Raw genomic sequence first — 56,604 nt, forward strand, 5'->3', positions numbered from 1 at the left:
GATGCCGCCGCCGTTGGTCATCACGTAGATCTGGGTGAACACCTTGAAGTCCCAGATGACCGACTGGATGGTCACCACGACCAGCAGCGGCCGCAGCAGGGGCAGGATGACGTCGGTGGCGGTCCGGAACGTGGACGCGCCGTCCAGCGCCGCCGCCTCCAGCACCTCGCCGGGGATGGACTTGATGCCCGCGTACAGGGTGACCATGACGAACGGGAACGAGCACCAGATCACCTGGGCCGCGACCAGGCCGAACGCGACCCACCGGTCGTAGGTCCAGGAGAAGCCGGTCGTGCCCAGCAGCTCGTTGACGAAGCCGAGGTTCGCGTCGAACAGGAACAGCCAGATCGTGGACCCGGCGACCGCGGGCGTGGACCACGCGCCGAGCGCGGCCAGGAACAGCACCGTCCTGGCCCAGGTGCGGACCCTGGTGGCCAGCACCGCGAGGGCGGCGCCGACCAGCAGGGTCCCCACCACGCACACCGCTGCGAACCCGACGGTCTGCCCGAGCACGGCCCAGAACCGGTCGTCGGCGAGCAGGTTCGCGTAGTTGGCCAGGCCCAGGAACTCCAGCGGCGCGCCGCCGCTGACCTGCTCCTGGCCGTAGTCGTACAGGGAGATCAGCACGAGCTGGTAGATCGGGTAGCCCATGAGCCCGACCAGGATCAGCAGCGCCGGGGCGAGGTAGGTGAGCGCGATCCGGCCCTCGCCCCGCTTGCCCCTCGTCGCCGGTTTCCCGGTCGGGGCCTTCCGGGCGGGCGCCTCCGGCGCGGTCGTGGTCCCGGCCGTCATGAACCGAACGCGGCGTTCATCTCGTCGGCCGCCGCCGTGGCCGCGGTGTCGAGGTCCTCGCCCGCCGCGGCCACCTTCTGGAGCAGGTTGGGCAGCACGGCCTGGGCGTCGACCTTGGCCCAGTCCGGGGTGACCGGCACGAACCTGGTGCCCGCCTCCAGGGTCTTGATGAACGGCTCCAGCGCCGGGTCGGCCTGGGCGACCTCCTCCTGCACGTCGCCGAACGTGGGCAGGTTGCCCATGGCGTCGAACATCTTGCGCTGGTAGGCCTTGCCGCCGAGCAGCTGGACGAACTCGGTGGCGAGGGTCTTGCGCTGGGAGCCGTTGAGCACGCCGAGCAGGTTGCCGCCGGAGAACGCGGGCGCGATCGAGCCGGGGGTCTTGCCGGGCAGCGGCACCACGGCGTACTTGCCGGCGGCGCTGGAGGCGTCGACGGACTTGCGGTTGAAGTCGCCGCCGATGACCATCGCGGCCTTGCCCGCGCGGAACGCCTCGACGCTGGCGTCGCCGCCGTTGCCGGCGCACTGGGCGGGCGGGCAGATGTCGTCGGCGATCAGCTCGGTGTACTGGCGCAGGCCCGCCTTGGACTCGGCGCTGTCGATGGCGGAGACGTGCTCGCCGCCCTCCTGGCGGGCGATGTCGCCGCCGTTGGCCCACACGAACGGCATGGCGCCGTAGGTGTACTTGCCGCCGGCGGAGATGCCGAGCAGGTCGGGCTTCGCCTCGCGGATGCGGCGGGCCAGCGGCGCGATGTCGTCGAGCGTGGCGGGCGGCTGGAGGTTCAGCTCCTGGAAGACGTCGGTGCGGTAGTAGAGCGCGCGCACGCCGACGTACCAGGGGACGCCGTAGACCTTGCCGTCCACCTTGCCGGTGTCGAGCACGGCGGGCAGGAGGTCCTCGCCCTCGTCCCACTTGGTCACGTCGATCTCGGCGAACCCGCCGCCCGCGACGTAGCCGGCGAGGTCGGTGTTGCCGAACTCGGCCACGTCGGGGGCGCTCTGCGGGTCGCTGAAGGCGGCCTTGAAGCGCTCGGCGCGGGTCTGGACCTGGATGTACTGGACGTCGACCGTGACGCCCTGGTGCGCGTTCTGGAACTCGGTGACGGCCTCCGCCACCACCGCTTCCTTGGGACCCCGGTTGACCTCGTCGAACAACCAGACCCGGAGCTGACCGGACTGCTCGTCGGCGCCGGTGGTGGCCGGACCGGACTGGACCGGGGCGCACCCGGCCAGCACGGCGGCACCCACGGCTGCTGCTGCGACTGCGAACCGCATCCTCGCCACCTCTTCTCAGGTGCATTGCGTATTGTGCAACGGCTATTTCAAGGGAAGCAACGGGGATGCTATGACCGAATCGGCAATCGGTCTAGACCAAATCCGCCCAAAGGCGCACCGCGTCGGCGGACAGCGGGGCGTCCCAGCCCGCCGGGCGCACCGCGCCGCCGACGTGGAACGCGGTCACCCCGACGGCCTTCAGCGGCGCGACGTGCCCGGTCTTCAAGCCGCCGCCGACGAGCAGGCGGACGCCGTCCCGCCTGGCCGCCAGCCGCTCCAGGACGCCGAGCCCGTCGGCCACGCCGCGCGGGTCGCCCGCGGCGAGCACGGTGTCGCAACCCAGGCCGGCGACGACGTCCCACGCGGCCCCGGGGTCGGCGGAGTTGTCCAGCGCCCGGTGGAACGTCCAGGCGCACCCGTCCAGCTCTTCGAGCACCTCCGCGCACGCGGCGACGTCGACCCGCCGCCGGGCGTCGAGGAAGCCGAGCACGAACTCGGACGCGCCCGCCTCCCGCAGCGCCGCGGCGTCGCGGCGCAACCGGCCGAGGTCGCCGGGGGCGAACCCGGGCGCGTCGCGCAGCATCACCCGGACCGGCAGGTCGGTGGCCTTGAGGACGTCGCGGAGCACGCACACCGGCGGCGTCAGCCCGTCCGCGGCCATGTCGACGGTCAGTTCCAGGCGGTCGGCCCCGCCGGCCTGGGCGGCCTCGGCGTCGGCGGCGTGCAGCGCGATGACTTCCAACATGGTCTGGACCATAGCGAGCCGGGGGGTGAGTATCGGAAGATGTCAACTGTTAATGGCCGACCTTGTATCCAGCGTAGAACTACTCACTCCTTGTCTGGTGACAGGTCCTCACCGCTACCGGTGACCCGGGGCTCTGGGGGAAGGGGAGGCGGTCGATCGGCTTCGAGGGGTGCCGATCGGACGCCGCCCGAGGAGGGGGGACGGCGGTCCGCGGTGCGAGGGGGGCATCGCGGGCCGCCGCCGCGATGGTGGTGAAGGTGTGTGACGATCGACTTCGGACGGGGGACGCGAAGAGGAGGTGAGGACGTGGGAGAACTCCGCACGGCCGGTGAGCGCCCACCATGGGAGGGCCTGGACGGGACGGACCGCCACGCCGCCTGCGTCATCGCCGCGCGCGACGGCGACCGGAGGGCGCTGGACGTGCTGATCGCCGACCTCACCCCGCTCGTGTGGCACATCGCCCGCGGGCACGGGCTGGACCGCAGCACCGCGGAGGACGTGGTGCAGACGGTGTGGCTCGCGCTGCTGCGGCACCTCGACCGCCTGATCGAACCCCGCGCGCTGGCCGGGTGGCTCGTCGTGACGACGCGCCGCGAGGCCCAGCGCACCTGGACGCCCAGCCGGCGGGAAGCCTCGCTGAACGACGAGCTGGCGGAACAACTGGAGAGCGAGGACGGGCTGCCCGAGGACGCCGCCCTGGTCGACGACCGGGACCACCGGTTGTGGCGGGCGTTCGGGCGGCTGTCGCAGAGGTGCCAGGAACTCCTGCGACTCACCGTGCTGGCCGGGCGGGCGGAGTACCGCGCGGTGGCCGAAGCACTGTCCATGCCACGCGGCAGCATCGGCCCGACCAGGGGCCGGTGCCTGACCGCTTTGCGCGCACATCTCGAAGCGGAAGGAGGATCGCGGTGAACGACATCGACCCGCGCGATGACCGCAGAGGCCAAGAGGACACCGCTGTCCTCACTGAACTGAACCGCCTGGTGTACGAGTTGGACGCGCCCCCACCGGGGCTCGTCGAGCGGATCCAGTTCGCGGTCGCCCTGGAGAACCTGGACGTCGAGGTGGCCCGCTGGGAACGGGCCGGCTCGTTCGCCGGCGTGCGCGGCGGGAGTCCCGGCACCATCACGTTCACGGTGGACAACCTGACCCTGATGGTGAACTTCACCTCGACCGGCGCCAGGCACCGCATAGACGGCTGGCTCGTGCCCGCGGGTGAGCACACGGTCGAGGTGAGGGTCGCCGAGCACGAGTCGAGCACCACCAAGGCCGACGACGGGGGCAGGTTCGTGCTGTCCGACGTGCCCGCCGGGACCACGCAGATCGTCGTGCACCTGGTGAACTCGCGCGGCGAACCCGGCCGCACGGTCGTGACGCCCACGATCATGTTGTAACCGCTGTCGGAGGGCCGGCCCTGCCCCGTCCCACCAGCCCCAACCGGAGCCTGCCGAGCTCGCGCTCGCGCTCCCGCCGACTCGACCCGGACCGCTCAACTCGGGACCGCTCAACTCGGGGCCTGCCGCGCAACTCCGGGCCTGACTCGGGGCCTGCCGCTCAGCTCGGAACCCGCTCAGCCGGGCGAACCTCAGCCGACCGAGCCTCGCCACCCGAGCCCCACCCAAGCCTCACCCAAGCCCCACCGGCCGAGACACCGGCCCCAGGACACGTTCCGCGCTCCAGCGCCGAGGACGTGTCCACTTCTTCGTGACGCGTCCACTTCCCCGCACGCCCACGTGCCGCGGACAACGCCTCCCCCGAACGCGCTCACCCCACCCATGAACGCCGAACACCCCGGCGGCCGAGGCCCCCGCCCCTCCACGCGCCACCCCCGGCTCGCCCAGCTCCCCCGGCTCGCCCAGCTCCCCCGGCCCGGCCAGCCCGGATCCCGCGCCAACCAACCCCAGCCCAGTCAGCCGCAGCCCAGTCAGCCCGGCCCAGTCAGCCCGACCAGCCCTGGCCCGCTCCGGACCCGTCCGGATCTCCTGCCAGCCCCGGGGCCCCTCTCCACCCCCAGAGCCAACCCGCCCCGGGCAGGAGCAGGAACACGGCGGGTCGTGGTCATGACCGGGTGGTTCGGGCGTCGATTTCTCTAACCGATATCGGTAACGCCGTTTCCGTACATTCCCGGGCGATGATCACCCGATCGTGTCCCGGCCACCCCCACAGCCGCCCAATCCCACCCGCGACCACCCACTACAACAGGAAGGGCCCGGTTCGCGCGAAGCGAACCGGGCCCTTTCCGGCCTCGACCAGCCAACCGGGCCGACCCGGACCTCGCCCGGCCCACCAGCGGGCGGAACGGGGTCGGGTCGAGCGGGGTCGTCGGTCAGAAGTCCATGCCGCCGGCGTCCGGGACGGCCGGGGCGCCGCCCGACTTCTCCGGCTTGTCGGCGACAACGGCCTCGGTGGTCAGGAACAGCGCGGCGATCGACGCGGCGTTCTGGAGCGCCGAGCGGGTCACCTTCGTCGGGTCCGGGACGCCGGCCGCGAGCAGGTCCTCGTAGACACCGGTGGCGGCGTTGAGGCCGTGGCCGACGGGCAGGCCCTTGACCTTCTCCACCACGACGCCGCCTTCGAGGCCGGCGTTCACGGCGATCTGCTTGAGCGGCGCCTCGACGGCGACCTTGACGATGTTCGCGCCGGTGGCCTCGTCGCCCTCCAGGCGCAGGCCCTCGAACGCGGCCTCGGCGGCCTGGAGCAGGGCCACGCCACCACCGGCGACGATGCCCTCCTCGACGGCGGCCTTGGCGTTGCGCACCGCGTCCTCGATGCGGTGCTTGCGCTCCTTGAGCTCGACCTCGGTGGCGGCGCCGGCCTTGATGACCGCGACACCACCCGCGAGCTTGGCCAGGCGCTCCTGGAGCTTCTCGCGGTCGTAGTCGGAGTCCGACTTCTCGATCTCGGCGCGGATCTGGTTGACGCGGCCCTGGATCTGCTCGGCGTCACCCGCACCCTCGACGACGGTCGTCTCGTCCTTGGTGACGACGATCTTGCGGGCCTTGCCCAGCAGCGACAGGTCGGCGTTCTCCAGCTTGAGGCCGACGTCCTCGGTGATGACCTGGCCGCCGGTGAGGGTGGCGATGTCCTGGAGGATGGCCTTGCGGCGGTCGCCGAAGCCCGGGGCCTTGACGGCGACGGACTTGAAGGTGCCGCGGATCTTGTTGACGACCAGGGTGGCCAGGGCCTCTCCCTCGACGTCCTCGGAGATGATCAGCAGCGGCTTGCCGGACTGCATGACCTTCTCCAGCAGCGGGAGCAGGTCCTTCACCGTGGCGATCTTGGAGCCGTAGAGCAGGATGTACGGGTCCTCGAGGACCGCTTCCTGCCGCTCCGGGTCGGTCACGAAGTAACCGGAGATGTAGCCCTTGTCGAAGCGCATGCCCTCGGTGAGCTCAAGCTCGAGCCCGAGCGCGTTGCTCTCCTCGACGGTGATGACGCCTTCCTTGCCGACCTTGTCCATGGCCTCGGCGATCAGCTCGCCGATGGTCGAGTCGCCCGCGGAGATGGACGCCGTGGCGGCGATCTGCTCCTTGGTCTCGACCTCCTTGGCGGTCTTGTGCAGCTGCTCGATGACGGCCTCGACGGCCTGCTCGATGCCGCGCTTGAGGCCGAGCGGGTTGGCGCCCGCGGCCACGTTGCGCAGGCCCTCGCGGACCAGGGCCTGGGCGAGGACGGTGGCGGTCGTGGTGCCGTCGCCGGCGACGTCGTCGGTCTTCTTCGCCACTTCCTTGACGAGCTCGGCCCCGATCTTCTCCCACGGGTCCTCGAGCTCGATCTCCTTGGCGATGGAGACGCCGTCGTTGGTGATGGTCGGCGCGCCCCACTTCTTCTCGAGCACGACGTTGCGGCCCTTGGGGCCGAGCGTCACCTTGACGGCGTCGGCGAGAATGTTCATGCCACGCTCGAGACCGCGGCGGGCATCCTCGTCGAACGCGATCATCTTGGCCATTGCGGTGTGTTCCTCCGCCTGATTACGAATGGGGCCACTGCGGACGCTCGCCCGCAGCGGAACACGGTGCTTCGGCCAGGCTCGGTGCCCGCGACGGACGACCTGCTCCTGCTGGAGGAGCCGGCCTCACCGTCCCAGCCTGCGTGTTGGCACTCGGTGGGCCCGAGTGCCAACACCGTGTTTAGCACTCGACGGAGGAGAGTGCAAGAAGAGCAGGTCAGCGGGACGTGCGGACGGGGACGCTGGTGGGCAGGGTTCGCCCGGAGGTGGTCTCGCCGACGTCGATCGACTGGTTGGTGCTCTGGGTGGGCGCGCTCGGCGGCTCGTCCTTGGGGGTGAGGATCACGATGAGGACGACGATCGCGGCGATCGCGACCGCGCCGACGAGGACGGGCGCCAACCAGGCGGGCCTGCCCTTGTCGGTGTTGGTGAACGCGCTGCTGCCGACCTGCGCGGGCGGGCGCAGCCGCACGGGTTCCTGGAGGAAGCCGGGTTGCTGCTGTTGCTGCTGGTAGGGGGGCCGGTAGGGCTGGGCGGCGACGCCGCCGGTCTGCGGGCCGGGGCCGTGGCCGGAGCCGGGACCGTGGCCGGGTTCGGGCCGCCGGGCGGGCGGTGCGGTCTGGGGCGCGGCGGACAGCGCCGCGCGGGCCGCGTTGACCAGCTCGGCGCAGGAGGCGAACCGCTGGGCCGGGTCCTTGGCGGTGCCCCGGCGCAGCACGTCGTCGATGGCGGGCGGCAGCGACACCTGGGCGCTCAGCGACGGGGTCTCCGAGGCGAGGTGCCCTTGGATGACCTCCTGCACGCCGCCCTGGTACGGCGGCCGCCCGGACAGGCAGGCGAACAGCATGCAGGCGAGCGCGTACTGGTCGGTGCGGCCGTCCAGCGGTTCGCCGCGCAGGTGCTCGGGCGCGGCGTAGGTGGGCGAGCCGAGGAAGTCGCCGGTGCGGGTGCGGTGGCCGGTGGCGCCGCGCCGGGTCAGGCCGAAGTCGGCGAGGTAGACGTGCTCGCGCGAGGCTTCCTTGGTGGTGACCAGCACGTTGGCGGGCTTGACGTCGAGGTGGACCAGGCCCTTGCCGTGCAGCATGTCGAGGGCTTCGGCGACCTGGCCGAGCAGGGTGAGGGTCCGCGCGGGCGTCAGCGGGCCGTCCTTGATCAGCGCGGCGAGGTCCTGGCCGTCGACCAGGCGCATCGCGATGTAGAGCAGCCCGTCGACCTCGTCGAAGTCGTAGAGCGGGACGATGTTGGCGTGGTCGATCGCCGAGGTGTTGCGCGCCTCGTCGACGAACCGCTCGCGGAACTCCGCGTCGGCGGTGAGGTGCTCGCCGATGACCTTGAGCGCGACCTTGCGCCCGAGCCGCACGTCGGTGGCCTTGTAGGTCACGCTCATGCCGCCTCGGCCGAGCACCCCGTCGATGCGGTAGTGCCCCAGCCGTCGCCCAGTCAGGTCCTCCGCCACGCGGGGCAGCCTAACGTCCGCGTGCCGCGACGTGCGCGGGGTTCCCGGCAAACCTCCCGGCGGGCGCGGCGGACCCCCCGGTGGGTCGTGTGGTGAACGCCGTGGTCGACCCCGTGGTCGTCCTCGTGGTGAATCGCCCGGCCCGCCGCGGGGCGGGCCGGGCGGGGGTCACGAGGCCTTCCGGACGTCCGACGCCTGGCTGCGGCCGTCGCGGCCCGCCTGGATCTCGAACTCCACGCGGTCGCCCTCGGCCAGCGTGCGGAAACCCTCCATCTGGATCGCCGAGTAGTGCACGAACACATCTGGCCCGCCGTCGGCGGCGATGAAGCCGTACCCCTTCTCCGAGTTGAACCACTTGACCGTGCCGACAGCCAAGACGTCCTCCTTTGAGAAATACCCTGAGCAAACCGCCACGCTAGAGGCACGAGGGGGTCCGCCGATACCTCCTTATGGAGTCATGCGCGCGTACTGAATCCGTTGTCCCGCAACCAAGTGGCCAATGAGCGCGGGCTGTGGGTTCGGGTGAGCACCAGTCCCGGTCCGGCGAAGTCGAGGACCAGCCCCTCGCCATTCCGCAGGGATTGGGGCGCATCGGGGGAAACGGCGCGCAACCGGCACTGGAGGGTGTCGGCGAAGGCGACGACGTGCCCGGAGTCGACGGTGACCAGCTCGCCCGCCTCCAGGGTGACCACGTCGAGCGTGCCGTAGCAGGACAGCACCACGGGGCCGGTGCCGTAGGCGTAGGTGAACGCGCCGCTGTCGCCGCCGTGGAGGGCGCGGACGGGCGGGGCGGCGGGGTCGAGGCGGGCGGTGGCGGCGGCGGCGAGCCAGGCGGTCCTGGACACGCACCAGCCGGCCTTGCCGTCCAGTTCCAGCACGTGCAGGTCGCCGGGCAGGGGCGGGACGACGTCCACCCAGCCGCCCTCGGCGCCGGCCGTGCACAGGGCGGCGCTGACGCCGGGCGCCTTGGCGCGGACGTCGACCGCCGTGCCGTAGCTGGTGGCGAGCACCGAGGAACGCTCGACGAGCACCGGTTCGCCCGGTGCGAGCACTAGTCGGGCCACCCCCGCGCTCGGGGTGTGGCGCGTGCGGACCTGCAACGTTCTCCCCTGCCTCGATCAACCGCTCGGAGCAGTCTGCCACGGGCGGGGCAGGATGGTGGACGTGTCTGAGCTGACCAGAGTCGCCGATCACCGGGCCCGCGTGGCCGGGCTCGTGGGTGTGCTGCCCGTGGTGGAGCTGCCCGTCGCGGACTGCCTGGGCCTGGCCCTGGCCCGGGACCTGGTGGCGCCGATCGCGCTGCCGCCGTTCGACAACTCCGCGATGGACGGGTACGCGGTGCGGGCGGCGGACGTGGCGGCGACGCCGGTGACGCTGCCCGTGGCGCAGGACATCCCCGCAGGTCGCACGGATGTTCCGCCGCTGGAGCCGGGCACCGCGCACCGGATCATGACGGGCGCGCCGGTGCCCGCGGGCGCGGACGCGGTGGTGCAGGTGGAGTGGACCGACGCGGGCACGTCCGCGGTGCGGGTGGACCGGGCGGTGGTCGCGGGCCAGAACGTGCGGCGCGCGGCGGACGACGTGGCGCCCGGCGCGGTGGTGCTGGGCGCGGGCGCGCCGCTGGGGCCCGCGCAGCTGGGGCTGGCGGCGGCGCTGGGGTTCGGCGCGCTGCCGGTGCGGCGGCGGCCGCGGGTGCTGGTGCTGTCGACCGGTTCGGAGCTGGTCGGGCCCGGCGCGCCGCTGGAACCGGGGCAGATCTACGAGTCGAACGGCGTGATGCTGGCCGCCGCGGTGCGAGAAGCGGGCGGTGAGGCGGAATTGCTGCGTTTCGTGCCGGACGACGTCGAACAATTCCACGCGGCGGTCGAATCGCGAATCGAATCGTTCGACTTGCTGCTCACTTCCGGCGGGGTGAGCGCGGGCGCGTACGAGGTGGTGAAGGACGCGTTCTCCGGTCGGGGCGTGGAGTTCACGAAGGTCGCGATGCAGCCGGGCGGGCCGCAGGGCTCGGGCCGCTACCGGGGTGTGGCGGTGGCGACGCTGCCGGGCAACCCGGTGAGCGCGCAGGTGTCGTTCGAGGTGTTCGTCCGGCCGGCGCTGCGGGCGGCGATGGGTTTCACGCGCGTGGCGCGGCCGGCGGCGGTGGCGCGGCTGAGCGCGCCGGTCAGCTCGCCCGTCGGGCGCACGCAGTTCCGGCGCGGCGCCTACGACCCGGTGTCGGGGCGCGTGGTGACGCCGGTGGGCGGCCCCGGTTCGCACCTGCTGTCGGCGCTGGCCATCAGCGACTGCCTGATCGAGGTGCCCGAGGACGTGTCGGACCTGGCCGAGGGCGACGAGGTCACCGTGCACATGTTGTACGGGGAGTAATCGGGTGTCACTCTTGCGTGCCGATCATCGAGTGTGACTAGTATCACACTGGTGACGATTTCCGGACGACCGGTCCGTGCGTTTCGTCGAGGGGCGCACGGTGTGCCCCACCGGCGGCCGCACGCGCGAGCGCTCGGCCGCGTAGCGTGTGACGGGCCGGAACCGCCCCGACACGGAAGAGCCATGACCGACCAGAACCGTGGTGCCGTCTCCCACTTCCTCGACCTCGCCAAGGGGATCGTCCCCCCGATGAACCCCGCGGGCCGCCCGTTCGTGGCCGGCGCGGCCGTCGTGACGCTGCTGCTGCGCCGGTACTCCAAGCGCCTCGGCGTGGTCGGCGCGGTCCTGACCGCGTGGGTGGCGTGGTTCTTCCGCGAGCCCGCGCGCACCACCCCCACCCGCGCCGGCCTCGCCGTGGCGCCCGCCGACGGCACCGTGTCCCACGTCGTCGAGGCCCTGCCGCCCGCCGAGCTCGGGCTCGGCGACGCGCCGATGACCCGGATCAGCGTGTTCCTGTCCGTGTTCGACGTGCACGTGCAGCGCACGCCGGTCGCCGGCCTGGTGCGCCGCGTGTCGTACCGGGCGGGCAAGTTCCTGTCCGCCGACCTGGACAAGGCCAGCGAGGACAACGAGCGCAACGCCGTCTGGCTGACCACGGCCGACGGGCACGACGTCGTGGTCGTGCAGATCGCCGGCCTGGTGGCGCGGCGGATCGTGTGCCACGTCGCCGAGGGCGACAAGGTGACCGCCGGGCAGACCTACGGGCTGATCCGGTTCGGCTCGCGCGTCGACCTGTACGTGCCGGCGGGCAGCCGGGTGCTGGTCGAGGCCGGGCAGCGGACGATCGGCGGCGAGACCGTGCTCGCCGAACTCCCCTCGGAGGGCTGACCGGATGGCGCCCAGCGGGCCCGGCATCAGGCTGCTGCCGAACGCCATCACGGTGCTCGCGATGTGCTCGGGGCTGTCCTCGGTGCACTTCGCGATCGTCGGCATGTGGGGCGCGGCCATCGCCGCCATCGCGGCGGCGGCGGTGTTCGACGGGCTGGACGGGCGGTTGGCCCGGATGCTCGACGCGACCAGCAAGATGGGCGCGGAGCTGGACTCGCTGGCCGACGCGATCTCGTTCGGCGTCGCGCCCGCGCTCGTGGTCTACGTGTGGAAGTTCGACGGCGCCCGCGAGGGCTGGGTCATCTCGCTGATCTTCGCGGTGTGCATGGTGCTGCGGCTCGCGCGGTTCAACACCCTGCTGGAGGTCGAGCGGCCGCCGTTCACCAAGGAGTTCTTCGTCGGCGTGCCCGCACCGGCGGGCGGCCTGCTGCTCCTGCTGCCGCTGATCGTGGACGAGCAGGTGCGCCGACCGGGCTGGTGGTCGGACCCGGTGGTCGTCGGCGTGTGGACGGTCGCCGTGGCGATGCTGCTGGTGAGCCGGATCCCGACGCTGTCGGTGAAGACGATCAAGGTGCCGCCGAGGTTCGTGGCGCCGCTGCTGGTGCTCGTGGGGCTGCTGGCGGCGGCGGTCATCACGTTCCCGCTGGTGGCGCTCATCGCGGCGATGCTGCTGTATTTGGCGCACCTGCCGTACTCGGTGCGCCGGTACCGGTGGCTGGCGAAGCACCCGGAAGCCTGGGAGGTGCCCGCGGCCGACCGGCGGGCGATCAAGCGGGCGCACGGCGTGGCGGCCCGGCGGTTGGGGCTGCGGCAGCCGCTGCGGGGGCGGGTGGCCGGCGCGGCGCTGCGCGCGGTCCGGCGGCCCCGGCGGATCGACTCCACGCAGGGGTCGGAGACGAATGGTCAGGGGCGACCGGGCTCGGGCTCGGGCTCGGGCTCGGGCTCGGGCTCGGGCAAGCGTCGCGGGTGGCGGCAGATGGGTTTGCGCAGGCACGACCGCCTGTGACGGGTTGCCGTTGATCTTGCGCTGACGTCGTTCAACACGATCGAGTGATCGTCGTCGGCAAGATGTACGGAAACGCCGTTACCGTTCTCGGTTGGATATGAAGGAACCGCCGACCAGCCCCGCCCCGCCGACCCGACCACCTCCATCACGACCACCTCCACCCCGATCGACCCGGTCGACCCAGGCCTGACCCACCCCAGACCTGGCCCCAGCCCGACCCGCCCACTCCAGGCCTGGCACCGGCCTGGCCTGGCCCCACCCCGACGGAGCCCCGCGCGCTCCCGGCCCGGCACCGCACGCCCCGGCCCCCAGCTCCGGCCCGGCGAGCTCTACACGCCCCGGCCCCGCCCTCGGCCCACCCCGTGTGACCTCGGCCCTCGCACTACGCTCGACGCCGTGATCACCCTGACGGCCCGCCTGTCCCCCTCTGCCCTGGACACCCGCCGCGGCGTGGTGCGGCTGCACCCGGAGGTGTTGGACGCGCTGGGCCTGCGCGCGTGGGACGCGGTGCGCCTGACGGGCGCGCGGGTGAGCGCGGCCCTGGCCGCCGCCGGCGACGGCCCGCCCGGGGTGGTGCTGCTGGACGACGTGACCCTGTCGAACATCGGGGTCGTGGAAGGCGCGGAGGTCGTGGTGGCCCCGGTGGAGGTCTCCGCCGCCCGGCGGGTGGTGGTCGCCGGGTCGCGGTTGGCGAGCACGTCGCTCGCGCCGGAGACCCTGCGCATGGCGCTGACCGGCAAGGTGCTGACGGTGGGCGACGCGGTGTCCCTGCTGCCGCAGGACCTGGCCCCGCCGCCGGGAACGGACCTGAGCGCGACCAGGCGCAAGCTGGCGAACGCGATCGGGATGACGTGGACGAACGAGCTGCTGACCATCACCGCCACCGAACCCGCCGGGGTGCCGGTGGCGGTGCAGCCGTCGACGGTCGTGGCGTGGCGCGACGGGGCCGGCACGGGTGACGCGCCGGGCTCGGCGCGAGGTGGGGCCGGTGCGGTCGGGGTCGGTGGGTCGGGAGCGGGTGGGGTCGGCGCGGCCGGGGGTGGTTCGGGTTCGGCCGGGGCAGGGGTCGGACGCGGCGGGGTCGGGTATGGCGGGGTTGGCTCGGGTGCGGGGTGGGCAGGCGCCGGGGCGGCGGGTTCGGGTTCTGCGAACGGCGGTCCGGGTGGGGGTTCGAGCGCGGGGTCGGCGGGCTTCGGCGCGGCGGTGACCGGTGCGGCGGCGGAGGCGGGTGGGGACGTGGTGACCGCCGGGCCGCCCGTGCCGGTCGCGGACCTGGTGGGGCAGCAGGACGCCGCCAAGCGGCTCGCCGAGTGGCTCGACCTGACGTTCAGCCACCCGGAGCTGCTGGCCAGGCTCGGCGCGACCCCTCGGCTGGCGACGCTGGTCAACGGCCCCGAGGGGGTCGGCAAGACGACGCTCGTGCGGGCCGTCGCGCACGCGGCCGGGGCGGTGGTCGTGGAGCTCGCCGCGCCGAGCATCGCGGTCCTGGAGGCCAACGCGACCGTGCAGCGGCTGGCGGACGCCCTGGGATCGGCGGCCTCGGCGCAGGCGCCCGCGGTGCTGCTGCTGACCGACGTCGAGGCGCTGTTGCCCGCCACCACGCCGCCGCCGGTGGCGACGGTGGTGCTCGACGCTCTGCGCGGGCGGCCCGAGGGGGTCGCCCTGGTGGTCACGAGCGCGCACCCGGAGGCGGTGGACCCGCGGTTGCGCGCGCCGGAGCTGGTGGACCGCGAGCTGGTGCTGCCGCTGCCCGACCGGGCGGCGCGGACGGAGCTGCTGCGGGTGCTGCTGAGGGACGTGCCGGTCGAGTCCGATGTGGACTTCGGCGCGGTGGCCGACCGGACGCCGGGTTTCGTGGCGGCGGACCTGGTGGCGTTGCGGCGGGAGGCGGCGGTGCGGGCGGTCCTGCGCCAGCGGGACGCCGAGGAGCCCCGGGTGGCGCAGGAGGACCTGCTGGGCGGGTTGGAGACCGTCCGGCCGATCTCGATGTCCACTTCGGACACGCTGAGGACGGGCGGGCTGACGCTGGCGGACGTCGGTGACATGGTCGAGGTCAAGCAGGCGTTGACCGAGGCCGCGCTGTGGCCGTTGCAGTACCCGGATTCCTTCGCGCGCCTGGGGGTCGCGCCGCCGCGCGGGTTGCTGATGTACGGGCCGCCGGGGTGCGGGAAGACGTTCCTGGTGCGCGCGCTGGCGGGCACCGGCCAGTTGAACGTGCTGTCGGTCAAGGGCGCCGAGCTGATGGACAAGTTCGTCGGCGAGTCGGAGCGGGCGGTGCGGGAGCTGTTCCGGCGGGCGGCCGAGGCCGCGCCGGCGCTGGTGTTCCTGGACGAGGTCGACGCGCTGGCGCCCCGGCGCGGGCAGTCGTCGGACTCGGGGGTGTCGGACCGGGTGGTCGCGGCGCTGCTGACCGAGCTGGACGGGGTCGAGCCGCTGCGGGACGTGATCGTGCTGGGTGCGACGAACCGGCCGGAGCTGGTCGACCCGGCGTTGCTGCGGCCGGGCCGGTTGGAGCGGCTCGTGTACGTGCCGCCGCCGGACGCCGAGGCGCGGGCCGAGATCCTGCGGGCGTCGGCGCGGAACACGCCGCTGGCCGGGGACGTGGACCTGGCGGTGTTGGCGGAGGAGCTGGACGGGTACTCGGCGGCGGACTGCGCGGCGCTGATCAGGGAGGCCGCGTTGACCGCGATGCGGGAGTCGCTGTCCGCGACGGAGGTGACGGGCGCCCACCTGGCCGCCGCCCGGACCGCGGTCCGGCCGTCGCTGGACCCGGCTCAGCTCGCGACCCTCGCGGCCTACGCCGAGTCCCGCAAGGGCTGAACCGACCGCCGGCGGGAGTGGACGACACGCGCTGCCCGACCGGACGACACGCGATACCGGACCGGAGGACACGCGATACCGGACCGGAGGACACGCAATACCGGAGTGGACGACACGCGGTGCCGGAGTGGAGGACACGCGGTGTCCGAGTGGAGGACACGCCGGGGTGGGCGGAGTATCGGGGGGCGTGGGAGGAGGGTGGACGGGTGAGTGGTGACGGGGAGCGGCGGGAGAGGCGGGAGAGGCGGGAGCGGGTGTTCGCTTCGGGGCCGGGTTGGGTTCGGCACGTCGTGTGGTGGCACGTCTACCCGCTCGGGTTCACCGGGGCCGAGCCCCGGCTCACCGCCGACACGCCGGTCACCCATCGCCTGGATCACCTGGTCGGGTGGCTCGACCACCTCGTGGAGCTGGGCGCGTCCGGGTTGGCGCTGGGTCCGGTCTTCGCGTCGGAGACCCACGGCTACGACACCACCGACCACTACCGCGTCGACCCGCGGCTGGGTGACGACGGCGATTTCGACGCGCTCGTCGCCGCCGCTTCGGCCCGCGGTGTCCGGGTCCTGCTCGACGGCGTCTTCAACCACGTCGGTCGCGGGCACCCGGCGTTCCGGGCGGTGCTGGAGCGGGGTCCTTCGGCGGCCACCGCGCCGTGGTTCCGCCTGCGCTGGCCGGACGCGCCGTGGGAGCCCGGGGTCGAGCCCGACCACGACGACTTCGAGGGTCACCGCCACCTCGTGGCGCTCGACCACTCCTGCCCGGCCGTGGTCGACCACGTCGTCGACGTGATGAACCACTGGCTCGACCGGGGCGCGGCGGGGTGGCGCCTCGACGCCGCCTACGCCGTGCCGGTGGAGTTCTGGGCGCAGGTCGCCGAGCGTGTGCGGGCCCGTCACCCCGACGCTTACCTGATGGGTGAGGTCATCCACGGCGACTACACCGCGTTCGTCGACGGTGGTCGGCTCGACTCGGTGACGCAGTACGAGCTGTGGAAGGCGGTGTGGAGTTCGCTCAACGACCGCAACTTCCACGAGCTGGCGCACGCGCTGCGCAGGCACGACGGGTTCCTGGAGCACTTCGTGCCCTACACGTTCCTGGGCAACCACGACGTCACGCGCATCGCCAGCCGCCTGACCGACCCCGCCCACCTGGCGCACGCGCTCGTCGTGCTCGCCACCACCGGCGGCACCCCGGCGGTCTACGCGGGTGACGAGCACGGTTTCCGCGGCGTCAAGGAGGACCGGGCGGGTGGTGACGACGAGGTCAGGCCGCCGTTCCCGGCCTCGCCCGCCGACCTGTCGCCGCTGGGGCTGCCGGTGTTCCACCTGCACCAGGAGCTGCTGGGGCTGCGGCGCAGGCACCCGTGGCTGCACCGGGCGCGGACGGAGGTGCTGGACGTGTCGAACGAGTTCCTGTCGTACGCCTCGGCGGAGGAGGGGGAACGCGTGGTGGTCGCGCTGTCCACCGCCGGAGGTCCGGTCGAGGTGCGAGTGCCGGGAGCGGGAACCGGGGCTGGAGCCGGGGCTGGTGGTGTGCTGGCCGGTCGGGCTCGGCTCGACGCGCCGGGCACGCCGGCGGCTCGGGCACGCCTGGAGCCCGGCGGGTGGGTCGTCCTGGCCGGCTGAACCGACCGGGACGAGCCGACCGGGCTGCCCCGGGCCGGACCGGGCCGGGCCGGACCGGGCTGAACCGACCCGGGCCGGACCTGGCCGAACCGACCGGCTCAGCCCGCGACGACACCGCCCCGGCGGGCCCGAACGGTGAACTCAGGGGTCCCGGACGTACGACTCGCCGGGCGCGGACGTACGACTCGCGAGGTCCGGACGTACGACACGGTGGGTCTGGGGGTACGACTCGCGAGGGTCAGGAGGTTTTGCCGGAGGAGCCCTGGTAGTCGTTGGTGGCGATGACGATGATGCCCGGGTGGGCGTCCTCGATGCCGTCGAAGCGGGGTTCCAGGCGGGCCTGGAGGACGTCGGCCAGGAGGCGGGCCGAGGTTTCCTCGTCGGTGCCGGGGCGGTAGTAGACCGTGGTGGTCGGGATGAGGCCCTGGGAGTAGTTGGCGGTCTCCGCGACCTCCCAGCCGGCGCCGCGCACGTCGTTCGACACGCGGGCGGCCAGGCCGCTGATCGTGCCGTTGTTGTAGACGCGCACCGGGGGCCTGGCCACCACCGGGGGCGGCGGGGGGTCGGTGGCCTGGCCCGCCGGGGCGCCGGTGGTGGGTGGCGCGGTCGTCGGGGCGGGCGCGGACGGCTCGGTGGTCGGCGCCGGGGCGGACGTGGCCGGCGACCCGCTGGTCGACGACCCGGTGGTCGGTGACTCGGGGTTCGGCGACGGGGCCTGCGAGTCGGGCGCGGTGGCCGACGGCGGGGGCGGTTGGGCGGCGGGCGGCTCGTCGTCCGAGCCCCCGAAGAGGCTGATCACGCCGATGACCAGGGCGATCGCCGCCAGGCCGAGCAGCGCGTACCCCGCGGCGCGGGCGGGTTGGGCGGTGCTCGCGGGCTGTTCCGGGTTCGTCATCGGCGCTCGACACCCAGCCGCTTCGCCGCGCGGGCGCGTTGCCTGCCGGATCGTGACCTGCGCAGTCTCTTGATCAACATCGGGTCCGCGGCCAACGCCTCTTCCTTCTCGATCAACGCGTTGAGCAGTTGGTAGTACCTCGTGGCCGACATGTCGAACAGCTCTTTGATCGCCTGTTCCTTGGCGCCCGCGTACTTCCACCACTGGCGTTCGAAGGCCAGGATCTCGCGCTCCCGGTCGTTCAAACCGTCGTCCGGCTCCTCCGCCGGCGCCAGTGCCTCTGCGGCGTCCACTCTGGCTCCTCAGCCGTGTCCCGTGCGTCGAGGCCATTACATCACGTGATCGTGATCGGGGTCGGCTCATCGGTCGGCGCGTCCGGACAACGCGCCGATAGGCTTCCCGCCATGGCAGTTCTCCCGATCCGGATCGCCGGAGATCCCGTGCTCCACAACCCGACCCGCCCGGTCGAGGTGTTCGACGACGCGCTGCGCACCCTGGTCGAGGACCTGTACGAGACCATGGCCGCGGCGAACGGCGTCGGCCTCGCGGCCAACCAGGTCGGGGTCGACCTGCGGTTGTTCGTCTACGACTGCCCGGACGACGACGGCAACCAGTTCCGGGGCGTGGTGGTGAACCCGGCGCTGGAGACCTCCGAGATCCCGCTGGGCATGCCGGACCCGGACGACGACTTCGAGGGCTGCCTGTCCGCGCCGGGCGAGTCGTACCCGACAGGTCGGGCGTCGTGGGCGAAGGTCACCGGTGTCGACACCGACGGCAAGCCGATCGTGGTGGAGGGCACCGGGTACTTCGCGCGCTGCCTCCAGCACGAGACCGACCACCTCGACGGCCTCATCTACCTCGACCGGCTGGTGGGGCGGCACAAGCGGGCGTCGAAGAGGATGCTCAAGTCCAACGGGTGGGGCGTGCCCGGCCTGTCCTGGGACCCCGCCACCTCGGACGACCCGTTCGCCGACGATGACGACGACTGACGACTGGTGACGACTGACGACGGCTGACGGCTGGTGACGGCGGCCGGCGGCGGGGCCGGGGCGGCGCCTAGACCGGGTCCGCGGCCGGTTGGTCGGGGACGGGGTGCTCCGAGGCCCGGGGCGCCCGGTCCGCGTCGTCCCGCTCCGGTTCCGGCCGGTGCTCGGGTCGCGCCGGTCGCTCGGGCCGCCGCCACGGCAGTTCGGGGAACGAGGCCAGTTCGACGTGGCTGGCGCAGGCCGCCAGCTCAGCGTAGTCGCCGGCGATGACCGCGGCCCGGACGCGCCGCAGCTGCCCGACCGTGGGCAGGTCCCCGGCCAGCAGGAACGGCATGAGCAGCCGCCAGGCGCGGACGACCGCGCCGCGCCGCCGGTGCGGTGCGCGCAGGGCGGCCCTGGCCACCCGCAGCACGTGCTCGCCGGCGGTCATCGCGGCCGGGTAGCCGGTGTGGTCCCACGACCAGCGCAGGCCGTCGGCCACGGCGCAGCGCCAGCAGTCGGTGGGGCCGGCGCCCAGCTCGTCGCCGCACTGGGAGCACGCGACCAGCGTCATCGCCCAGTCGGTGCACGTCCACGGGTGCCTGCCGACCTCGTCGGCGAGGACGAGCTCGGCGAGTTCGCGCTCGCCCGCGCCGCCCTCGGTGAGCTGTTCGGCGGCCAGCAGCTCCTGCCAGTCGAGCAGCCAGTACTGGTCCACCAGCTCCGCGCAGAACCGGCACCCGGGGTAGCCGCGACCCGCCAGGTCGCCGCACGACGGGCACGGCGAGACGGCGGCGGGGCGCGCCACGCGCCGCGCGCCGGGCGGGAACGGCTGGTGATCAGCCACGCGGAGAAAGGTACGCGCAAACGGTCGTCGTTGGCATCCGCACCTTGGCACCGGAGCGGGGCCGTGGCTATGGTCGGTCGGACAACTCAACACACGCGGGAGCTCGCGCCACAGCGGGCTGAGAGGGCGGCTGAACACCTGGCGCCGCCGACCGCCGGAACCTGACCGGGTAATGCCGGCGTAGGGAGGACATGTCGTGACGGCACTCGACGACCGTTCGGTCAAGCCCAGCGTCACCACCGGGCCCATCTCGGGGTCGACCAAGGTGCACCGGGACGCGGGCGAGGGCATCAGGGTCCCCTTCCGCAGGGTGGGGCTGACCAACGGCGAGCACATTGACCTGTACGACACCTCCGGGCCTTACACCGACGGGTCCGCGACCATCGACGTCCACAGTGGACTTCCGAGGTTGCGGGCGGGTTGGGTGGCGGGCCGGGAGCCGGTGAACGGGGCGGTGACCCAGCTGGCGTGCGCGCGGGCGGGGGTCGTCACGCCGGAGATGCGGTTCATCGCGGCGCGCGAGGGCATGAGCCCCGAGTTCGTCCGGGACGAGGTGGCGAGCGGCCGGGCGGTCATCCCGGTCAACCGGAACCACCCCGAGTCCGAGCCGATGATCATCGGCAAGAAGTTCCTGGTCAAGATCAACGCCAACATCGGCAACTCCGCGGTGACCTCCTCGATCGAGGAGGAGGTGGAGAAGATGGTGTGGGCGACGCGCTGGGGCGCGGACACCATCATGGACCTGTCCACCGGCAAGCGGATCCACGAGACGCGCGAGTGGCTGCTGCGCAACTCGCCGGTGCCGGTCGGCACCGTGCCTATCTACCAGGCGCTGGAGAAGGTCGACGGCGACCCGGCGAAGCTGTCGTGGGAGGTCTACCGCGACACCGTGGTCGAGCAGGCCGAGCAGGGCGTCGACTACATGACCGTGCACGCGGGCGTGCTGCTGCGGTACGTGCCGCTGACCGCGAAGCGGGTGACCGGCATCGTCTCGCGCGGCGGGTCGATCATGGCCGCGTGGTGCCTGGCGCACCACCGGGAGAGCTTCCTCTACACGCACTTCGAGGAGCTGTGCGACATCCTGCGCGCCTACGACGTGACGTTCTCGCTGGGCGACGGCCTGCGGCCGGGTTCGATCGCGGACGCCAACGACGAGGCCCAGTTCGCCGAGCTGCGCACGCTGGGCGAGCTGACGCACGTCGCGCGGGCCCGCGACGTGCAGGTGATGATCGAGGGCCCCGGCCACGTGCCGATGCACAAGATCGCGGAGAACGTGCGGCTGGAGGAGGAGTGGTGCGGCGAGGCGCCGTTCTACACCCTCGGGCCGCTGGCCACCGACATCGCGCCCGCCTACGACCACATCACCTCGGCGATCGGCGCGGCGCAGATCGGCTGGCTGGGCACCGCGATGCTGTGCTACGTCACCCCGAAGGAGCACCTGGGCCTGCCCAACCGGGACGACGTGAAGACCGGCGTGATCACCTACAAGATCGCCGCGCACAGCGCCGACCTGGCCAAGGGCCACCCCGGGGCGCAGGACTGGGACGACGCGCTGTCCAAGGCGCGGTTCGAGTTCCGGTGGGAGGACCAGTTCAACCTGTCGCTCGACCCGGACACCGCGCGGTCGTTCCACGACGAGACGCTGCCCGCCGCGCCCGCGAAGACCGCGCACTTCTGCTCGATGTGCGGGCCGAAGTTCTGCTCGATGAAGATCACGCAGGACGTCCGCCGGTACGCCGAGGAGCGCGGCCTGTCCACTGTGGAGGCGATCGAGGCGGGCCTGGACGAGAAGTCGCACGAGTTCACCGACCACGGCGGCAAGGTGTACCTGCCGGTGGTGGACTGATGGCGGGTCGACCGACGGCGGTGACGCCGCCGAGGGTCCTCACCATCGCCGGGTCCGACTCCGGCGGCGGCGCGGGCCTCCAGGCCGACCTGCGGGCGCTGTTCGCGTGCGGCGTGCACGGCATGACCGCGGTCACCGCGGTGACCGTGCAGAACTCGCTGGGCGTCACCGGCTACACCGAGATCCCGCCGGAGGTGGTGGCCGCCCAGATCGAGGCGGTGGCGACCGACATCGGCGTGGACGCGGCCAAGACGGGGATGCTCGCGTCGGCGGCGATCATCGAGGCCGTGGCGGGCGCGCTGGAGCGGGTCGACGTCGGCCCGTTCGTGGTGGACCCGGTGGCGGCGTCGATGCACGGCCAGCAGCTGCTCGCCGACGACGCGCTCGACGCGCTGCGCACCCTGCTGTTCCCGCGGGCCACCCTGGTCACGCCGAACCTCGACGAGGTGCGGCTGATCACCGGCCTGGAGGTGCGCAGCCGCGCCGACCAGCGCAAGGCCGCCGAGGCGCTGCACGCCATGGGCCCGCGGTGGGTGCTGGTCAAGGGCGGGCACCTGTGGGACGACCCGGAGTGCCTGGACGTGCTCTACGACGGCGAGGAGTTCATCGACTTCCTCGGGCCGCGCTACGACGTGACGGACACCCACGGCAGCGGCGACACGCTGGCGTCGGCGATCTGCTCGCGGCTGGCGCGCGGCGAGTCGGTGCCGGAGGCGGTGCGGTTCGGCAAGGACTTCATCGTCCGGTCGGTGGCCGCCGCCTACCCGCTGGGCGGCGGCGTCGGTCCGGTGTCGCCGCTGTGGCGGCTGGAGGGCTAGCTTGGCGGTGTGAAGGTAGACCTGTCCGGAGCACCGGCGACGATGTTGGCGACGCTGTACGCGCGGGCGCTCGACGCCCGCGCGGCACGTCCCCTCCTGGGTGACACCGCGGCGGTCGAGGCGGTGTCGCGCATCGAGTACGACTTCCGCCGCACCGGCATCGACGAGCGCACCGCGGCCGGCGTGGCGCTGCGCGCCAAGCTGCTGGACGACTGGACCGCGGAGTTCCTGGCCCGCGTCGGCGAGGCGACCGTGCTGCACCTGGCGTGCGGGCTGGACACGCGGGCGCAACGCCTGGCGTTCGGCCCCGGCGTGCGGTGGGTCGACGTGGACCTGCCGGAGGTCGTGGCCGTGCGGGAACGGCTGCTGACGCCGCCGCCGGGCGACTACCGGCTGGTCCCGGCGTCGGTCACCGACGAGGCGTGGTGGGCGGAGGTGCCCGCGGACCGGCCGACCGTGGCCGTGTTCGAGGGCCTGTCCATGTACCTGACCGAGGACGAGGCGCGCGGCCTGGTGCGGCGGGTCGCCGGGCGGTTCGACTCCGGCGAGCTGCTGTTCGACGTGTACGGGCCGATGGGGATCAGGTTGCAGAAGCTGGTGCCCGCGGTGCGGCGGGCGGGCGCGACGCTGCACTGGGGGCTGGACGACCCGGCGGTCGTGGAGTCGTGGCACCCCGGGCTGCGGTGCGTGGACGCGCTGCGCAGCCTTGCGATGCCGGGCGTCGGGCAACTGCCGCTGAAGTCCCGGCTGCCGCTGCGGGTCATGGGCCTGCTGCCCGGGTTCAAGGACGTCGGGCGGATGCTGCGCTACCGCTTCTGAAGCCGGCGAGGACCCGACCGGCGGGAACGCCGATCACCCCACCGCGCCGGTCAGCCCGCCTCGCCGACCAGCACCTCCAGCGCGGGCAGGGCGGCCACCAGCGCGTCGCGGTGCTCCGGCGGCAGCTCCTCGATCCGGCGCCGGAGTTCCCGCACCCGTGCCGACCGCACGCCCGACACCATGGTCTCGCCCTCCGGCGTCGGGGTCGCCAGCCACGCGCGCCCGTCCTGCGGGTCGGGCTCGCGCCGCACGTAGCCCGCCTCCACCAGGGACGCCACGATGCGGGACAGCGTGGGCGGCGCGACGCCCTCCTTCGCGGCCAGGTCGCCCAGCCGCATCGGCCCGCAACGCGCCAGCGTCGCCAACGCGGACACCGCGCCGGGGCCCAGGCCGGGTGAACCGGTGCGGCGCAGCAGCCTGGAGAGCCTGCCGATCGCGAGGTACAGCCGGGCGGTGGCGTCCTCGACCTGGTCGGCGGTCACGGGACAGTCCTCCTCGGGCAGGCGGCGGTGGAGCACCCATCATGCCGTGCCCGGCAATCACCCCACCGCAGGACTCGACGCGTGCGCCCAGAACCGCTTGGGTATGCGCCCCGCCGACCGCGCCAGCCGACCGGCCTCCACGCCCGCGCGCATCGCCGCCGCCATCCGCTCGGGGTCCTGCGCCCTGGTCACCGCGGTCGCCAGCAGCACCGCCGAACAGCCCAGCTCCATGGCCAGCGCCGCGTCCGACGCCGTGCCCACGCCCGCGTCCAGCACCACCGGCACCGACGCGCGCGCCACGATCAGCTCGATGTTGTGCGGGTTGCGGATGCCCAGGCCGGTGCCGATCGGCGAGCCCAGCGGCATCACCGCGGCGCAGCCCAGCTGCTCCAGCCGCCACGCCAGCACCGGGTCGTCGTTGGTGTAGGGCAGCACCGTGAAACCGTCGTCCACCAGCCGCTCGGCCGCGTCCAGCAGCTCGACCGGGTCCGGCAGCAGCGTCCGGTCGTCCGCGTGGACCTCCAGCTTCACCCAGTCCGTGCCCAGCGCCTCCCGCGCCAGCCGGGCGGTCAGCACCGCCTCCGCCGCGGTGCGGCAGCCCGCCGTGTTCGGCAGCGCCTCGATGCCCAGCCGCGACAGCAGCTCCAGCACCCCGCCGCCGCCGGCGTCCAGGCGCCGCATGGCCACCGTGGTCAGCTCCGTGCCGGAGGCGACCAGCGCCCGTTCCAGCACGGCCAGGTTCGCCGCGCCGCCCGTGCCCATCACCAGGCGCGAGCCGAACTCCCGGCCCGCGATCACCAAGGGGTCGTCCACGTCAGCCACCCTGCACCGCGGTCAGCACCTCGACCACGGCGCCCTCGGGCACCGCGGTCGTGCCCCACGCCGCGCGCGGCACGACCTCGCCGTCCACCGCGACCGCCACCCCGCTCGCCGGGGCGCCGAGCAGCGCCAGCACGGCGTCGACGGTCGCACCGTCGGCCAGCTCGCGCTCCACACCGTTGACCTTGGCCTTCAGCAACTGCTTCCTCCTTCGCGGAGCAGGGCGACCACGCGCCGCGCCGTCACCGGCGCGAGCAGCAGGCCGTTGCGGTGGTGCCCGGTGGCGGCCAGCACGCCGGGTTCCAGCCAGCCGATCACCGGCGCGTTGTCGGGGCTGCCCGCCCGGAACCCGGCGGCGACCTCGGCCAGCGCGTACTCGGCGATGCCCGGCCACACCACCTCAGCGTCGCGCAGCAGGTCGCGCACCCCGCCGACGGTCACGTCGCCGTCGAAGCCCGCCTCGTACTGGGTGGCGCCCAGCACGAAGCCGTCCCGGCGCGGCACCAGGTACACCGGGCGGCCGGACACGTGCGCGCGGATGGTGTGCCGGGGCGGCGGCAGCGCGCCCGGCCGGGCCGCCAGCCGCAGGATCTCCCCCTTGACCGGGCGGATCACGGTCCGCAGCGCCGGGTGCAGGTCGCGGCTCCACGCGCCGGCCGCGATGACCGTCACGTCCGCCTCGCCCGGCTCGGCGGGGAAGCGCACCCCGTTCAGCTCGCACGCCCCGCGCAGCGCGCCCAGCAGCTCCCGGTTGTCCACGGCCACGTCGCCCGGCACGGACAGTCCACTCCGGACCGCGCCGAGACCCGGCTCCAGCGCCCGCAGCTCGCGGCCGGTCAGCCGGCGCGCCGAGCGGCCCGTCGTGCCCAGGTAGGCGCACAGCTGGTCCAGCACCTCGGCGTCCGCCCGGTCCACCGCCACCGCCAGCGTGCCCGCCGGGGACAGCTCCACGCCCAGGTCGCGGGCGAACCCCGGCCACAGGGCCAGCGACTCGACGCCGAGGCGCAGCACCTCCTCGTCACCCGGCCACGCCTCGGTGACCGGCGCCAACATGCCGCCCGCCACCCGGGAGCCGCCGTGCGGCGAGCCGTGGTCGACGACCTCGACCCGGAACCCGTCGCGCGCCGCGCACCACGCGACGGACAGGCCGATCACACCGCCGCCCAGGACGGTCACCCGCGTTGTCAAAGGCACTCACGCTCCCTGCGCCGGCATGACCCGGATCAGGTTCGACGGTCGGAGCGGACCACGCTCCCTCTCAGCCCGGTGATCTCCGGGCTCCCGTGCGGACCACCTCCACCGTAGCGCACGGGACGCCGCGGCCGTTACCGTGCGGCCGTGCCAGGACTCGACGGAGTACGGATCAGGCGGCGGCTCGCCGACGCGCGGCTCTACCTCTGCACGCCCGACCGGCCCGACCTCGCGGAGTTCGCCGACGCCGCGCTCGCGGGCGGCGTCGACGTCGTCCAGCTGCGCGACAAGGGCCTGGAGGCCCGGCAGGAGATCGCGGCCCTGGAGGTGCTGGCCGAGGCGTGCGCGCGGCACGGCGCGCTGCTCGCGGTCAACGACCGGGCCGACGTGGCGCTCGCCGTGGACGCCGACGTGCTGCACCTGGGCCAGGACGACCTGCCCGTGCCGCTCGCCCGCCGCGTCGTCGGCGACGACGTGGTGATCGGCCGCTCCACGCACGACGTGGCGCAGGCGAGGGCGGCGGCGGTCGAGCCGGGCGTGGACTACTTCTGCACCGGGCCGTGCTGGCCGACGCCGACCAAGCCGGGGCGGCCCGCGCCGGGCCTGGACCTGGTGCGCGCGACCGCCGGCGCGACCGACCGGCCGTGGTTCGCGATCGGCGGCGTCGACCGGGAGCGGCTGCCCGAGGTGCTGGCCGCGGGCGCGACGCGGGTCGTGGTCGTGCGGGCGATCACCGATGCCGAGGACCCCCGCGCCGCCGCCTCTTGGTTGAAATTTCAACTAGATGGCGTACAGTCGTCGGCGTGATGCCCGTGCTGTACCTGGGCCACGGGGCTCCCCCGCTGGCCGACGACGAACGGTGGACCGGCGAGCTGAGGTCGTGGTCCGCGACGCTGCCGCGCCCGGAGGCCGTGCTCGTGGTCTCCGCGCACTGGGAGGACGACCCGCTCACCCTGGGCGCGACCACGACCGTGCCGCTGACCTACGACTTCTGGGGCTTCCCCCGGCGGTACTACGAGGTCGCCTACCCCGCGCCCGGCGCGCCGGGGCTGGCGCGGGCGGTGGCCGGGCTGCTCGACCGGCCCGTCTCGCACGACGAGGGGCGGGGCCTGGACCACGGCGCCTACGTGCCGCTGAAGGAGATGTTCCCCGAGGCGGACGTGCCGGTGCTCCAGATGTCCATGCCGAGCCTGGACCCGCGGGAGCTGTTCGAGCTGGGCGGGCGCCTCGCGCCGCTGCGCGAGCAGGGCGTGCTGATCGTCGGCAGCGGGTTCATGACCCACAACCTGAGCTGCGTGGACATGTCCACCGGGCCCGACCACCGGCCGCCGTCGTGGTCGGCCGAGTTCGACGACTGGGCCGGGCGGGCGCTGGCGGCGGGCGACGTGGACGCGCTGCTGGACTTCCGGCGCAAGGCGCCCGCGGCCGTCGTCGCGCACCCGCGCACCGAGCACTTCGCGCCGCTGTTCGTGTCCCTCGGCGCGAGCGGCGCGCAGGAGGCCGCCACGACCGTCGAGGGCTTCTGGTACGGGCTGTCCAAGCGGTCGGTGCAGTTCTCCTGAACCCGGCCCGGACGCCGAACACCCCCGGCCGCGGGAGAGCTGCGGCCGGGGGTGTTCGGCTTCGAGCGGAGCGCGATCGGGCCGCGCGGGTCCGATCAGCCCCTGGTGAGGCTCAGGCCGTAGGCGCTGAGGATCTCGGCGACCGGCTGGAAGTAGGTCGTGCCGCCGGAGGAGCAGTTGCCCGAACCGCCGGAGGTCACGCCCTGGGCCTGGCTGTAGCCGGAGCCCGCCACCCACGAGCCGCCCGAGTCACCGGGCTCCGCGCAGGCGTTCGTGCGGGTCAGGCCGGACACCGTGCCCTGCGGGTAGTTCACCGTCGAGTTCTTGGCCTGGACGGTGCCGCAGCGCCAGCCGGTGGTGGAGCCGGAGCGGCAGATCGCCGCGCCGACCGCCGCCGAGGTGGAGCCGCTGACGGTGACGTTGGAGCCGTTGTAGCGGTTCACCCACGGGCGCGAGGTCCAGTTGGAGTTCGTGCGCACCCAGGCGTAGTCGTTGCCCGGGAACGACGAGCCCGCGAACGTGCCCTGGGAGACGCGGTTGAAGCCGGTGGTCGCGCTGCCCGTGCGGCCGCAGTGGCCCGCGGTCACGAAGCCGCCGCTCACCGCGAAGCCGACCGAGCACCGGCCGGAGCCGATGTAGTAGGCGTCGCCGCCGCGGGTGTCGTACAGGGTCGTCGGGGACTCGGCGACCTCGACCACGCGCACCGACGGGCTGACGGACTTGGCCTGGGCCAGGAACGCCTCGGCCGCCGCGTCGCGCTGGTTGCGGTTGACCTCGACGACGACCGAGTTGGTCTGCTCGTCGACCCGCCAGCTCGTGATGGACTTCGGCGCGGAGGCCAGGCCGTCGAGGGACGCCTTGGCGCCCGCCAGCTGCCGGTGCGAGAAGGCCACGCGCTTGACGTCGGCGCCCGCGGCGCGAGCCGCGTCCGCCTTGGCGGCGTCGGTGACCGCCACGACCAGCTTGCCCGTGGCGGGGTTGATCCACGAGCCCGCGTAGGCGCTGCCGACCGCCGACTTCGCGGCCGATTCGATCTCACCCGCCCGAGTGTCACTGGACAAACGGGCGGTCACCTGCTCGGCCGACAGGCCGAGGTCACGCTGCGCTGCCTGGAGCAACTCGGCAGGGTAGCTCTCCGTGTCGGAAGGGCTTTGCGCATAGGGGGCGGACGGCGCCGCGATCGCCGGTACGCTTAGCGCTGTAGCCGAACCCACGGCGAGCAGGGTTGCCGTGGCGAGGCGGACCGCACTCGTGCGGTTCATTAGGCGTCTCCCTCATCTTCGGGTGCAGGGAACCCGAGAGCCTGGTTGCAGGGACCGCTCTCGGGGGCTCTAGGGGGACGGGTGGTGGGGCGGCGGCAGGGGTCGCCCCACCCCTCCACTTCTCTTCCCGGTGACTTCGCCGGTTCCACTTCTCCGCCCGGCCCTCGGACCGGTGCCCGGAACCTGGCTCGCGAACGTGACGAGCGGGGTCCAGCTGTCTCGCACGACCCCTCCTTCCCGGTCGCTACCGACCAGTACTCGCCCGTTCGAGCGACGTTATGACCCTGTTACCTATTACGGTTCAGGCCATCCGAGGGGGAAGTGTGTCACAGCCCACGCTGATATGACTGCGCTGTGTAGCGTTTGACAGTTAACTCTCACTCAAGGTAGTGATTCGATCACCGATTCGGGCGGTTTTGCCAGAAGTAAAGGATTCGGTGATCGGCTGCCCATAAGTGTGAGAACTGTTGCTCCAAGCGGGTGAGGCCGAAGGAGTTCCGGTGACCAGCGGCTCAAGCGGAAGCCGCCGCCGGGGTGAGGATCGTCGGCATGGAACTCGTGACGCTCGCCGACATCCGCGCCGCGGCCGCCCTCATCGCCCCCGCCGTGGTCCGCACCCCGCTGCTCAGGTTCGACGAAGGGCTGTGGCTCAAGCCGGAGGGCCTCCAGCCCGTCGGGGCGTTCAAGGTGCGCGGCGCGTACCACGCGCTGGCCCGGCTGCCGGAGGACGTGCGGGCGCGCGGGGTGGTGGCCTACTCCAGCGGCAACCACGCGCAGGCCGTGGCGTACGCGGCGAAGCTGTTCGGGGTGCCCGCGACGGTCGTGGTGCCCGACACGACGCCGCGGGTCAAGGTGGAGGCCACCCGGTCGCACGGCGCCGAGGTGGTGGAGGTGCCACCGGCCGAGCGCGAGTCGCGGGCGCACGAGCTGGCGGCCTCGCTGGGCGCGACCCTCGTCCCGCCGTTCGACCACCCCGACGTGATCGCCGGGCAGGGCACCATCGGCCTGGAGCTGGTCGCCGACCTGCCGGACGTGGCCACGGTCCTGGTCCCGGTGAGCGGCGGCGGCCTCATCTCGGGCGTCGCCGCGGCCGTGAAGGCCCTGAGCCCCGCCACCCGGGTCGTCGGCGTCGAACCCGAACTGGCCGGCGACACCGCGGCGTCCTTCCGCGCCCGCACCCTGACCGGCTGGCCGGCGGCCGACCGGGCGCGCACCGTCGCCGACGGCCTGCGGGCCGAGCCCTCGCCCCTGACCTTCGCCCACGTCCTCGCCCACGTGGACGACGTGGTCACCGTCCCCGAGGACGCCATCGCCGACGCGGTCCGCCGGCTGGCGTTCCGCTCCCGCCTCGTCGTGGAACCCAGCGGCGCCGTCCCCCTGGCCGCCTACCTGGCCTCCCCCACCCCGCGCACCGCCGCGATCGTCTCCGGCGGCAACGTGGACCCGGCCACCTTCCTCACCCTCCTCGCCTGACCACCCGGGCGTCGCGAGTCGAACGCTCAGGACCACCGTGTCGAACGCCCGGGTCCCCCGAGTTCGACACTCGCGACGAACCTGGCCGGGTTGACGGGTGCGCGAACGTGGAATTCGGGGGTCCGGAACGTACGACACGGTGGACCGGAACGTTCGACTCGCGCGGGTGATCGGAGGGGTGAGGGGGGTTAAGGGGATGAAAGAAGGGGGGAAGAGGGGTAGAGGTTGGAGGTCTGGTCAGCCCGCGGGGCGGTTCAGGGTGGCCACGAACTTGTAGCGGTCGCCCCGGTAGACCGAGCGCACCCATTCGACGGGGTTGCCCTCCGTGTCGAACGAGTGCCGGGAGAGCAGGAGCATCGGCAGGCCGATGTCCGCGCCCAGCAGCTCGGCCTCCTCGGGTGAGGCCAGCGCGGTCTCGATGGTCTCCTCCGCGTGCCCCATCTCGACGCCGAAGCGCTCGCGCAGCACCTGGTAGAGGGAGGCGCCGGGGGCCAGGTAGCGGCGCAGGCCGCGGAAGCGCCCCAGGGCCAGGTGGGTGGTCTCGATCGCCATCGGCTCGCCGTCGGCCAGCCGGAGCCGGTGCAGGCGGAGCACCTTCGCGCCCGCCCGGACGCCCAGCAGCCGGGCCAGCTCGGCCTCGGCGGGCATCTCGGACGCCTCGATCAGCTTCGACGACGGCTGCCGCCCCTGGGCCTTCATGTCCTCTGTGTACGAGGACAGCTGGAGCCGCTGCGCCACCTTGGGCTCGGCGGCGAAGGTGCCCTTGCCCTGCACGCGCAGCAGCCGGCCCTCCACGGTCAGCTCGGCAAGCGCTTGCCGGACCGTCGTGCGGGACACGTCGAACTCCGCGGCCAGCGATCGTTCGGTCGGGATCGGCGAACCCGGTGGCAGCGCGCGCAGCAGGTCGAGCAGGTGCCGCTTGAGTCCCCAGTACTTCGGCTCGCGCTGCGCGCGTGACCTGGCGTCCACGCCGGTCGCCGGGCTCGTTTCGAGCATGCTTCCTCCTCGACCTTGCCAGTGCTCGAGACACGAAGTCCTCGTGCACAGCGCTCCCAAGGACAGGATGCCCTGTCCGCCCCGGATCATGGACCCGAACCCCCGACATGCCCCGGGAAATTGACCCGATGACTTTGCAACGGTCCAGCAACGTCCTTGACATGCCCTGTGGCGAGGCACACTCTAGGCCGCATTGGTCTACACCACTTAGGGCGTTCCGGTCTCTACGGACCGGGCATTGGGAAAGGGCGCAGACTGTGAAGGGCTGGAGAGGACTGGCCGTGGGTGCCGCCGCGCTGTCGGTGGCCGTGGCCGGGTGCGGCACGAGCTCCGACAACGCCGGTGGGGACCCCGGCGCACCCAAGACGCTGACGGTCTGGTTGATGGACGGCTCCGCGCCGACCACCCTGACCGACGCGCTGAACAAGGAGTTCCAGGACTCCAACCCGGGCGTCACCGTCAAGTACGAGGTCCAGAAGTGGAACGGCATCCAGGAGAAGCTGACCACCGCTCTGACCAGCAACAACCCGCCGGACGTGATCGAGCTGGGCAACACCCAGACGGCGAAGTTCGCCGCTGAGGAGACCCTGTACGACCTGTCCGGCGACGTCAACGACCTCAACGGCGACCAGTGGCTCGGCGGTCTGAAGGACTCGCTGACCTGGGACGGCAAGCAGTACGGCATGCCGTTCTACGCCGCCAACCGGACGGTCATCTACCGGACGGACCTGTTCGAGGCGGCCGGCATCGCGAGCGCGCCGACCTCCCGCGACGAGTGGGTCGCCGCGATCGAGAAGCTGAAGGCCGCCAACGCCGCCGACCCCGACTTCCAGCCGCTGTACCTGCCGGGCCAGTCCTGGTACTCGCTGCTGTCGTTCATCTGGGACGAGGGCGGCGACGTGGCCAAGCCGCAGGGCTCGGCGTGGGCGGGCGCCCTCGACACCCCGCAGGCCAAGGCCGGCGTCGAGTTCTACAAGAAGCTGGTCGACGTCTCCGGCACGAAGGCCCCGAAGGACGCCGACGAGGCCACGCCGCAGCAGATGGAGGTCTTCGGCACGGGCAAGGTCGGCATGATGATCGGCCTGCCGTGGGAGCTCGCGGGCGCCGTGAAGGCCAACCCGGACCTGGAGAGCAAGACCGCCGCGTTCCCGATCCCGTCGAAGACCGCGGGCAAGGCCGCGCCGGTGTTCCTGGGCGGCTCGAACCTGGCCATCCCGGCCGGCTCGCAGAACCCCGACCTGGCCAAGGCGTACCTGAAGCTGCTGAGCGGCAAGAAGTACCAGGACATGCTGGCGGAGGGCGGCTCGGTGCCGGGCACCTCGACCGACACCCAGAAGCTGGCGACCAACCCGCTGGGCAAGGCGCTGGCCGAGTCCGCCCCGAACGGCAAGGTCACCCCGACCACGCCGGCGTGGGCCGCGGTCGAGGCGGGCCAGAACCCGCTGAAGGACATGCTGACCGCGTACCTGACCGGCGCGAAGCCGCTGGACCAGGCCACCTCGGACGCCAACGCCTCGCTGTCGAAGACGCTGGCCGGCTGACGAGCGCATGACGGCCGTTGACACGACCGGCGCCGCGGTGCCGACGAACCCCTCGTCGGCACCGCGGCGTGCCGCGCGTCCGGACGGCGCACCGCGCCGTCGGGGCGGCGCCTTCGACCGGGCGCTGCCCTACCTGCTGCTGGCCCCCGCGCTGGTCGCCATCCTGTGGCTGATCGGCTGGCCGGTCCTGTCCGTGCTGGTCACCAGCTTCCGCAGGCTCAACCTGCGCGAGCTGACCCGCGGCGAGGTCGTGTGGACCGGCTTCGACAACTACGCCGAGATCCTGTCCGACCCCGGGTTCTGGCTGATCGCGCTGCGCACGGTGGTGTTCACCGCCGCGGTGGTGGCCGTGTCGGTGCTCGCCGGCCTGCTGATCGCGCTGCTGATGCGGCAGATCAGCGCGGTGGTCAGGATCGTGCTCCAGGTCGCCATGCTGCTGGCGTGGGCGATGCCGCTGCTCGCGGCCACCACCGTCTACCAGTGGATCTTCGACCAGCAGTACGGCATCCTCAACAAGACCCTGGTCAAGCTCGGGTTCGACGGTTTCACCGGGTTCTCGTGGTTCTCCACGGGCACGTCGACGCTGGCCGTGATCGGGCTGCTGATCGTGTGGCAGGCGATCCCGTTCCTGGCGTTCTCCCTGTACGCGGGCGCGATCGGGATCCCGAAGGACCAGTACGAGGCGGCCGGCATCGACGGGGCCTCGGCGTGGCAGACGTTCCGCGCGGTGACGTGGCCGGAGCTGCGGCCGCTGCTGCTGATGGTGACGTTCCTGTCGCTGCTGTGGGACTTCAAGGTGTTCACGCAGATCTGGGCGATGCGCAAGGGCGGCCCGGACGGCGGCAGCACCACGCTGCCCGTCTACCAGTACCTGGAGGGCATCTCGCAGAGCCACTTCGGCGTGGCGGCGGCGGTGTCCGTGGTCATGGTCGCGCTGCTGGCGCTGCTGACCTTCCAGTACCTGCGCCGGCTGGTCCGTTCCCAGGAGGGGTCGCTGTGATCGCCAAGAAGGTGGCCGCGAACGCGGTCGCGCTGCTGGTGGCGCTGTTCTTCGCGTTCCCGACGTACTGGATGGTCGCCACCGCGCTCAAGCCGCGCAGCGAGCTGCTGACCACCGGCTACGACCTCATCCCGTTCTCGGTGACGAACGCGAACTTCACCACCGCGTGGACGAAGCCGGGCTTCCTCGGCGCGCTGGGCAACAGCCTGCTGGTGTCGCTGACGGCGGTGCTGGCGGCGCTCGTGGTGGGCCTGCTGGCGGCGGTGGCGCTGTCCCGGATGCGGTTCCGGGGGCGCAAGGGCTTCGTGATGATGATGCTGGTGGCGCAGATGGCGCCGTTCGAGGCGCTGCTGATCCCGATGTTCCTGATGATGCGGGACCTGGACCTGCTCAACCGGCTGCCCTCGCTGACGCTGATCTACTTCGCGGTGACGCTGCCGTTCTGCGCGTGGACGCTGCGCGGGTTCGTCAACGGCATCCCGCTGGAGCTGGAGGAGGCGGCGATGGTGGACGGCTGCGGCCGGTGGGGCGCGTTCCGCCGGGTCACGCTGCCGCTGCTGGGCCCGGGTCTGGTGGCCACCTCGGTGTTCGCCTTCGTGACCGCGTGGAACGAGTTCCTGTTCGCGCTGTCGCTGATCCGGGACCAGGACCTCCAGACCCTGCCGGTGTGGCTGTCGGGGTTCCAGTCCCAGTTCGGCACCGACTGGGGTGGCGCGATGGCGGCTTCGGCGCTGTTCACGCTGCCCGTGCTGGTGTTCTTCCTGATCGTGCAGCGCAAGATGGTCACCGGTGTCACGGCCGGTGCGGTGAAGGGGTAGGACCGGATGTCGTTGCACCGGCTCGCGCAGGGTGTGCTGCTGCCGGGGTTCCACGGGACCTCGGCGCCGGACTGGCTGGTCAAGCGGGTGGCGGACGGGCTCGGCGGTGTGGTGCTGTTCGGCCGCAACGTCGTGGACGACGCGCAGGTGACCGCGTTGGGCGCGCAGTTGCGGTCGGCCCGCGCCGACGTGGTGATCGGGATCGACGAGGAGGGCGGCGACGTCACCCGGCTCGACGCCGGGCACGGGTCGGAGGTGCCGGGCAACCACGCGCTGGGCGCGGCGGGCGACCCGGCGCTGACCCGGGCGGTGGCGGCGTCGATGGCGTCGCGGCTGGCGGCGTGCGGGGTGAGCCTGAACCTCGCGCCGTCGGCGGACCTGGTGCTGACGTTGGACGACCCGGTGATCGGGGTGCGGTCGTTCGGGTCGGACCCGGAGGTGGCGGGCGAGCACGTGGCGGCGTTCGTCGACGGGATGCAGGCCGTGGGCGTGGCGGCGTGCGCCAAGCACTTCCCCGGTCACGGCGCGTCCACCGTGGACTCCCACGCGGCGCTGCCGGTGCTGCCGCGGACGGCGGCGGAGCTGGCGGAGGTCGAGCTGGCGCCGTTCCGGGCGGCCGTGGCGGCGGGGGTGCGGTCGATCATGACCGGGCACCTCGTGGTGCCGGAGTGGGGCCCGGAGCCCGCCACGCTGAACCCGGCCGCGCTGCGCGTGCTGCGGGAGGACCTGGGCTTCACCGGCGCGGTGATCACCGACGGGCTGGACATGAAGGCCGTGGGCGGCGACCTGGCGCAGGGGTCCGTGCGGGCGCTCGTGGCCGGGGTGGACGCGCTGTGCCTGGGCGGCGAGCCGCTGGACGACGACGGGCTGCGGTGGCTGGTGGACGCCATCGTGGCCGCGGTGGAGTCCGGGGTGCTGCCGCGGGAGCGGCTGGAGGAGGCGGCGCGGCGGACGGCCGCCCTGGGCACGCCGCCGTCGGCCGTGGAGGGGCACGACCCGTCGCTGGGGTTGAAGGCGGCGCGGGCGGCCCTGGAGGTGCGCGGCGCGCTGCGGCTGTCGGGGCCGCCGGTGGTGGTGGACCTGGCGGTGGAGCCGTCGATCGCGGTCGGCGACGTGCCGTGGGGGCTCGGGCCGTACCTGGAGGAGCTGGTCCCGGGCACGTCGGTGGTGGCGTCGGCGTCGGCCCCGGAGATCGCGGCGGCGGCCGCGGGCCGTCCGGTCGTGGTGGTGACACGTGAGGCACACCGCTTTCCGTGGGCTCGCGACGTGGTGACCTCTCTCGCTAAGATTGGTCTAGACCTTGTGCACGTCGAGACCGGCGTGCCGGGTCCGGACCTGGGCGCCACCGCCCGCGTCGACACCCACGGCGGCTCCCGGGTGTGCCTGCGCGCCGCGGCAGAGCGCATCGCCGCCGCCACCTCGTCCCGGTAGGGGGAATTCCCGATGAGCGAGCACCAGCCCGGCGCCCACATGGCGGCCGAGATCGCCGAGCAGCCCCGCGTCTTCGCCGACCTCGTCGCGCGGCGGTCCGAGATCGCGTCGGTCGCCGAGGTGATCTCGGCGCGGCGGCCGCGGTTCGTGCTGCTGGCGGCCCGCGGGTCGAGCGACCACGCGGCGCTGTACGCGAAGTACCTGACCGAGGTGCTGCTGCAACTGCCCGCCGGGCTGGTGTCGCCGTCGACGACCACGCTGTACGGCGCGCAGCCGGATCTGCGGGACGTGCTGGTCGTGGCGGTGTCGCAGTCGGGCGGGTCGCCGGACCTGCTGGAGGTCACCGAGTCGGCGCGGGCGCGCGGCGCGCTGACCGTGGCGGTGACCAACACGGCGTCGTCGCCGCTGAACGGGGCGGCGGAGCTGTCGGTGGACGTCGGCGCGGGCGTCGAGCGGGCCGTGGCGGCGACCAAGACGTACTCGGCGACGCTGCTCGCGCTGTACCTGCTGGTGGACGCCATCCGCGGCGGGAACGGCGCGGCGGCGGCGCCGCTGGGCGACCTGGCGGCCGCGACGCTGGAGCAGTCGGCGGACGCGGTGGCGGAGGCGGTGCGGCGGTACCGGTTCGTGGACCGGGTGCTGACGACCGGTCGCGGGTACTCGCTGCCGACCGCGCTGGAGTCGGCGCTGAAGCTGGCCGAGACGTCGTACCTGGCCGCGCGGGCGTACAGCGGGGCGGACCTGCTGCACGGGCCCGTGGCGGCGGTCGACGCGGAGACCGCCGTGCTGGCGGTGACGAGCGCCGGGCGCGGTGGTGACGCGATGCACGAGGTGCTGGACGCGGTGCACGGGCGCGGTGCGGACGTGGTGGCCGTGGGGTCGGGGGCGGACAAGGTGTCGGCGGCGCTGCGGATCCCCGTGCCGGAGACGGCCGAGGAGGTCGCGCCCGTGCTGGAGGTGCTGCCGGTGCAGCGGGTGGCGCACGGGTTGTCGTTGGCGCGCGGCGGGGACCCGGACAGCCCTCGCGGGTTGAACAAGGTGACCCGGACCAGGTGACCTGAGGCCGGGGCAGGCGGCTCGGGGCAGGTCGCTCCGGGCAGGTGGTTCCGGGCAGGCGCCTCGGGGGCGTTGACGCCGGGTGCTGATGCTGGTCGTCGACGCGGGTCGCTGATGCCGGGCGTTGACGCTGACCTGCGCCTTTGCCACTTGTCCACAGGGCCGGAAGTTGTCCACAGACCCGAGCGCGGCCCACCGATCCTGTCGGTGGGCCGCGCTTGGATTGATTCGGGGGCTGCTCAGTTCACCTGAGCGTTGAACTCAGGGGTCCTGAGTGTTCGACACGGTGGTCCTGAACGTTCGACTCGCGATGCCCGAGTGGAGGACACGTGATGCCCGAGTGGAGGACACGCGGGGTTCTGGGCGTTCGGCTCGGGGTGGGGCACCGGTCCGGGTGGGGTGGGCAGGGCCCGGACCGGTGCGGGGTGGTCACTGGCCGGCGGCCAGGCCCACCGTGGCGGTGTTGAGGGGGATTCGCGCGGCGTCCAGCTCCCGGGTGCTGTCGTAGGCGACTTCGCCGTCGATCCAGACCTTGCGGGGCCGCAGGTCCTCGTCCCACCACACGAGGTCGGCCACCGCGCCCGGCTCCAGGCGGCCCAGGGTGGGTTCGCCGATGGCGTCGGCCGGGATGACGGTGGTCGCGGCGAGGGCGTCCGCGACGTCGACGCCGACCGAGACGATGTTGCGCACGGCCCGGTCCAGGGTCAGGGCGCTGCCCGCGATGGTGCCCTCCGGCGAGCGCGGCACGCCGTCCTCGGTGAGCAGGACGTCCGCGCCTCCCAGCTGGTAGCGGCCCGGCGGCATGCCGGCGGCGGCCACCGCGTCGGTGACCAGGGCGACCCGGTGGCCGGCCGCGTTGAACACCAGGCGGCAGACGTCCGGGCCGACGTGCGCCAGGTCGGCGATCAGGCCCAGGGTGAACCGGTCGTCCACCAGGGCGACGCCGGGCACGCCCGGTTCGCGGTGGCCGAGCGGGCGCTGGGCGTTGAACAGGTGCGTCACCATGCGGGCGCCCGCCTCGGCGGCGGCCCTGGTCTGCTCGCCCGTGGCGTCGCTGTGGCCGACCGCCACCAGCACGCCGGCGGCGGCGAGGCGGCGCACCGCTTCCATGCCGCCCGGCTGCTCGGGCGCCAGGGTCACCATGCGCAGGGCGCGGCGCAGCACCTCGTCGTTCAGGAGCAGGTCGATCTCGGCCGGTCCGGGCGCCACCATCAGCGCCGGGTCGTGCACACCCGCCCGCTTCGGCGACAGGAACGGCCCCTCCAGGTGCACGCCGAGCGGCTTGGCGCCGACGTGCTGGGCCAGGGTGGCCGCCGCCGCCAGCACGGCGTGCGCCTGGCGGATCGCCACCGGCACCGGGGCGGTGATCAACGTCGGCAGGAAGCGCGTCACGCCGGTGTGTGGAAGCGCTCTCGCCACTGCCGCCATGCCTTCGGGGTCAACCTCGGCGAAGTCGACGCCGACCGCCCCGTTGACCTGCAGGTCCACCAGGCCCGGGGTGAGCAGGCCGTCGGTCAGCACCTCGGCGTCCCCGGGCGGCGCGCCCTGGATCACCTCGACGATCCGGCCCGCGCTGATCCGAACGCAGGCGGGACCGGTGATGGTGCGACCGAGCAGTGCTCGCGGAGCTGCGACAACCGTGTCCAAGGTCCCTCCTCAAATGGTCCAGACCATTATGGCCGTTACTGGCGGGTGCGTCACGTTCGGTTATAAGATAACGGAATAAAGTAGTACCAGGTTAATCTTCGTCGTCGACGGTCCGCCCTCGCGCCGCAACCGCGTGGGCTCATACTTGGCGCCAGACATCCGAGGTCTATGGACGAGTCGAGGACGCCGTGGCAGTTACCGACGACGCGATCCTGCGCGTCAAGGAGATGATCGTCTCCGGGGAGCTGAAACCGGGGGACCGGCTGCCGCGCGAAGCCGACCTGGCCGAGCGGCTGGGCCTCTCGCGGAACTCCCTGCGCGAGGCGGTCAAGGCGTTGTCCCTGGTCAGGGTGCTGGACGTGCGCCAAGGCGACGGCACGTACGTGTCCAGCCTGCGTGCCGACGACCTGCTCGGCGCGCTGTCGTTCGTGCTCGACCTGCACCGTGGCGAGGACTCGGTGCTGGAGGTCCTCCAGGTCCGGCGCATCCTCGAACCGGCGGCGGTGGCGATGGCGGCCCAGCGGGTCGGGTCGGAGGAGATCGCCGAACTGCGGGCGCTGTGCGACACCGCCGAATTCGCCCGAACGGTGGAAGAACTGGTCGAGCACGACCTGGAATTCCACCGGGCGATCGCGCGGTGCTCGGGCAACTCCTACCTCGCCCGGCTGCTGGACACGCTGGCCGGCCCGACCGTGCGGGTCCGCGTCTGGCGCGGCATCACGCAGGCGGGGGCGGTCGCGCGGACCGTCGCCGAACACCGCTCGATCGTCGACGCGCTCGCCGCGCACCAGCCCGAACTGGCCCGGTCCTGGGCCACGGTGCACGTCGCGGGTGTCGAGCAGTGGCTGTCCGACCTGACTTGACCGCCTGACGAGAGCGATGAGCGGGCAAGGCGGATGAGGCGGCGGTAGGGCGAGGTGGAGTCGACCGGCGGCGGGCAGTGGGCGGCGGCGCGTGGCCGGTGGCGGGTGGCCGGTGGCGGGCAGCGGGCGGCCGGCAGCAGGTGGCGGGTGGTCGGTGGCGGGTGGTCGGTGGCGGGCAGCGGGTGGCCGGTTGGGCTTCAGGTGGGGCGGGGTGCGGCTTCGCCCAGGACTCGCACTGCCGCGAGCCACGCCGCGCCTGCCGCGCCCTCGGTGGCGGTCCGCACCGGGGCCCCGGTGCGGGTGGCCAGTTCTCGCTTCAGGCGTGAGCCGAGCGCGTGGGTGTGGACCAGGCTGCCCATCAGCACGATCGGGGTGTTGTCGTCACCCTTGCGGGTGGACTCGGCCAGGCCTGCCAGGTGTTCGACGGCCTCGTTGATGATCCGGTCCGCCGACGGCACGTCGGCGTGCGCCGTGACCAGGGGGGCGTAGCCGGCCAGTTCGATCGGTGACGCGGCGTTCGCGGCGGTGATCAGCCTGCGCCAGCGGTCGCGGGGTGGGCCCTCGGGGATCTCGGCCCGGCGCAGCACCGCGGCGGCGAGGCCGTCCGGCTCGTCCCGTTCGAGGGCCAGCAGGGTGGCGCGCACGGCTTCGCGTCCGAGCCAGAACGCCGATCCCTCGTCGCCCAGCAGCCAGCCGTAGCCGCCGGAGGTTGACACCAACGTGTGATTCTCGATCCTGGCCGCGATCGAACCCGTGCCCGCCACCACGACCGTCCCGTCCGGTGTGTCCGAACCGGACGCGAACGCCGCCTCGCAGTCGGTCACCACGCGCAGCGGGCAGCGCAGGCCGGCGTCGCTCCACGCCGCCTCGAACAGCTCGCCCACCGCCGGGTCCGACAGCACCTTGCTCGACCCCGCCATGCCCAGCACGCCGGCCTCGACCTTCGCCGGGTTCAGGCCGTCGAGGGCGGCGGTCAGGGCTTGTCGGACGTGCGTGGCGGCGATGGCGGGAGGGAGCGAGTTGGGGTTCGCGCCGCCCGCGACGCCTGCGCCCAGACGGGTCCCGTCCAGGTCCAGCACCAGGGCCCTGGTGCTCGTGCCACCCGCGTCCAGACCGACCACGAAGCTCATTCGCCAGAGTATGCCGATCAGGCACGTGTGATTGGCACGACCAACCGGGTGCGCCTGACCTGGCTCTCCGTGATCGGGATCGAGGATTCGGCGGCCTGGAGGGGAAGGAAGCGGGGCGGTGCGGAAAGGACCGAACACGACTGCGGCGGCGAGCAACACCTGAGGGGCGCCGGCCGTCGGCAGGCGAGGCCGGCGAGGTCCCGGCGGCCGGTCAGCCCGTCGGTTTCAGCACCTGCGCCCGGTCGCCCGTGGCGTTGTGGTGGTGCAGCAGCAAAAGGCTGTCCGCCCGCCCCTCCCCTGACGCCCCCGGCTCCCCCGGCTCGCGCACCACCGCCAGCTCGGCCCCCGAGCTGGCGGTGAACGACCAGCCACCGCGCAGGGACAGGCCCGGCCGCAGCGGGTCGAACGCCATCGGTTCGCCGATCCGGTCGACCAGGCCGGCCTCGTTGCCCGGCGCGGGGTACTGGCCGGACACCCCGGCCGTGTACCCGATGCGCGCGGAACCCGACGCGGGGTCGATGCCGAGCGCGGTGAGGGCCACCGGCAGCACCACGACGTCGCTGTCCATCAGGTTGGTGTCGACGTCGCCGTGTTCGCCGTTGAGCGGCTGCTCGTCCACCACGGCGCCGTCGGCCACCCTGGTGGTGCGGGCCAGCCACACGTCGGCGGTGACCGTGCCCAGCGCGTCGGTCGGTTTGACCGCCTCGACCACGTAGTCGTGCGCGCCGTCGGCGTTGGTGTCCACGCGGATCCACGGTGAGTTCACCGCGCCGAGCGTCACCCAGGAGCGCCAGGTCGCCACGCCGAACGCCAGCAGCTCGCCGTCCGAGGCCGCGCCGACGTACCGGAGGTCGCCGCCCCTCGCGGAGGCGTTGAACGCGCAGTCGACCTTCACCTCGCCGGCGCAGTCCGGCAGTTCCGGGCTGGTGCCGTGGAGTTCGAACGCGGTCATCAGCGACCGGTACGCCTCGTCGCCCTCGCCCTGGTCGAGGGCCCGGCCCACCAGCCGCACCGCGTCGCCGCCGAGGTCGGTCGCCTCCACGTCCGCGACCGGTTCCGGCGCCGCGTACACGGGGATGCGCAGCTCCGCACCGCCCGCGCGCACCAGCACCCGGCCGGACGCCTCGGCGAGGAACTGCCTGGCCTGGTCCGCCTGCCGCTTCTCGACGGTCGGGTCGGCGGTCTTGCGCAGCTCGCCGGGCTCGACGCGCAGCGTCACCTCCGCCGTCATCGTCCCGCCGGGCGGCACCACCAGCACCGGCGGCCACAGCCGGAAGTCCGCGCCCGGCACGGTGGTCGCCGGCTCGTAGGACAGCCGGGCCGTGCGCCAGGCGGACGACTTGTTGACCACCTCCAGCACCTTGGTGAGCTCCACCGGGGCCGCCGCCTCGACCGGGCCGAACGTGACGCCGACCGCGCCCGCGTCGTCCCGGACCATCGCCAGCACGTCCACCGCCACCGCGCGCGCCGCGTCCACCCGGCCCGCGCCGACCCGCATCGGGGCCTCGGGCGTGCCGGTGGTGCGGTCGTCGCCGTCGGTCACCACGCCGCCCGCCGTGTTCACCACCGCGGCCTTGACCTCCTCGACCGTCCAGTCCGGGTGGGCCTCGCGGACCAGCGCGGCGATGCCCGCCACGTGCGGCGCGGCCATCGAGGTGCCGCCCAGGCTCACCGAGCCGGCTCCCGTGCCGACGGCGGCGGACAGGATCGTGTCGCCGGGCGCGGCCACGTCGGGTTTCGCGGCGAGCGGGCCGCGCGAACCGCGCGACGAGGACGGGGTCATGGTGTCCGCGAGGTTCGGCGTGGTGGTCGGCGACGCCTCGCGCAGCGCGCCCGCCATGCGCACCCGGAGCGTGCCGGCGTCGAGGGCCGGGCGAACGTCGCTCGTCGCGGCGGCGGTGAACTGGAAGGCGGGGATGCCCGCGTTGCCCGCGATGGCCGCCTTGAACACGGCGCTGGTGGCCGGCAGCAGCACGCCCTCCGCGCCCGCCTTCTCGGCGTGGTCGGTGCGGGGACCGGAGCCGCACTCGCGGGTCGCGTCGTCCTCGTCCCACTCCAGCCAGACGAACCGCCCGGTGAGGTCCTCGTCGATCGGCGCGCACCCGTCGGCGTTGCCCTGGTCCGCGACCCGCGCCACCGGCAGCTCGCGGTCGAGGGAGCCGTAGCCGGTGTAGCCGACGCTGTACTGGCCGGACCGCAGCGCGCCGTCCGCCTCGACGCCGTCGAGGAGCGTGAACGCGTCGCGCGTGTTGGCCACGGCCAGCGCTCCGGGCGCGTTCGCCGGCGCGCCGCCGACGTCGTAGAAGTCGCCGCCGTTGCCCGCGGACGCCACGACCACCACGCCGTGCTCGACGACCTTGCGCACGAACAGGGCGTCCGGGTCGTCCGGCGCGCCGAAGTCCACGCCCAGGGACAGGTTCACCACGTCGAGGTGGTCGCCGAAGTCGCCGTCGCCGTCGGGGTCGAGGGACCAGTCGAGGGCCGGGCCGAGCAGGGCGGTGGAGCCGGAGCAGCCGAACACCTTGAGCGCGTAGAGCCGGGCCTCGGGCGCGGTGCCGGGTCCGATCGCCATGCCGTCCAGCGCCTCCGGGGTGAGGGAGGCGTAGTCGCCGTCGAACGCGGAGCCGTCGGCGGTCACGCCGTACCCGGCGGCCGTGCCCGCCACGTGGGTGCCGTGGCCCTGGCAGTCCATCGGGTTGGGGTCGGGCTTCGGCGTGGCGCGGGCCGGGTCGTTGGAGTCGTAGTCGTCGCCCGCGAAGTCGTGGCCGCCGACGACCTTCGCGGTCGGGGTCCACGGCGCGGCGCGGTCGACGGCGTCGTAGGCCTCCGGGGTGCCGGGGCCGCCGAAGTCGGCGTGCGTGTAGTCGACGCCGGTGTCGACGATGCCGATGCGCGTGCCCGCGCCGCGCCGGCCCGCGTCGCGCCAAGCCCGGTCGACGCGGGTGAGCCGGGCGGCGGCGGCGTTGTGGAGGACCTTGGGCACGGTGGGCCGCACGGCGCGCACGTCGGGGCGGTCGGCCAGCTCGCGCAGCCGCGCGGCGTCGGCGGTGACGATCACGCCGGGCACGGCGTTGCGGGTGGTGGCGACCTCGCGGGCGGCGCGGTCCGCGCCGCGGAGGGCGGCCAGCACGTGGCCCGCGACGTCGTCGGTGACGCGGCGGGCGGCGACGGCGGCGGCGACCGGGTCGCCCGCGCCCCGGGCCCGCTGCTCGCCGAAGGCCCTGGCGGCGGGGGTGGTGGCCAGCTCGACGAACGCGGTGACGGGGCCGGTGGCGCGGGCCAGGGCGGGCGCGACGCGCGGCGGGTCGGCGGGCGGTTCCTGACCGGGCGCGAGGTGGGCCGCACCGGTGCCGGTGCCGTTCCCAGTCCCAGTCCCGGTCCCGGTGCCGGTGCCGGTCCCGGTGCCGGTGCCGGTCCCGGTTCCGGTGCCGCCCCGACCCGGGCCGTCGCCCGGCGCCCGGTCGCCGTTCGCGGGGGACGGCTCGGGCAGGCCCGCGGGCGCCACGGAGTCGGGGATCGCCACGAGCGAGAGGAGCAGCAGGACGGCGGCCGTCGCACAGGTCGCGGCGGTGGTGGCAGGAGTCCGCCCCGCGCGGTGGTGGTTCATCTCGTCCTCTCGCTGTCGTGCCGACTCGTCCCGACCGGGATTCATCGGACCACTATTCGGAACCCTCTGGACGGCGACCGCGCGCAAGCGCTATACATCCGATGTGTCGACCGACTTCGAGGAGGTCTGCCGTGCAACTGCTGCGTCTGGGACCGGCCGGTTCCGAACGCCCCGCCGTTCGGGCCGACGACGGTGCCACGTACGACCTGACCCCGTTGACGACCGACGTGACGGGCGACTTCCTAGCGGATGACGGCATCGCGCGCGTGCGCGCCGCGCTGGCGGGTCGCGAACTCCAGCCGATCGTGGTGGACGGGTTGCGCGTCGGCCCTCCGGTCGCGAACGTGGGCAAGATCGTCTGCATCGGCCTGAACTACCGGGACCACGCCGAGGAGACCGGGCTGCCGATCCCGGCCGAGCCGGTGGTGTTCCTCAAGGCGCCGGACACGATCGTCGGCCCCGACGACGAGGTGCTGATCCCGCGCCGCTCCACCAAGACCGACTGGGAGGTCGAGCTGGCCGTGGTCATCGGCCGCACCGCCCGGTACCTGGAGTCGGCCGAGGAGGCGATGGCCTGCGTCGCCGGGTACGCCATCTCCCACGACGTGTCCGAGCGGGAGTTCCAGATCGAGCGCGGCGGGCAGTGGGACAAGGGCAAGAACTGCGAGACGTTCAACCCGCTGGGGCCCTGGCTGGTGCCCGCCGACGAGGTGGACGACCCCCAGGCCCTCGGCCTGCGGCTGCGGGTCAACGGCACGCCGCGCCAGGACTCGTCGACGAAGAACATGATCTTCCCGGTGGCGGAGCTGGTCCGCTACCTGAGCTGGTTCCTCGTGCTGCGGCCGGGCGACCTGGTCAACACCGGCACGCCCGCCGGCGTGGCGCTGGGGCAGCCCGAGCCCAAGCCCTACCTGCGGGCGGGCGACGTGGTGGAGCTGGAGGTCGACGGGTTGGGCGCGCAGCGGCAGACGTTCGGGCAGGCGTGATGGCCCGGGTCGCCGGCCTCGACGTGCTGGACGTCAGGTTCCCGACCTCGCGCGAGCTGGACGGCTCGGACGCGATGAACCCCGACCCCGACTACTCGGCCGCGTACGTGGTGCTGCGCGCCGACCGCGGCCCGGACGGCTACGGCCTGGCGTTCACCATCGGCCGGGGCAACGACGTGCAGGCCGCCGCGATCCGGGCGCTCGCGCCGCTCGTCGTCGGCAGGCCCGTGCCGGAGACGGCGCGGGACCTGGCCGCCCTCTACCGGGACCTCGTCGGCGACTCCCAGCTGCGCTGGCTCGGGCCGGAGAAGGGCGTCGCGCACATGGCGCTGGGCGCGGTGGTCAACGCCGCCTGGGACCTCGCGGCCCGGCGCGCGGGCCTGCCGGTGTGGCGGTTCCTGTCCGCGCTGACCCCGGACGAGGTCGTCGACCTGGTCGACTTCCGGTACCTCTCCGACGCCCTCACCCCCGACGAGGCGCTGGCCCTGCTCCGGGAGGCCGAACCCGGCAAGGGCGAGCGCACCGCCGCCCTGGTCCGGGACGGCTACCCCGCCTACGCGACCTCGCCCGGTTGGCTCGGCTACTCCGACGACAAGATGGCGGAGCTGGCCCGGCGGGCGGTCGCCGACGGCTTCGACATGATCAAGCTCAAGGTCGGCGGCTCGCTGGCCGACGACGTGCGCCGGCTGCGGCTGGCCCGCGAGGTCGTCGGCCCGGACGTGCGCATCGCGGTGGACGCCAACCAGCGCTGGGACGTGGGCGCCGCCGTGGCGTGGGTGCGCGAGCTGGCCCCGTTCGACCCGTACTGGGTCGAGGAGCCCACCTCGCCCGACGACGTGCTCGGCCACCGGGCCATCGCGCGGGCCGTGCGGCCCGTCAAGGTCGCGACCGGCGAGCACGTGCAGAACCGGGTGGTCTTCAAGCAGCTGCTCCAGGCCGACGCGGTCGACGTGGTGCAGATCGATGCTTGCCGGGTCGGCGGTGTCAACGAAAACGTGGCGATCCTGCTGCTGGCGGCCAAGTTCGGCGTGCCGGTGTGCCCGCACGCGGGCGGCGTCGGCCTGTGCGAACTCGTGCGGCACCTGGCGATGTTCGACTTCGTCGCGGTCTCCGGCACCACCGAGGACCGGGCCGTCGAGTGGGTCGACCACCTGCACGAGCACTTCACCGACCCGGCCGAGGTCCGGGCCGGCCGGTACCGCGCGCCGACCGAACCCGGTTTCTCGGCGCGCGTGAAGGACCGGACCCTGGCCGACTTCCGCTACCCGGACGGTCCGGTGTGGACGAACCTGGAGGCGCGGTGAGCGAGTTCGAGGGCTTGGTGGCGGTGGTCACCGGCGGCGCGTCCGGCCTCGGCCTGGCGACCGCCCGGCTGCTCGCGGACCGGGGCGCGACCGCCGTCGCCCTGGACCTGGACCCGGAGGTCGACCCGCCCGTGCACGGCGTCCGCGCGGACGTCGCCGACGACGGCTCGGTGCGCGCCGCGATCGCCGAGGTGGTCGAGCGGTTCGGGCGGCTCGACGTCCTGGTGAACAACGCGGGCGTCGGGGCGCAGGGCGACGTGGCCGCGAACCCGGACGCGGAGTGGCTGCGGGTGCTGGACGTCAACGTGCTCGGCATCGCCCGGGTCACCCGCGCCGCGCTGCCGCACCTGCGGGAGTCGCCGGCGGCGGCGGTCGTGAACACGGGGTCCATCGCGGCCTGGGCCGGCCTGCCTCAGCGGGCGGTGTACTCGGCGAGCAAGGGCGCCGTGCACGCCCTCACCCTGGCCATGGCCGCCGACCACGTGCGCGAGGGCATCCGGGTCAACGCGGTGGCGCCCGGCACCGCCGACACGCCGTGGGTGGGCCGCCTGCTCGACGCGGCGCCCGACCCGGAGGCGGAGCGGGCCGCGCTGGAGGCCAGGCAGCCCCACGGCAGGCTGGTCTCGGCCGACGAGGTCGCGGGCGCGATCGCCTACCTGGCCAGTCCCCTGTCCGGCTCCACCACGGGTACTGTCCTCGCCGTGGACGGCGGTATGCACGGCCTGCGGTTGCGCCCGCGATGAGGCGCGTCACGCCCTCCCGCCTCGGGTTCGGCGGCGGGCCCATCGGCAACCTGTTCACCGAGGTGTCCGACGAGGACGCGGCCGACGCGCTCACCGCCGCCTGGGACGCGGGCATCCGGTACTTCGACACCGCGCCGCACTACGGCCTCGGGCTGTCCGAACGGCGGCTGGGCGCGTTCCTGCGCACCCGGCCGCGCGCGGAGTTCGCGGTGTCCACCAAGGTCGGTCGCGTCCTGGAGCCCTTCGACGGCGGCGGCGACGACGGGGCGCACTCGTTCGCCGTGCCCGCCACCCACCGGCGGGTGTGGGACTTCAGCGCCGACGGCGTGCGGCGCTCCCTGGAGTCCTCTTTGGACCGGCTGGGGCTGGACCGGGTGGACGTGGTGTACGTGCACGACCCGGACGAGCACTGGGAGCAGGCCGTCTCGCAGGCCGTGCCCGCCCTGGTCGAGCTGCGCGACCAGGGCGTCGTGGGCGCGATCGGCGTGGGCATGAACCAGTGGGAGATGCCCGCGCGGTTCGTGCGCGAGACCGACCTGGACGTGGTGCTGCTGGCCGGCCGCTACACGCTGCTCGACCGGTCCGGGCTGGAGCTGCTGGAGCTGTGCGCCGAGCGCGGCGTCTCCGCGGTCGCGGCGGGCGTGTTCAACTCGGGGCTGCTCGCCGCGCCGGGCGCCAACGCCACCTACGACTACCGCGACGCGCCGCCGGACCTGGTCGAACGGGCCCGGGGCATGGCGCGGGCGTGCGAGCGGCACGGCGTGCCGCTGCCCCTGGCGGCCTTGCGCTTCCCGCTGCGGCACCGGGCCGTCGAGTCGGTGCTGCTGGGTATGCGGACCGCCGCCGAGGTGCGCGCGAACACCTCGGGCGCGGAGGTGCCGGAGGCGCTCTGGGCCGAGCTGGGGCTGTGACCGGCGGTCTGGTCCGGCGTGGCGCGGCTCGGCACGCGGCAGCCCGTGCACCCGGACGGCCGGTTCCGGGTCGGCAGCATCACCAAGCTGTTCACCGCCGCCGCCGCGCTCAAGCTCGCCGGCTCCGGCCGGCTCGACCTCGACCGCACCGTGCAGCACTACCTGCCCGGCCTGCTCACGCCCGACTTCAAGCCCGTCACCGTCCGGCAGCTGCTCAACCACACCCACGGCATCGCCGGGCACGAGCTGCCGCACAAGGACCCGGCGTGGTTCCTGGAGCACCGCTACGACACCTTCGACCCGCGGGAGGTGGTGGGGCTCGGCGTCGCCCGCGGACCGCGGTTCGACCCCGGCGACCGCCAGGAGTACGGCAACGCCGGCTACCTGGTGGCCGGGCTGGTCATCGAGGCGGTGACCGGGCGGCCGTACGCGGAGACCGTGCGCGAGGAGGTCATCCGGCCCCTGCGGCTGCGCGACACCTACCTGCCGGGGGCCGACCACCGCATCAGGGGCGCGCACGCCCGCGGCTACGAGCGGACCGCGACCGGCCACGTGGACGTCACCGAGGTCAACCCGACCCTCCAGTGGGCCGCCGCCGAGGCGATCTCCAGCGCGCCCGACCTGGACCGGTTCCTGGGCGCCCTGCTGCGCGGCGACTTCCTGACCCCGGCGCAGCGCGCCGAGCTGCTGGCCGTGCCGGACGCGCCCGGCGCGACGCACGCCCTCGGCATCACCCGCATCGAACTCGCGCCCGGCCTGGTCGTGTGGGGCAAGAGCGGCGACCGGCCCGGCTACAACAACGGCGTGGCGGGCACCCTCGACGGCGACCGCGCGCTGGTCTACTCGGTGAACACCCTGAGCATGGGCGGCGGCCAGCCGGCCGCGGCGGTCAGGATCATCACCGCCGCGTTCTCCTAGTCCTGCTCGCGGGGGTGGTGCCCGTCGCGGGGGTGCCGCAGCCCCGGGTGGTCGTCGGGCAGGGCCCGGCGCAGCACCCACCAGCTCACCGCGACGCACGCCACCTGGAGGGGCCAGGTCAGGGCGACCCGCATGACGCCCAGCAGCACGACCTGGCCCGCCAGCCACAGCGCCCCGAACACGACCACCCGCAGCACGTACTGGCCGACCCACGGCCACGACGCGACCCGGTAGGCCCGCAGCAGGTCCGGGTCGCGCCGCCAGCGGGTCCCCTGCCCGGTCACCAGGCCGACGACGACGCCCAGCAGCGGCCACCGGACCACGATGGACACCGCCCAGACCAGCGCGGACGCCGCGTTCAGGAAGATCTGGAGCAGGAAGAAGTCCTCGGGCCGACCGGTGCGCAACGCCACGTAGGCCGCCAGCACGACCAGCGTCACCGACACCAGCAGCGCCCGCGGCCGGGCGCCGCGCGCCACCCGCACCGCGCCCACCACCACGCCGCAGGCCACGGCCGCCACCGCGCCCGCCTCGACGGAGCGCCCGAACAGCAACCACCCGAGCACGAACGCCAGCGGCGGCAGCGAGGCGTCCAGCGCACCGCCCCGCCCGCCCAGCAGTGCGGCCAGCGAGTCCTGACGCGTGTCGGTCATGCCACCAGGGTGCCTTAGGCCACCCTAAGCCGGGTAGCGGCCCCGCACCCGCGACCGGCCCCCTACGTCACGCCGCCCGGCGGACCACGACGAGGCACCCGCCGACCGCCTCGGCGCCCGGGCCGCCGGGGCGCCACGTCCCCGTCACCAGCCCGACGACGTCCGGGCCGGGTTCGGGGACGCCGGGCGTCGGCAGTCGCACCAGCTCCACCCGCGCGCCGTCGGTCACCGGCCCGAGCGGCTCGCCCCGGGCCCCGGCGGGCCCCACGCCCCCGCGGCCGGACGGGTCGGCGACGCCGCCCGTGCGGACCAGGTCGAGCACGCGGTCGCGCCACACCGGGTCGGCCTCGGCGTCGTAGACCCACCGGGCGCCCAGCACGCTGTGCTCGGTCGTGCCGACCAGCGCGCCCGGCGCGGCGCCCGCCAGCGGGGCGCCCCGGTAGGTCATCGGCACGTGGTACAGGTCCGCGCCGTGCGCCAGCAGGTGGGTCTCCACCCCGACCTCGCCCGCCGGGTCCTCGAACCGGAAGAACCCGACCGGCGACAGGGCCGGCACGCCCGAGCCCCGGTACCAGGGCTGCCGCGCCACCCACGGCGGCAGGAACTCGCGGAAACCGGGGGTCAGCGTCGCGCCCGCGTGGATCTTCGCCATGCGCCGACACGCTAGCCGGCCGCCGGTGCGCCCGCGGCGGCTTCGCCGAACCCGGCCTCGCCGCACCCCCGCTTCGACCGCCGCTCGGCCCCACCTCGCTTCACCCCACCGCATCCCACCAAGGCGCCGACCGCATCCCCACCGCCTGCCCCGCCGGTGTTGACGCCGGTGTTGACGCCGGTGACACCGGTCACTACGGTCCCCGTAAATAGTCTGGAAAGTTAACAGACAGGAGTGCGGATGCGAGCCGGGAGCCCGAGGCTGCTGCGCGAGATCAACGACCGCGCCGCCATCGAGGCGCTGCTCCGCAACGGCCCCCTCACCAGGTCCGAGCTGGAAGCCGTCATCGGCCTGTCCAAACCGGCCACCGCCCAGCTGCTGACCCGCCTGGAGCAGGAGGGCACGGTCCTGCGCAGCGGCCTGCGCGGCGGCGGTCGCGGTCCGCGCGCCCAGCTGTGGTCGGTCAACGGCGCGCTCGCCCACGTGGCCGCCGTCGACCTCGCGCCCGACTCGATCGACGTCGCCATCGCCGACATCTCCGGCGCCGTGCTCACCGAGCACCGCGCGCCCATGCCCCGCACCGGCGTGCTGGAGGCGTTCCGGACGGCGGTCGCCAAGGCCGCCGCGCAGGTGGACCTCACCACCTCCGCCCTGCACCACGTGGTCGTGGGCAGCCCCGGCGCGGTCGACCCCGCCACCGGCAGGCTGAACTACGCGCCGCACATGCCCGGCTGGGAGGACAAGGACCTGCCCGGCGACCTCCGGGCCGCGCTCGGCGCCGGCGTCACGGTCGAGAACGACGTGAACCTGGTGGCGCTGGAGGAGATGGTCGCGGGCCGCGCCCGCGAGGTCCGGAACTTCGTGCTGCTGTGGCCCGCGGACGCGGTCGGCGCGGCGGTCGTGGTCAACGGGTCGCTGCTGCGCGGCGCGACCGGCGGCGCGGGCGAGATCGACGCCATGCGGGTGCCCGACCACGCGCACGCCGACACCGGCACCACCCGCACCGGCAGCCGCTACGGCGACCTGCTCGACAGCGCCGCCATCGCCCGGCTCGCCCGCGCGCACGGCGTGTCCGCCCGGACCGGCCGCGCCGCCGTGGCCAAGGCCCTCGGCGAGGGCGCCGCGGGTCGCGAGTTCCTGGTGGACCTGGCTCGCCGCATCGCCACCGGCGTGGCGAACGTGGTCGCCGTGGTCGACCCCGAGCTGGTGCTGCTCTCCGGCGAGGTCGCGCAGGCGGGCGGCACCGTCCTCGCCGACCTCGTCGCCGCCGAGCTGCGCCTCCTGGTGGTGCCCCGCACCGCCGTCCAACTCGCCCAGGTGACCGGCAAACCGGTGCGCTCCGGCGCCCTGCACGCCGCGCTGTCGGTCGCCCGGGAACAGGTGTTCGGTCTGCCCGCCGCCACGACCGAGCCCTTCCGCGAGCCGGACCGAGCGCCCGGGGAGGAGTGACCCGGCAGCTCACCGGCTCGCACCGACGTCACCCTGAGACGAAGGAGAGCACATGCGCAAGCTCCACCGCGCGACGTCGCTGCTCGTGGCCGCGGCGGTGTCCCTGACCGCGTGCGCGGCGGGTTCCGGCGGCGACACCACCGCCGGCGGCCCGGCCGCCGCGCCCGGCGCCGACGAGGCGTTCACCCTGACCGTCTGGAGCAACTACTCCGGGCGCGAGCTGGCCGAGGTCACCAAGGCCCTGGAGAGCTTCAAGGCCAAGTACCCCAACGCCGAGATCGAGCACGAGGGCAGCCAGGACGACGACAAGATCACCGCGGGCATCCGCGGCGGCAACCCGCCGGACGTGGCCATGTCGTGGGCCACCGACAACATCGGCCAGTTCTGCTCGTCCGGCACCTTCCAGCCGCTCCAGCCCTACGTCGACCGCGACCGGGTCGACCTCGGGCAGATCCACGACGCGGTCCGCTCCTACACCGAGTACAAGGGCAACCGCTGCGCGATGCCGCTGCTCAGCGACGTCTACGGGCTCTACTACAACGAGGACATGCTCGCCGAGGCCGGCCTCACCGGGCCGCCCAGGACCACCGCCGAGCTGCTCGACCACGCCAAGCGCACCACGAAGCGGGCCGCCGACGGCTCCATCGAGGTGGCGGGCTTCCTGCCCACCATGCCGTTCTACGCCAACAACCCGCAGAACTGGGCGCCGCACTTCGGCGCGGCCTGGGCGGGCCCGGACGGCAAGTCGTCGCTCGCCACGCCCGAGTGGGCCGAGATGCTGCGCTTCCAGAAGGAGCTGGTCGACTTCTACGGGTACGAGGACCTGGAGCGGTTCCGCGCCGGCCTCGGCCAGCAGTACTCGCCCGACCACGCCTTCCACCAGCGGAAGATCGCCATGATGATCGACGGCGAGTACCGGACGGCGTTCCTGGACGACCAGGCGCCCGACCTGGCCTACGGCACCGCGCCGTTCCCGACGAGCAAGCCCGAGATGCACGGCACCGGCTTCACCACCGGTTCGATCATGGGCATCCCGAAGGGCGCGAAGAACCCCGGCGCGGCGTGGGAGCTGATCAAGCACCTCTCCTTCAACACCGACGCGATCGTCGACCTGGCCAACGGCATCAAGAACATCCCGACCACCAAGGCGGCCCTCGACGACCCGCGCCTGGAGGTGGACGAGGACTTCCGGACGTTCGTCGACCTGGCCCGCTCCGACAAGCTCCGGGGCAACCCGGTCACGCCGATCGGCAACGCGCACATCAAGGCCGTCGGCGACTTCGCCTCGTCCTGGCAGTCGGGCGCGGTGCCCGACCTCCTGGCGGGCCTCGCGGAGGTCGACCGGCGGATCGACGAGCAGATCGCCAAGAGCGGCAAATGACGGCGACCCTGGAGCGCGCCGCGGCGTCGCGCGCCGCCCGGGGCCGGCCGCGGCGCACCCGGCACCGCCTCGCGGTCCTCGGCTTCCTCGCGCCCGCGGGCCTCGGGTTCGTCCTCTTCTTCGGCTACCCGCTGGTCGCCACGGTCGTGTTCTCGTTCACCCGGTACGACCTGATCAACCCGCCCGAGTGGACGGGCCTGGCGAACTACGCCTACATGTTCGGCGACGAGCTGTTCTGGACGTCCGTGCGCAACACGCTGTGGTTCGTGGTGGTGCTCACCGCCGGCCGCGTGGTGTTCGCGCTGGGCGTCGCGTCGGTGGTCGCCCGGCTGCGCAGCGGCGTCGGCCTGGTGCGCACCCTGTGCTACCTGCCGTCCCTCACGCCGCCGGTCGCCGCGACCCTGGTGTTCTTCCTGCTGTTCCGCCCGAACGAGGGACCGGTCGACTCGCTGCTGGGCTGGTTCGGCGTGGAGGGCCCGCTGTGGTTCTCCGACCCGGCGTGGGCCAAGCCCGGCATCGCCGCGGTGGTGCTGTGGGTGTCCGGCGACCTGATGATCATCATCCTGGCCGCGATCCTGGACGTGCCGCGCGACCAGCAGGAGGCCGCCGCGCTGGACGGCGCGGGCCCGGTCCGGCGCTGGTGGCACGTGACGCTGCCCGCCATCTCGCCGGTGCTGCTGTTCGGCGTGGTGAACTCGGCGATCCTGGCGCTGCAACTGTTCACCCAGGCCGTCGTGGCGGGCTCGGCGGCCAGCGGCTCGGCCAACGTCACCGGCAGCACCGGCGACCTCGGCTTCCCGGGCAACTCCACGCTCACCTACCCCGTGTGGCTGTTCACCCAGGGCTTCCGCTACTTCGACATGGGCTACGCGGCGGCGATGGCGACCGTGCTGTTCGTCGTGTCGTTCTCCATCACCGCCGTGCTGGTGCAGCGGATGCGCCGGGCCTCGCACCAGGAGGAGGGCGCATGACCGCGGTGCTCGACCGCGCCGCCACCCCCCGGCGGCCGGTGCGCCGGCGCGCCGCCCTGGAGTGGGTCGCGGTGCACAGCCTCGGCCTGGCGCTGGGCCTGATGTTCGCCCTGCCCGTGGTGTTCGTGCTGCTCACCGCGGTCATGTCGGACGAGCAGGCGTTCAGCGAGGACCTGTGGCCGCGCGAGTGGCACTGGGGCAACTTCGCGGAGGTCTTCGAGACCGCGCCGCTGCTGACGTACCTGGGCAACAGCCTGCTGTACTCGCTGCTCGCCACCGCGGGAATGCTGCTGTCGTCGATCCCGGCGGCCTACGCCCTGGCCAAGCTGCGGTGGCGCGGCCGCGAGGCCGTGTTCCTCCTGGTGGTGGCCGCGATGATGCTGCCGCCGCAGGTCACCGCCGTGCCGCTGTACGACGCGTGGTCGAGCCTCGGCCTGACCGGGTCGCTGTGGCCGCTGGTCGCGCCGTACTTCCTGTTCGACGCGTTCTCCATCTTCCTGCTGCGGCAGTTCATGCTGACCATCCCGCAGTCCTACGTGGACGCGGCCCGCGTCGACGGGTGCTCCGAGGTCCAGACCCTGCTGCGGGTCGTGGCGCCGATGGCGCGCCCCGGCATCGCCGCGACCGCGCTGTTCTGCTTCCTCTACACCTGGAACGACTACTTCGGCCCCCTGCTCTACACCAGCGAGGTCCCCGAGGAGTGGACGCTGTCGCTGGCGCTGTCGTCGTTCAAGGGGATGCACCAGGTGGAGTGGAACCTGTCGATGGCCGTCACCCTGCTGATCATGCTCCCGGCGATCGTGCTGTTCGCGTTCGCGCAGCGCTCGTTCGTCCGGGGCATCACCTTCACCGGAGTCAAAGGATGAAGCTGACCGTTGTCGGGGGCGGGTCCACCTACACGCCCGAGCTGGTCGACGGGATCGCGGGCAGGCGGACCAGCCTCGCGGTCGACGAGATCGCGCTGGTCGACCCGAACGCCGAGCGCCTGGCCGTGGTCGGCGCGTTCGCCCAGCGGCTGCTGCGGCACGCCGGCCACGACGCCCGCGTCACCACCACCACCGACCTGGACGCGGGCCTGGACGGCGCGACGGCCGTGCTGCTCCAGCTGCGCGTCGGCGGCCAGGCGGCGCGCGCGTCGGACGAGACGTTCCCGCTGGCGTGCGACTGCGTGGGCCAGGAGACGACCGGCGCGGGCGGGCTGGCCAAGGCGCTGCGGACCGTGCCGGTGGTGCTCGACATCGCCGAGCGGGTGCGGGCGGTGGCCGGCGAGGACGCCTGGATCGTCAACTTCACCAACCCCGTCGGGATCGTGACGCGGGCGCTGCTCCAGGCCGGGCACCGGGCCGTCGGCCTGTGCAACGTGGCGATCACGTTCCAGCGGTGGACGTCGGCGCTGCTGGGCGTCGAGCCGGACGCGGTGCGCCTGGAGCACGTGGGCCTCAACCACCTGACCTGGGAGACCGGGGTGTTCGTGCACGGGCGGGACCGGCTGCCCGAGCTGCTCGACCGGCACGCCGAGGCGCTGGCCGGGCACATCGGGCTGCCCGCGGAGCTGATGCGGCGGCTGCGCATGGTGCCGTCGTACTACCTCAAGTACTTCTACGACCACGACGACGTGGTGCGGCGACAACGGACCGAACCGCCGCGGGCCGAGGTCGTGGCGGGCGTGGAGGAGGAGCTGCTGGCGCTGTACCGCGACGTCGACGTGGTCACCAAGCCCCGGCAGCTGGACCAGCGGGGCGGCGCGTACTACTCGGAGGCCGCGGTGGAGCTGGTGCACGCGCTGACCGGCGGGCAGGGCGCGTCGCAGCACGTGGTCAACGTCCGCAACGGCGGCGCCCTGCCGTTCCTGCCCGACGACGCCGTGGTCGAGGTGCCCGCCGTGGTCGACGGCGGCGGCGCGAAGCCGCTGCCCGTGCCGCCGGTGCCGCCGACCGCCTCCGGCCTGATCGCGCACGTGACCGCCTACGAGCACCTGGCCCTGGACGCGGCGCTGCGCGGCGGCCGGGACCGGGTGGCGGACGCGCTGCTGGCGCACCCGCTGGTCGGGCAGCACGCGGTGGCCGAGCGGCTCGCCGACGAGCTGGTGGCGCGCAACGCCGACTTCCTGCCGTGGGCGAGGGGACGCGCGTGACGGAGCGGGTGCTCGCCGTGGACGGCGGGAACAGCAAGACGGCGATGGCGCTGGTCGACCTGGACGGGCGGGTGCTCGCCCAGGTCCGCGGACCGGGCGCGTCGCCGCAGAACATCGGCCTCGACCGGAGCCTGGAGGTGTTCGAGGGCCTGGCGCGCGAGGTGGCCCGGCGCGCCGGGCTGCCGCCGGGCGAGCCGATCGCCGCCCACACCGCCGCCTACCTCGCGGGCGCCGACCTGCCCCGCGAGGAGGAGGACCTGCGCGCGGCGATCGAGGCGCGCGGCTGGTCGGCGACGACCGTGGTCGGCAACGACACGTTCGCGCTGCTGCGGGCGGGCACCGCCGACGGCATCGGGGTGGCGGTGGTGTGCGGCGCGGGCATCAACTGCGTGGCGGTCGCACCGGACGGGCGGGTGCACCGGTTCCCGGCGCTCGGCCGGATCTCCGGCGACTGGGGCGGCGGCGCGCACCTCGGGTCCGAGGCGCTGTGGCTGGCCGCGCGCGCCGACGACGGC

52 protein-coding genes and 1 riboswitch (2 of these 53 running past the window's edge) are annotated in these 56,604 nt (G+C 73.6%); of the genes, 31 read left to right on the plus strand and 21 right to left on the minus strand.

Going from position 1 to position 56,604, the window contains the following annotated elements:
* The 3 genes from ABD223_RS01610 to ABD223_RS01620 all read right to left on the minus strand — a co-directional run.
* On the minus strand, positions 1-792 hold the 5' portion of the coding sequence (locus ABD223_RS01610; RefSeq protein WP_344033985.1) for a carbohydrate ABC transporter permease. 162 nt of this gene lie to the left of the window's left edge; the window shows 792 of its 954 coding nt (coding positions 1-792); its start codon is at positions 790-792; the stop codon falls past the left edge of the window.
* On the minus strand, positions 789-2,066 hold the full coding sequence (locus tag ABD223_RS01615) for an extracellular solute-binding protein (RefSeq protein WP_344033986.1): 1,278 nt from the start codon (positions 2,064-2,066) through the stop codon (positions 789-791). The genes ABD223_RS01610 and ABD223_RS01615 overlap by 4 nt, the downstream gene beginning before the upstream one ends.
* A gap of 91 nt (positions 2,067-2,157) precedes the next feature.
* Positions 2,158-2,811, minus strand: a complete 654-nt coding sequence (locus tag ABD223_RS01620; RefSeq protein ID WP_344033987.1) for a copper homeostasis protein CutC — start codon at positions 2,809-2,811, stop codon at positions 2,158-2,160.
* Between the two features lie 306 nt (positions 2,812-3,117).
* Between ABD223_RS01620 and ABD223_RS01625 the strand changes: the two genes are divergently transcribed.
* Both ABD223_RS01625 and ABD223_RS01630 read left to right on the plus strand, forming a co-directional pair.
* Entirely contained in the window at positions 3,118-3,723 is a 606-nt protein-coding gene (locus tag ABD223_RS01625) for an RNA polymerase sigma factor (RefSeq protein WP_344033988.1), read from the plus strand.
* Positions 3,724-3,782: 59 nt separating this feature from the next.
* Positions 3,783-4,205 carry a carboxypeptidase regulatory-like domain-containing protein gene (locus tag ABD223_RS01630; protein WP_380646577.1) on the plus strand — a complete coding sequence of 141 codons (423 nt, stop codon included), beginning with the start codon at positions 3,783-3,785 and terminating at the stop codon, positions 4,203-4,205.
* Between the two features lie 932 nt (positions 4,206-5,137).
* Here ABD223_RS01630 and groL read toward each other — a convergent pair.
* The 4 genes from groL to ABD223_RS01650 form a co-directional block, all read right to left on the minus strand.
* Complete coding sequence (gene groL / locus ABD223_RS01635) at positions 5,138-6,760, minus strand: chaperonin GroEL (protein WP_344033990.1); 1,623 nt, start codon at positions 6,758-6,760, stop codon at positions 5,138-5,140.
* 217 nt (positions 6,761-6,977) lie between these two features.
* The gene (locus ABD223_RS01640; RefSeq protein WP_344033991.1) at positions 6,978-8,216 is read right to left on the minus strand and encodes a serine/threonine-protein kinase; all 1,239 of its coding nucleotides are present in this window, start codon (positions 8,214-8,216) and stop codon (positions 6,978-6,980) included.
* A gap of 168 nt (positions 8,217-8,384) precedes the next feature.
* On the minus strand, positions 8,385-8,591 hold the full coding sequence (locus ABD223_RS01645; protein WP_033432301.1) for a cold-shock protein: 207 nt from the start codon (positions 8,589-8,591) through the stop codon (positions 8,385-8,387).
* Positions 8,592-8,671: 80 nt separating this feature from the next.
* Positions 8,672-9,316, minus strand: a complete 645-nt coding sequence (locus tag ABD223_RS01650; RefSeq protein ID WP_344033992.1) for an AIM24 family protein — start codon at positions 9,314-9,316, stop codon at positions 8,672-8,674.
* A 55-nt stretch (positions 9,317-9,371) separates the two neighbouring features.
* On the opposite strand from ABD223_RS01650, the gene moeA reads away from it, so the two are divergent.
* The 5 genes from moeA to ABD223_RS01675 all read left to right on the plus strand — a co-directional run bounded on the left by moeA (position 9,372) and on the right by ABD223_RS01675 (position 16,919).
* Positions 9,372-10,583, plus strand: coding sequence for a molybdopterin molybdotransferase MoeA (gene moeA, locus ABD223_RS01655; RefSeq protein ID WP_344033993.1), 1,212 nt, complete (start codon positions 9,372-9,374; stop codon positions 10,581-10,583).
* Positions 10,584-10,766: 183 nt separating this feature from the next.
* Positions 10,767-11,471 carry a phosphatidylserine decarboxylase gene (locus ABD223_RS01660; RefSeq protein ID WP_344033994.1) on the plus strand — a complete coding sequence of 235 codons (705 nt, stop codon included), beginning with the start codon at positions 10,767-10,769 and terminating at the stop codon, positions 11,469-11,471.
* 4 nt (positions 11,472-11,475) lie between these two features.
* Complete coding sequence (gene pssA / locus ABD223_RS01665) at positions 11,476-12,477, plus strand: CDP-diacylglycerol--serine O-phosphatidyltransferase (RefSeq protein ID WP_344033995.1); 1,002 nt, start codon at positions 11,476-11,478, stop codon at positions 12,475-12,477.
* Positions 12,478-12,873: 396 nt separating this feature from the next.
* Complete coding sequence (locus ABD223_RS01670; RefSeq protein ID WP_344033996.1) at positions 12,874-15,297, plus strand: AAA family ATPase; 2,424 nt, start codon at positions 12,874-12,876, stop codon at positions 15,295-15,297.
* Positions 15,298-15,503: 206 nt separating this feature from the next.
* On the plus strand, positions 15,504-16,919 hold the full coding sequence (locus ABD223_RS01675) for an alpha-amylase family protein (protein WP_344033997.1): 1,416 nt from the start codon (positions 15,504-15,506) through the stop codon (positions 16,917-16,919).
* 238 nt (positions 16,920-17,157) lie between these two features.
* Here ABD223_RS01675 and ABD223_RS01680 read toward each other — a convergent pair whose 3' ends face one another.
* Positions 17,158-17,814 (minus strand): LytR C-terminal domain-containing protein, encoded by a 657-nt coding sequence (locus ABD223_RS01680; protein WP_344033998.1) that lies wholly within the window; start codon positions 17,812-17,814, stop codon positions 17,158-17,160.
* On the minus strand, positions 17,811-18,107 hold the full coding sequence (locus ABD223_RS01685; RefSeq protein WP_344033999.1) for a DUF3263 domain-containing protein: 297 nt from the start codon (positions 18,105-18,107) through the stop codon (positions 17,811-17,813). Before ABD223_RS01685 ends, ABD223_RS01680 begins: the two co-directional genes overlap by 4 nt.
* A gap of 111 nt (positions 18,108-18,218) precedes the next feature.
* Here ABD223_RS01685 and ABD223_RS01690 point away from each other — a divergent pair, with 111 nt between their 5' ends.
* The gene (locus tag ABD223_RS01690; RefSeq protein ID WP_344034001.1) at positions 18,219-18,803 is read left to right on the plus strand and encodes a peptide deformylase; all 585 of its coding nucleotides are present in this window, start codon (positions 18,219-18,221) and stop codon (positions 18,801-18,803) included.
* A gap of 67 nt (positions 18,804-18,870) precedes the next feature.
* Here ABD223_RS01690 and ABD223_RS01695 read toward each other — a convergent pair whose 3' ends face one another.
* Positions 18,871-19,626 (minus strand): hypothetical protein, encoded by a 756-nt coding sequence (locus ABD223_RS01695; protein WP_344034002.1) that lies wholly within the window; start codon positions 19,624-19,626, stop codon positions 18,871-18,873.
* A 196-nt stretch (positions 19,627-19,822) separates the two neighbouring features.
* On the opposite strand from ABD223_RS01695, the gene thiC reads away from it, so the two are divergent.
* From thiC to ABD223_RS01710, 3 genes are read left to right on the plus strand one after another with little or no spacing between them, the layout of a single operon-like run.
* The gene (gene thiC, locus ABD223_RS01700; protein ID WP_344034003.1) at positions 19,823-21,472 is read left to right on the plus strand and encodes a phosphomethylpyrimidine synthase ThiC; all 1,650 of its coding nucleotides are present in this window, start codon (positions 19,823-19,825) and stop codon (positions 21,470-21,472) included.
* Positions 21,472-22,290 carry a bifunctional hydroxymethylpyrimidine kinase/phosphomethylpyrimidine kinase gene (thiD, locus tag ABD223_RS01705; protein WP_344034004.1) on the plus strand — a complete coding sequence of 273 codons (819 nt, stop codon included), beginning with the start codon at positions 21,472-21,474 and terminating at the stop codon, positions 22,288-22,290. Before thiC ends, thiD begins: the two co-directional genes overlap by 1 nt.
* Positions 22,291-22,299: 9 nt before the next feature.
* Complete coding sequence (locus tag ABD223_RS01710) at positions 22,300-23,109, plus strand: class I SAM-dependent methyltransferase (RefSeq protein WP_344034005.1); 810 nt, start codon at positions 22,300-22,302, stop codon at positions 23,107-23,109.
* Positions 23,110-23,159: 50 nt separating this feature from the next.
* Here ABD223_RS01710 and ABD223_RS01715 read toward each other — a convergent pair whose 3' ends face one another.
* From ABD223_RS01715 to thiO, 4 genes are all read right to left on the minus strand, one after another.
* On the minus strand, positions 23,160-23,591 hold the full coding sequence (locus ABD223_RS01715) for a MarR family winged helix-turn-helix transcriptional regulator (RefSeq protein WP_344034006.1): 432 nt from the start codon (positions 23,589-23,591) through the stop codon (positions 23,160-23,162).
* A 57-nt stretch (positions 23,592-23,648) separates the two neighbouring features.
* A complete protein-coding gene (thiG, locus tag ABD223_RS01720) occupies positions 23,649-24,404 on the minus strand; it encodes a thiazole synthase (protein WP_344034007.1) in 756 nt (251 codons plus the stop codon).
* 1 nt (position 24,405) lies between these two features.
* The gene (thiS, locus tag ABD223_RS01725; protein WP_344034711.1) at positions 24,406-24,606 is read right to left on the minus strand and encodes a sulfur carrier protein ThiS; all 201 of its coding nucleotides are present in this window, start codon (positions 24,604-24,606) and stop codon (positions 24,406-24,408) included.
* On the minus strand, positions 24,603-25,604 hold the full coding sequence (thiO, locus tag ABD223_RS01730; RefSeq protein WP_344034008.1) for a glycine oxidase ThiO: 1,002 nt from the start codon (positions 25,602-25,604) through the stop codon (positions 24,603-24,605). Before thiO ends, thiS begins: the two co-directional genes overlap by 4 nt.
* A riboswitch (TPP riboswitch) is annotated at positions 25,594-25,705 on the minus strand. (Overlaps the previous gene by 11 nt.)
* A gap of 43 nt (positions 25,706-25,748) precedes the next feature.
* Between thiO and thiE the strand changes: the two genes are divergently transcribed.
* Positions 25,749-26,408 (plus strand): thiamine phosphate synthase, encoded by a 660-nt coding sequence (thiE, locus tag ABD223_RS01735; protein ID WP_344034009.1) that lies wholly within the window; start codon positions 25,749-25,751, stop codon positions 26,406-26,408.
* Entirely contained in the window at positions 26,408-27,163 is a 756-nt protein-coding gene (locus tag ABD223_RS01740; RefSeq protein ID WP_344034712.1) for a dioxygenase family protein, read from the plus strand. The genes thiE and ABD223_RS01740 overlap by 1 nt, the downstream gene beginning before the upstream one ends.
* A 95-nt stretch (positions 27,164-27,258) precedes the next feature.
* On the opposite strand, the gene ABD223_RS01745 is transcribed toward ABD223_RS01740, so the two are convergent.
* Positions 27,259-28,281 carry a S1 family peptidase gene (locus ABD223_RS01745; RefSeq protein WP_344034010.1) on the minus strand — a complete coding sequence of 341 codons (1,023 nt, stop codon included), beginning with the start codon at positions 28,279-28,281 and terminating at the stop codon, positions 27,259-27,261.
* Between the two features lie 693 nt (positions 28,282-28,974).
* Between ABD223_RS01745 and ABD223_RS01750 the strand changes: the two genes are divergently transcribed.
* Complete coding sequence (locus ABD223_RS01750; protein WP_344034011.1) at positions 28,975-29,898, plus strand: threonine ammonia-lyase; 924 nt, start codon at positions 28,975-28,977, stop codon at positions 29,896-29,898.
* 237 nt (positions 29,899-30,135) lie between these two features.
* Here ABD223_RS01750 and ABD223_RS01755 read toward each other — a convergent pair whose 3' ends face one another.
* Complete coding sequence (locus tag ABD223_RS01755; protein ID WP_344034012.1) at positions 30,136-30,894, minus strand: GntR family transcriptional regulator; 759 nt, start codon at positions 30,892-30,894, stop codon at positions 30,136-30,138.
* Positions 30,895-31,151: 257 nt separating this feature from the next.
* Between ABD223_RS01755 and ABD223_RS01760 the strand changes: the two genes are divergently transcribed.
* The 5 genes from ABD223_RS01760 to ABD223_RS01780 are packed head-to-tail and all read left to right on the plus strand — an operon-like array spanning position 31,152 to position 36,740.
* Entirely contained in the window at positions 31,152-32,435 is a 1,284-nt protein-coding gene (locus tag ABD223_RS01760) for a sugar ABC transporter substrate-binding protein (RefSeq protein WP_344034013.1), read from the plus strand.
* Between the two features lie 7 nt (positions 32,436-32,442).
* Positions 32,443-33,435 carry a carbohydrate ABC transporter permease gene (locus ABD223_RS01765; RefSeq protein WP_344034014.1) on the plus strand — a complete coding sequence of 331 codons (993 nt, stop codon included), beginning with the start codon at positions 32,443-32,445 and terminating at the stop codon, positions 33,433-33,435.
* Complete coding sequence (locus ABD223_RS01770) at positions 33,432-34,253, plus strand: carbohydrate ABC transporter permease (protein ID WP_344034015.1); 822 nt, start codon at positions 33,432-33,434, stop codon at positions 34,251-34,253. Before ABD223_RS01765 ends, ABD223_RS01770 begins: the two co-directional genes overlap by 4 nt.
* Before the next feature lie 6 nt (positions 34,254-34,259).
* Complete coding sequence (locus ABD223_RS01775; RefSeq protein ID WP_344034016.1) at positions 34,260-35,684, plus strand: glycoside hydrolase family 3 protein; 1,425 nt, start codon at positions 34,260-34,262, stop codon at positions 35,682-35,684.
* A 12-nt stretch (positions 35,685-35,696) separates the two neighbouring features.
* Positions 35,697-36,740 carry an SIS domain-containing protein gene (locus tag ABD223_RS01780; protein WP_344034017.1) on the plus strand — a complete coding sequence of 348 codons (1,044 nt, stop codon included), beginning with the start codon at positions 35,697-35,699 and terminating at the stop codon, positions 36,738-36,740.
* Between the two features lie 429 nt (positions 36,741-37,169).
* On the opposite strand, the gene nagA is transcribed toward ABD223_RS01780, so the two are convergent.
* Positions 37,170-38,387, minus strand: coding sequence for an N-acetylglucosamine-6-phosphate deacetylase (nagA, locus tag ABD223_RS01785; protein ID WP_344034018.1), 1,218 nt, complete (start codon positions 38,385-38,387; stop codon positions 37,170-37,172).
* Between the two features lie 188 nt (positions 38,388-38,575).
* Here nagA and ABD223_RS01790 point away from each other — a divergent pair, with 188 nt between their 5' ends.
* Positions 38,576-39,250, plus strand: a complete 675-nt coding sequence (locus ABD223_RS01790) for a FadR/GntR family transcriptional regulator (protein ID WP_344034019.1) — start codon at positions 38,576-38,578, stop codon at positions 39,248-39,250.
* Between the two features lie 197 nt (positions 39,251-39,447).
* On the opposite strand, the gene ABD223_RS01795 is transcribed toward ABD223_RS01790, so the two are convergent.
* Positions 39,448-40,380: an N-acetylglucosamine kinase gene (locus ABD223_RS01795; protein WP_344034020.1), complete on the minus strand. Its 933-nt coding sequence runs from the start codon at positions 40,378-40,380 to the stop codon at positions 39,448-39,450.
* 211 nt (positions 40,381-40,591) lie between these two features.
* Positions 40,592-44,032, minus strand: coding sequence for a S8 family peptidase (locus tag ABD223_RS01800; protein ID WP_344034021.1), 3,441 nt, complete (start codon positions 44,030-44,032; stop codon positions 40,592-40,594).
* An 86-nt stretch (positions 44,033-44,118) separates the two neighbouring features.
* Here ABD223_RS01800 and ABD223_RS01805 point away from each other — a divergent pair, with 86 nt between their 5' ends.
* From ABD223_RS01805 to ABD223_RS01825, 5 genes are read left to right on the plus strand one after another with little or no spacing between them, the layout of a single operon-like run.
* Positions 44,119-44,973: a fumarylacetoacetate hydrolase family protein gene (locus tag ABD223_RS01805; protein WP_344034022.1), complete on the plus strand. Its 855-nt coding sequence runs from the start codon at positions 44,119-44,121 to the stop codon at positions 44,971-44,973.
* Entirely contained in the window at positions 44,973-46,277 is a 1,305-nt protein-coding gene (locus tag ABD223_RS01810) for an enolase C-terminal domain-like protein (RefSeq protein WP_344034023.1), read from the plus strand. Before ABD223_RS01805 ends, ABD223_RS01810 begins: the two co-directional genes overlap by 1 nt.
* A complete protein-coding gene (locus tag ABD223_RS01815; RefSeq protein WP_344034024.1) occupies positions 46,274-47,020 on the plus strand; it encodes an SDR family NAD(P)-dependent oxidoreductase in 747 nt (248 codons plus the stop codon). Before ABD223_RS01810 ends, ABD223_RS01815 begins: the two co-directional genes overlap by 4 nt.
* Complete coding sequence (locus tag ABD223_RS01820) at positions 47,017-47,931, plus strand: aldo/keto reductase (protein ID WP_344034026.1); 915 nt, start codon at positions 47,017-47,019, stop codon at positions 47,929-47,931. The genes ABD223_RS01815 and ABD223_RS01820 overlap by 4 nt, the downstream gene beginning before the upstream one ends.
* Before the next feature lie 18 nt (positions 47,932-47,949).
* Positions 47,950-48,849, plus strand: coding sequence for a serine hydrolase domain-containing protein (locus tag ABD223_RS01825; RefSeq protein WP_344034027.1), 900 nt, complete (start codon positions 47,950-47,952; stop codon positions 48,847-48,849).
* On the opposite strand, the gene ABD223_RS01830 is transcribed toward ABD223_RS01825, so the two are convergent.
* Positions 48,846-49,502 (minus strand): DUF3159 domain-containing protein, encoded by a 657-nt coding sequence (locus ABD223_RS01830; protein WP_344034028.1) that lies wholly within the window; start codon positions 49,500-49,502, stop codon positions 48,846-48,848. The two genes, ABD223_RS01825 and ABD223_RS01830, sit on opposite strands and share 4 nt — an antisense overlap.
* Before the next feature lie 67 nt (positions 49,503-49,569).
* Positions 49,570-50,154 (minus strand): maltokinase N-terminal cap-like domain-containing protein, encoded by a 585-nt coding sequence (locus tag ABD223_RS01835; protein ID WP_344034029.1) that lies wholly within the window; start codon positions 50,152-50,154, stop codon positions 49,570-49,572.
* Between the two features lie 240 nt (positions 50,155-50,394).
* On the opposite strand from ABD223_RS01835, the gene ABD223_RS01840 reads away from it, so the two are divergent.
* The 6 genes in view from ABD223_RS01840 to ABD223_RS01865 are tightly spaced (at most 52 nt apart) and all read left to right on the plus strand, a layout consistent with a single transcriptional unit that may run on beyond the window.
* Positions 50,395-51,603 carry an ROK family transcriptional regulator gene (locus ABD223_RS01840; protein ID WP_344034030.1) on the plus strand — a complete coding sequence of 403 codons (1,209 nt, stop codon included), beginning with the start codon at positions 50,395-50,397 and terminating at the stop codon, positions 51,601-51,603.
* Positions 51,604-51,655: 52 nt separating this feature from the next.
* Positions 51,656-52,984, plus strand: a complete 1,329-nt coding sequence (locus ABD223_RS01845; protein ID WP_344034031.1) for an extracellular solute-binding protein — start codon at positions 51,656-51,658, stop codon at positions 52,982-52,984.
* Positions 52,981-53,955 carry a carbohydrate ABC transporter permease gene (locus tag ABD223_RS01850; RefSeq protein ID WP_344034032.1) on the plus strand — a complete coding sequence of 325 codons (975 nt, stop codon included), beginning with the start codon at positions 52,981-52,983 and terminating at the stop codon, positions 53,953-53,955. Before ABD223_RS01845 ends, ABD223_RS01850 begins: the two co-directional genes overlap by 4 nt.
* Positions 53,952-54,821, plus strand: coding sequence for a carbohydrate ABC transporter permease (locus ABD223_RS01855; RefSeq protein ID WP_344034033.1), 870 nt, complete (start codon positions 53,952-53,954; stop codon positions 54,819-54,821). Before ABD223_RS01850 ends, ABD223_RS01855 begins: the two co-directional genes overlap by 4 nt.
* Positions 54,818-56,089: a 6-phospho-beta-glucosidase gene (locus ABD223_RS01860; protein ID WP_344034034.1), complete on the plus strand. Its 1,272-nt coding sequence runs from the start codon at positions 54,818-54,820 to the stop codon at positions 56,087-56,089. Before ABD223_RS01855 ends, ABD223_RS01860 begins: the two co-directional genes overlap by 4 nt.
* A protein-coding gene (locus tag ABD223_RS01865) for an N-acetylglucosamine kinase (RefSeq protein WP_344034035.1) crosses the window boundary here: on the plus strand, positions 56,086-56,604 show its 5' portion. The gene runs 474 nt beyond the window's last position; the window shows 519 of its 993 coding nt (coding positions 1-519); the start codon lies at positions 56,086-56,088; its stop codon lies beyond the right edge, outside the window. The genes ABD223_RS01860 and ABD223_RS01865 overlap by 4 nt, the downstream gene beginning before the upstream one ends.

Origin of the sequence: Saccharothrix xinjiangensis (genome assembly GCF_039527585.1) — a bacterium.
Classification (GTDB): domain Bacteria; phylum Actinomycetota; class Actinomycetes; order Mycobacteriales; family Pseudonocardiaceae; genus Actinosynnema; species Actinosynnema xinjiangensis.

Bases quoted from the DNA above. Each gene is read 5' to 3' on its own strand.
- ABD223_RS01615 (WP_344033986.1), bottom strand. From the start codon at position 2,066: ATGCGGTTCGCAGTCGCAGCAGCAGCCGTGGGTGCCGCCGTGCTGGCC.
- ABD223_RS01620 (WP_344033987.1), bottom strand. From the start codon at position 2,811: ATGTTGGAAGTCATCGCGCTGCACGCCGCCGACGCCGAGGCCGCCCAG.
- groL (WP_344033990.1), bottom strand. From the start codon at position 6,760: ATGGCCAAGATGATCGCGTTCGACGAGGATGCCCGCCGCGGTCTCGAG.
- moeA (WP_344033993.1), top strand. From the start codon at position 9,372: ATGGTGGACGTGTCTGAGCTGACCAGAGTCGCCGATCACCGGGCCCGC.
- ABD223_RS01660 (WP_344033994.1), top strand. From the start codon at position 10,767: ATGACCGACCAGAACCGTGGTGCCGTCTCCCACTTCCTCGACCTCGCC.
- pssA (WP_344033995.1), top strand. From the start codon at position 11,476: ATGGCGCCCAGCGGGCCCGGCATCAGGCTGCTGCCGAACGCCATCACG.
- ABD223_RS01680 (WP_344033998.1), bottom strand. From the start codon at position 17,814: ATGACGAACCCGGAACAGCCCGCGAGCACCGCCCAACCCGCCCGCGCC.
- ABD223_RS01690 (WP_344034001.1), top strand. From the start codon at position 18,219: ATGGCAGTTCTCCCGATCCGGATCGCCGGAGATCCCGTGCTCCACAAC.
- thiD (WP_344034004.1), top strand. From the start codon at position 21,472: ATGGCGGGTCGACCGACGGCGGTGACGCCGCCGAGGGTCCTCACCATC.
- ABD223_RS01740 (WP_344034712.1), top strand. From the start codon at position 26,408: ATGCCCGTGCTGTACCTGGGCCACGGGGCTCCCCCGCTGGCCGACGAC.
- ABD223_RS01750 (WP_344034011.1), top strand. From the start codon at position 28,975: ATGGAACTCGTGACGCTCGCCGACATCCGCGCCGCGGCCGCCCTCATC.
- ABD223_RS01755 (WP_344034012.1), bottom strand. From the start codon at position 30,894: ATGCTCGAAACGAGCCCGGCGACCGGCGTGGACGCCAGGTCACGCGCG.
- ABD223_RS01765 (WP_344034014.1), top strand. From the start codon at position 32,443: ATGACGGCCGTTGACACGACCGGCGCCGCGGTGCCGACGAACCCCTCG.
- ABD223_RS01775 (WP_344034016.1), top strand. From the start codon at position 34,260: ATGTCGTTGCACCGGCTCGCGCAGGGTGTGCTGCTGCCGGGGTTCCAC.
- ABD223_RS01780 (WP_344034017.1), top strand. From the start codon at position 35,697: ATGAGCGAGCACCAGCCCGGCGCCCACATGGCGGCCGAGATCGCCGAG.
- ABD223_RS01795 (WP_344034020.1), bottom strand. From the start codon at position 40,380: ATGAGCTTCGTGGTCGGTCTGGACGCGGGTGGCACGAGCACCAGGGCC.
- ABD223_RS01800 (WP_344034021.1), bottom strand. From the start codon at position 44,032: ATGAATCCCGGTCGGGACGAGTCGGCACGACAGCGAGAGGACGAGATG.
- ABD223_RS01810 (WP_344034023.1), top strand. From the start codon at position 44,973: ATGGCCCGGGTCGCCGGCCTCGACGTGCTGGACGTCAGGTTCCCGACC.
- ABD223_RS01820 (WP_344034026.1), top strand. From the start codon at position 47,017: ATGAGGCGCGTCACGCCCTCCCGCCTCGGGTTCGGCGGCGGGCCCATC.
- ABD223_RS01830 (WP_344034028.1), bottom strand. From the start codon at position 49,502: ATGACCGACACGCGTCAGGACTCGCTGGCCGCACTGCTGGGCGGGCGG.
- ABD223_RS01835 (WP_344034029.1), bottom strand. From the start codon at position 50,154: ATGGCGAAGATCCACGCGGGCGCGACGCTGACCCCCGGTTTCCGCGAG.
- ABD223_RS01840 (WP_344034030.1), top strand. From the start codon at position 50,395: ATGCGAGCCGGGAGCCCGAGGCTGCTGCGCGAGATCAACGACCGCGCC.
- ABD223_RS01845 (WP_344034031.1), top strand. From the start codon at position 51,656: ATGCGCAAGCTCCACCGCGCGACGTCGCTGCTCGTGGCCGCGGCGGTG.
- ABD223_RS01850 (WP_344034032.1), top strand. From the start codon at position 52,981: ATGACGGCGACCCTGGAGCGCGCCGCGGCGTCGCGCGCCGCCCGGGGC.
- ABD223_RS01855 (WP_344034033.1), top strand. From the start codon at position 53,952: ATGACCGCGGTGCTCGACCGCGCCGCCACCCCCCGGCGGCCGGTGCGC.
- ABD223_RS01860 (WP_344034034.1), top strand. From the start codon at position 54,818: ATGAAGCTGACCGTTGTCGGGGGCGGGTCCACCTACACGCCCGAGCTG.